We start from the raw sequence: 53796 nt of genomic DNA, 5'->3' as shown, positions 1-53796 counted from the left end.
CCGACGCCACGTCCGCCGAGGCCACGTCCGCCGAGGCCACGTCCGCCATCTTGCAGGCCTGGCGCGAGCGCGGCGACGACCGGCTCGATCCGGTCGGCTTCCAATTCATCGAGGCGCTGGCCCGGCGCGCGGCCGCCCACGCCGGCGCCGCCCGCGCCCGGCTGGACGAGCGACTGGCGCAGTTGCTGCAGGCGTATGCGGCGCGCATCGCCGCGGCCAGCGCGGCCAACGCCGCCGTCGAAGGGCTGGACGATGCCGCTGCGCCCGACGCCAGCCCCGCGCCGGCCATGGCGGTTCCCAAGCCCGCGCGCGGACCGCTGGCCGAGCTGGCGGCGTATCTCGCCTACCCTGGCGCCCCCGGCGAAGATCCCGACGCCATCGCCGCGCAGGCGCGCCGCGACGCTTATCCGGACATGCCGGTGCTGGACGGGCTGCGCGAGATCTGGTCCGGCCTGAGCGCCGACCGCCAGGTGCGCCAGTCGCAGGAGCAGGTGCACAAGAACGCCGGCCCGCTCAATTCCAACCAACTGGTGCACCGCGCCCTGTCGCTGATGCGCGAGCTGTCGCCGGGCTATCTGCAGCAGTTCGTGACCTACACCGAGGCGCTGGCCTGGATGGAACAGGTAACGGCGGCCGCCGCGCCGCCGGCCAGGGAGACGTCGCGCGCGCCCGCCAGGAAAGGCGCGCGCGCCAAGGGCCGCTAGGACACCTCCCGCCCGCAACCGCGACAGGCAACGCTGGCCATGCCGGCCCAATGCCCCGCCGGCGCGCGCCCTCAAGCGGCCTCCCGGCGCGGACCGCCCCCGCGCCGCCCTCGCCTTCAGCCCGCCTCGCGTGGCAGCCAGGCGCCATGGAAACCCGCCGGTATCCGCCGCGGCAGGCGCACCGTGGCCAGCGGCCCGGCCGTCAGGTCACGGGCATCGAGCACCACCACGTCGCTGCGGTCGCCCTCCTGTCGATAGACGCACACCAGCACCCAGCCGTCGTCCTCCGACTGCGCGCCGGGGCGCGGCACGAACACGGGTTCGCTGTTCTGGTCGCCCGGCGGCACCTCGTACCGCTGCCGCGCGCCGGTCTCCAGGTCGTAGCGCACCACCCCGCGCATCTCGCGATTGTTGGGTTGATGCACGGCGTAGGCATAGCGGTAGGCGTGGCCGGTGCGGCCATCGTTGATGCGCGGCAGTTCGATGCCGGCGTCGTCCAGCTGGCGCTCGCTGACGCCGCCGCCGGCCAGGTCGATCACGTAGCGCCACAGCACCCCCAACGGGCTGTCCTCGAAGCCCGCGCCGTCACGCGACAGCCGCAGGTATTCCGGATAGCGCACCACGTCCAGCACCAGCGTGGCGTCATCGGCCTCGTAGGCGTTGACCACGTGCTGGATGAAACACGGCGCCACCTCGAACCAGCGTACCGGCCCGCCATGGCGCGGGATCACGCCCAGCCGCGATTGCCGCTCGTCGTGCCAGCGCAGCGGCATGCGGTAGCCGCGTGACAGCATCGAGAAGTCGTAGGCCACGTTCAGGTCCAGCAGGATGCTGTGGCGGGCGGTGATGGCCATGTCGTGCATCATCGACGGCCCGGGCACCTCGATCAGCTGGTCCAGCAGCGGCCGACCGTGGGCATCCGTCACGCCATAGCGCAGCCAGGGTCGCTCCCAATGGGCGCGAAAGCTCATCAACTCGCCGGTCGCGGGATCGATCTTGGGGTGCGCGGTCATGCCGCCCGCCAGGCCGGGATGGCGGCCGCTGGCGCCCAGGAAGTCCAGTCCCGCCGTCATCGCCAGCGGCGCGCCGCCTTCGGCCAGGGCCAGGGTTTCGCCGGCATGGCGCAGCACGTTGACGTTGGGATTGGTGTCGGGCAGGTCGGCGGCCAGCGCGGGCGCGTATTCGCGCGCCCACAGGCGGGTGCGAGCCCAGCGGTTGCGGTAGCCCGTGGCGCGGCCGTCGCGCAAGGTGATGGCGTGCAGCATCGCCGGCTGCGGCCACCAGGACAGCACGTCGTTGCCCTCGAAACGGCCGCGCAGGGGGTTGGGACCGTTGCGCACCAGCGCGCCGTCCAGCTCGGGCGGCAACGTGCCCGTCACCGGCAGGTCGGTCAGGTCGGTTTCATCGGCAAGCGGCGCGGTGGCGCCGGTGTTCAGCTCGAATCGGGTCATGCCTTGCATCCTTCGGGTTGGAGAAGGATGCAATTTTTACCCGGATTAAATTATTCGTCAATATTACCCGGATTTAATTAACGCGGGTCTTCCGGGTTCATCGAGGCGTCGCGAACATACGGATCGCCTGGCTCAGGCCGCAGCGTCGCCTCGATCTCGGGCGAAAACGCCGGGATCCTGCTGGTGCGCATGACAGCCCAACGCATGATCGCGTGCAGGTAGTTGACGGGCGCCAAGATCAGGCAGGCCAGGCCCGGCTGTTGGGCATCGTTGGCGAAGATGCGCTCCTTGCTGAAGGCGAAACTCTCGCGCTTGCCGTCGACCGGCATGCAGAACAGCACCGCGTCCAGCACCGCTTGCGGGCCCTCTTCCATGTAACGGCGCAGGAACTCCCAATGCGAATATGCGTTTTCGATGCGGCTGGTGGCGATGCAGAACGCAAAGGTCTCCCTGACCGTGACCCCGTCCTGATCGAGGATCAGTCCGCGGATATCCCAGTTCAGCAAACCGAAGCTGCCCCTGCCCCGTCCCAGCGTGAAATGGATCTTGTCCCACGCTGCGGTCAGCACGGTGCCGTCCAGCCGGAACACATGCACCAGGCGGCGCTTGCGATCCAGCGCGATGGGATAGTAGGTCCAGCGGAACATTTCCTTGTGGGCGACCCAGGCGCTCGCCGCGCCCAGCGCCGCGCAAATGGCCATGCCGAAGAAGACGGCTTCCCACAGGCCGTTTTCATTGGGCAGCCGGTCCACCACCAGGATCCAGGCCAGCATCAGGACGCCGCCGATGCCGAAGGCCAGGCCGATCGCGCCCAGCAGCGCCACGAAGCCACGCCAGGCATACCAACGGTCGACCGACAGCAGGCTGTTGGAATTCATCCTCACCACGCACAGTTGCGCCAGCAGCGGGACATCCAGCCGCTTTTTCTGCAGCAGTCGGTGCTCACGGTCGAATTCCGTCAGTGGACGGTCGTTGGGAAACTTGGACATGAGTCCGTTGAAATCCATCGGGCCCCTCCTGGGTCAAGGAAAAACGCCGGCAAGGCGCCCCCCGGCACCGAGCGGGGAATACTCTCGCGTCAGGCGCAAGCGAGTCGGCGTCAACGCGCCAACTACAGGAAAAACGCAAATACCGACACGAACCCGATGGGCAGCGCCACCCAGATCAATAGCCCGAAAACGCTTACCAAGCGCCACCGGCCCAGCATATGCGGCAGCTTGCCTTCAATCGCCAAGCGCTCTTCAGGCGTGGGCGGGATAATGGGATAAGGATTCTCGCCCTCCCACTTCATCGACTCGGCCAACTCCGCCGGCAGCGCCGGACGGCGGCCGTGGCAACGGATCCAGTATTCCAGCCAATTGGGCACGTAATACATGCTGCCAAAGAACCAGAACGCCACCGACTGCAGTCCTCCCTTCAAGCGGTGCCGCCGATCGACCGAGTCCGAGAACAATTCACGGTCCATCCACGCATACGCATTGGCGCGATGATCGGGAATCAGCGCCACAGGCGGCGCCTGTGCCGGTTCCCCGTCCATGTAGCACCGAATGAATTCCCAGACCTCCCCCGCCAACTGCGGACTGGCGAACGGACTGGTGAGCGTCACGCCCGTCTTGACACGACGGCTCCCCGGCCACAGCTGCGCCACACGCAACGGATACAGCGCACCCGCGCCGGTCGTGGTGACAATCATGCGGTTGGCAACATAGGGAACAGCCTGGTCATAGTCGACCGCGATCCAGCCCGCCTTCTTTTCCCACGCGTACATGCGGCGCAGACGGCGACTGATGATCACCGTATCCGGCACGAGCGCGAACGTCAGCTTCAATGCGGTAATCAGGCCGACCAAGGCAAGGACAAAGTACAACGTTGCAAATATGAAGAAATCCTGGCCGTAGCCTCGGCCGGTGGGATCGAATTTCACGATGAAATTGATCGCGGTGAAACTCATCAGCAATCCGAACAGATAGGCTACCGCCGCCCCATACCCACGCATGGAATCCCTGGGCGATACGAGCCGCAGGCATGCCGGGGATATTTCGACGACATGATCATGGCCAGAAGGCGTCGACGTTCCACGCTCTTTTCCCACAGGCAGCAGCCAGCCCCACGCTCCGCTTTTTTCCGGAACGGAGGTGATTCCGGCCCAACCCTTGCCATGCCGTTCAGTCGCCATCGCTATCCTTGCATCACATCCCTTCTTGCTGTTTCCTGGGATACTCCTGGGGCTTGCTTCCGCGGCCATGGTGAGGCCCGGCCGGCCCTTGCTTTCCCCCACTGTCGCTCCCCGCTTCAATAGGTTACGTAAACAGCACGAACGCCACCATGGACAACACCGGCACCACCGCCCAGATGAACAATCCCACGGCATTGACCGCGCGCCAACGCTTCATCATGTGAGGCAGCCTGCCCTCGATCGCCAGTTGCTCCACCTGCGAGGGAGGGATGATGCGATAGGGATTCTCGCCTTCCCACGCCAAGGTATCGGCCAGCTCCGGCGGCAACGCCGGCTGATTGCCACGCCGTCGAATCCGATATTCCAGCCAGTTCGGCGCGTAGTAGACGCACGCGAAGAACCAGAATGACAAAGCCCCGAATGTACCTTTCAGGCGATGTTGCCGGTCCACGGACTGGGAGAACAACTCACGGTCCATCCAGGCATAGGCGTGGGCCCGATGATCCGGCAACAGCGCGACTGGCGGCAGCGTCGCGGGATCCTCGTCCATATAGCATCGGATGAACTCCCAAAGCTGGGCGGCCGACTGCGGCTGCGCGAACGGAACCGTGGGCGACACCCCGGTATTCACGCGCCGCGTTCCGGGCAGGAACTCCACCACCCGCAACGGATAGAGGACATTGGACCCGGTCGTGGTCGTCATCCTCAGCTTGGGCACAAACGGGGTCGCGCGATCGTAGTCGACCGATTTCCACCCCCCCTTTTTTTCCCAATAGTAGATACGGCGCAAGCGCCGGCTGAAGATGACCGAGTCAAATACCTTGGAGAAAGTCAGTTTGGATCCCGAGATCAGGCCAACCAGGGCAAGCACAATGCTCAGCGCCAAAACCAGAAGGAAATCGACCGAATCGTATCCACGCGTGGAAGCGTCGAACTTGACCATGAAGAACACCGCGCCAAAGGCCATCCATACGCCCAACGCGTAGGCGCCCACCGCCGCGAATCCACGCAAGGCATCCGACGGGGTTTGCAGACGTAGGCAGGCCGGCGAGATTTCCACCACCGTGCCATGCGCGGCCGGCGTCTCCTTCCTCGGTGCACCGCCAACGGGCAGCAACCATCCCCAAGCCCCGCTTTCTTCAGGGACGGTCTTTCCCGAATACCTCATCGATCCCGCTTTGCTCGTCAGATGCATGCCGTCTACTTCCCCCGCCTCCAAGTCCGCCCCTACCAGTTCGACACGACAACGCCGAGGAAAGACAGCGGTAAGGCAACCCACAGCGCCAAGCCGAAAATACTCGCCAGCCGCCATCGCCTTTTCATGGACGGCAGATTCCCGGCCCGCGCCAGCAGTTCTTCCTGCGTCGGCGGGACGATTCGATACGGGTTGTCGCCTTGCCAGCCCGCCACCGCCGCCAATTCCGCCGGCAGCGCAGGGCGGCGTCCGAATCGGCGAATCCAGCACTCCATCCAATTCGGCAGGTAATAGGCGCCGCTGAAGGACCAGAACGCGAACGGCCGCACCAATCTGTGGTGACGATCGATCGCGTAGGGAAACAGTTCTCTGTCCATCCATGCATACGCGTTGACGCGATGATCCGGCACCAACGCCACCGGCGGCAATGCCGCGGGTTCGGCGTCCATGTACAAGCGGATAAACTCCCAAAGCTGCGCCGCGGCTTCCGGACGATCAAAGGGCGCGGTCAGCGCCACGCCCTTGAGGATGCGGCGCGAATCGGGCGCGATCTCGACGACACGCAATGGATAGGCCGCGCCTGCCCCGGTCGCGGTGACCACGTGATAATTGCCCACGTAGGCCAGCGCACGGTCAAAGTCGACCGACGTCCAGCCGGTCCGTTTTTCCCACGCATACAAGCGCCGCAGTACGCGACTGACGATAGTGGTCTCCTGGATGGGTGAAAAAACCGATCGATAAGCGCAGACCCAGCCGATCAACGCACAGACGAGATAACCTGCCATCATGACCGCAAGGCCCGTATCCAGGGTGGTCCTACCCATACGGAGATCGATCAGCGCGGTGAGAAACAGCAATGTCAACCCAACCGCCGCCGCCAACGAGACGCAGGCCACGTAACCGCGAGACGCCTCGAAAGGCCCCGTCAGACGCAAGCAGGCCGGCGTCAATTCAGTAACCATGCCCTCGGCGGCCGGCTGCACGCCAGATCGTCCCGACAGCAGCCAGCCCCAGGTGCCGGTGCGTTCCGGCAGTTCTTCCAGATCGCTATTTTTTCTAGTAGTTGTCAACGGAGAGCTACCACTGCGCTACCGAGACGCCGACGAACGCCAGCGGCAGGAAGCTCCAAAGCAATATCCCCCAAACACTGACCCGCAGCCACCGCTTCTTCATATGCGGCAATTTCCCCTGCATCGCCAGCGTCTCCTCGGGCGTCGGCGGCAATATGCGATAAGGGTTCTCGCCCTCCCACTTCAGCGCCGCGGCCAGTTCCGATGGCAGCGCCGGTCGCCGGGCATAGCGACGGATCCAGTACTCCATCCAGTTCGGCAGGTAGTACACGCCGCTGAAGAACCAGAAGCCGAATGCGGTGTAGGCATTGGTCAGATGGTGTTGCCGATCGATCATGTCGGGATAGAGTTCACGGTCCATCCATGCAAAGGCGTTCGTGCTGTGATCCGGGGTCAGCACAACGGGAGGCACTTCAGCCGGCGTGTCGTCCATGTAGCGGCGGATGAATTCCCAAACCGCCGCACCGGTCTGCGGCGCCGCATACGCGCGCGTGGGCGCGACAAATCGAGCGATCCGGCGGGATCCTGGCACCAGTTCCACCACTCCCAACGGATATGAGGAGGAAGCGCCAGTGGGCGTTACCGCCTTGAAATTGGAAACGAAGGCGACCGCGCGATCATAATCAACGCCGACCCACCCGGTCCTCTGATTCCACGCATAGATGCGGCGCAGGCGCCGGCTGATGATGGTTGTGTCCTGGAGCGGGCGGGTGATGATGCGATAACCGATCCACAGTCCCAGCAGGGCCAGCGCCGCTCCGCCCCCGACCACCAGGAGATATGGCCCTCCATAGCCTCGATCGGCCACGTCGTAGATCATCGCGAAATTCAAGGCGATGAACGCCATGGCCAGGCCAAACACGATCGCGGCCGAAGCCGCGATGCCACGCATGTTCTCGACCGAACTCGTCAGCCGCAAACAAGCCGGGGTAATCTCCACCACGCTGCGGTAGGGGAAAGCGTCAATCGATGACCGACTCCTATCGGAAGGGGCAGGAAGCAACCATCCCCATCCTCCGCTTTTTTCCGGGACGGCCGTAATGCCCGCCCGACCTTTGTCCTTGCTCGCGCTCATCAGATATAGACCCCGGACAAGAAACCGGTTTCCATATCCGGGCGCTGTTGTTGATCAGGCCAATACCTGACTCTCATGCAATAAGAGCCGCCAACGCCTCGCAACGCCAGAAACACACCGCTCAAACGAGCGCTCTTTCCCGCCGGGTCCAACTGCATCTGCAAGTTCCTGAATCGAGGAGTTGGAAAAAACACCGGATAATCCGTTGAGGTCGGAGCTGCCGCACCCTTTTCCAAGATCATCGTCCGGAAAACTCGCTCTCCAGCTCGCTCATTTCGATAGAATTCCACCAAGATTTTGCTCCCATGCGAGTATATCGGTACGTTGATGCTGTATTGAATATCAACATAGCCGGGCGGCTCGGCTCCCACAAAAAAGCGGCCGCTGGCAACAAGAATGATGCGCTCCAACGCCTGCACTTCGTCGCTGAGCGTCGCAAACGGCTGCGCCGGGCTGCCAGGCTTGCCCTGCGCCCCTTTAGTGGCAAACGGGTTGTTTTGGATACTGGCGGCCTGAGCCCGTTTACCAAATATCCCGTTATCCAACCAATACTCCACCGGAACGAGGTTGGACTCATCGGTCCCGGCAGCATTGACGGCAGTCCAAATCGCTACCCCCAACGCGGCCACCAAAAGCAGCGCCCATCCGACTGGCCCCATCGTAACGCCGAGCAAAGTGAAGCCCGCCCCGCCCACTGCCGCAGAGCCGGCAGCCATGGTTACGCCATACGACGCGACACCGGAGACCATCGTGGCAAAGCCTGACGCCATTGACCAATACGCGGATCGCTCGTTGGTGCGTTGCGCCAGTTTCACTGAAGCACTGAAAACCGTGGCCACCCCCTCTAGCAGTCCGGCAAATAGTCCCAGGACAGCGCCGCGACGCACAAGGGCTTCGCCGACTTCCTTGGATGCAAGCGCAACGATAGTACCTGTCATGTCGTAGCCCACGCTAACGACGGCCATGGCATTGGCGGTAGCCCCCGCTCCACTTGCAACACGGTCATAGCCAGATGCGTCGTCTTTGAGCATCGCGCTCAACGAGCTCATGGCGCCCTGAACTTGGAAAAACATGATGCCTGCGGCCAGACCTGTGCCCGCATACGACCCCATCATCGCCACCCGTCCCTCGAGAAATGGATTCACTCGGGCGGCGCCTTGTACCGGCAACTCGATATGCTGAAATGGCGTTCCGCCCGCGAGCAGCTTGCTCAGGGTTTGTCCCTCCTCCATTTTTTGGAACGTAAATGCGACCACTCCGGCCACTGCGCCGCGATCATTGGGCAAGTCCAGATAAACGCCTCGGCCAACGCTTTCGGACAGGGCCAGGCCCTTCTGCCCGAGGTTGCCTGGCTGGGCCAGGTAACCGCGACCGGCGGGCAAACCGCCAGACATCGAAATGGGCGCGAAACCCTTTACGGGTTTGGTCGCAGCCTCTTCGAACATATTCTTGATGGCCGCAAATGGTCCAGTCACCATCGCAGGCCGCACCAGAAGGTCCTCACGCGTCACCAAGGTCAAGGCAATGCCTCGCATGAGCCGGTTGAAGGTTTTCGGGTCATCCGTCATCAACCTGGACAATTGGCCCGTCACGGTATCGACCAGCGCGGCCGTGGCCTCGTTATATCGTCGTTTCGCCCTAAGGACTTCGCGCAACTTGTCGATTTTTTCGGCGCCTTTGCCAAGGTAGCTTTCGGCTACCACTCTGGCCGCACTGACCATGGAGATGGACTCGTCGACAGATGCGGTATCCGACAGCAATTTCCAAAGATCGAAATTCCCCGCAGCGATGCTTCGATAGAACCAGTTGTCCGGATTATCGATCGGCATCTTCCATACTTCAGCCCAAAGCCCCTCTCGTTCGCGTCGGGTCTGACCAGAACCCGCGACGCACGAAGCAACCATACGCTCGCGCCGCACTCCAGCGAGCTCATCGCGGTCGCAGAAGTCATACCTCTGCTGCGCCCTCCAGCCCTTGCAAGCGCTCCAAGTGCAGAACAATGCGCTGTTGCTTTCGATCTGATTGGCCAGCGATTTCATTCCCTCGCTGTTCGCAAGCGCCGCTTTCCACGCCGCGGTATCAATATTCCGCTCATACCGATCCGGGCCATAATTCGCCGCCCAGAATGGTCCCGGATTGGCTTTCGCACTGAGGAACAACCCCTGAATGAGCTCCGCCACCACTCGCTTGCGCTTGAGGTCGGGATCAGTGGCGCCCTCAAGCATGGCTCCCCGCGCCGCCGCGATATTGCGCCGCAGATTCAACTCCTGCACGATCCCCACCGGATCCGGCAGCACCAGCCCCACTCCCCACTGCAACGCCGGTAGTTTCGAATTCACCGCCCACATGAACGACGTCAGCAACTGCGGTTCCGGCTCGGCGCGCAGCTGCAGCGGGTTGTGCAGCCCCGCGTTCAGGCAGCGCTGCACGTCCGCCGGCGCGTAGTCGGCGACGATCTCCGTGATGTCGGGCATGGTCAGCTTGCAGGTATTAGGCGCGGTGCTGCCCGGCCCCACCTTGCCGTCGGCAATGTCCTTGACGTTCAGTTCGGTCATCCGCGCCGTGCGGCAGCCGTCCTTGTCGTCTTCGTAATCCTTGCGGGTCTCCCTGTCCCAGACGTAGCGGCTGTAGGCGATCCAGACCTTGGGGCTGCGCACGTGATCGATGGTGATGAACTGCGTGGCGGTGTTGTTGTGCCCCTCCGACGAGCAGGCCTCGGACAGCGGCTTGGTGGTCTCGGCGTCTTCCGGCATCTTGGCGACCGGGATCTTGCGGTAGTAGCCCTTCTTGTCGAGCAGGTAGCCGTCCCAGGTCTTGTCCTGCTTGAGCACGTACAGGTAGCCGGCGGCGGGCACGCGCACGAAATAGGTTTCCACCGGCAGCCCGGCGGGGTCGAAGCGCGGATCGAACAGCCGCACCTTGGCGTGCGCGTTCAGCTTTTTTTCCAGCCAGGTGCTGTACATGCGATGGGCGGGAATCTCCCATTGCGTATTGCTGGCGCCGCCATGCTCGCTATTGGCCCAGGCTTCGCGCACCATGGGGCGCGGCAACGGCGCCGGCACCAGCGGCATGATCGCCACGCCGCCCTGCTTGTCGCAGTTGATGCACTTGCCCTTGGTTTCGCCGCAGGTATTCGCCGCGGCGGCGCAGCGCGCGTTAGAAAGCTCGGCCATCCCTCACCTCTGTCTGCTCCGATTCGGATGCCGCGCCGGTCCATTGCCGCACGCGGTTCCATTGTTCTTGCGTGATGTCGTTCAAGGCCGCCACCGCCGCGATGCCATTGGCCTGCATGGTCGCCATGGCGTGGCGGATGTCGGGGTGCTGGTCGAAATGCGGGTGCACCAGCAGGCCGTGCAAGGCGTAGTCGACGATGTCGGTGTCCGTCTCCAGCCCCCAGCGCGCCTGGGCGCGCGCCACCAGCCGGTCGGCGCGCGCGCGCAGGCGGGACTCGCCCATGTCGTGGCCAGCCTCGGCCAGGGCGTCGAGCGCCTGGTTGACCCAACCGGCGCGTTCGAGCACGGCGCATTGCGCGCGATCGAGCACCAGCGGCGCCGCCGGACCGGCCTGCGGCGCGCCAGCGGCCGCCGACCGTTCATACTGGAGCGCCAGCTCGCCGGCGGCGCGGCCCGGCCGCCAGCAGGCCCGGACCGGCGCCAGCCATTGGGCCATCTGGTCTTCGGACAGCACTTCGGCTAATACCTCGGCCACGCGCGGGTCCCAATGACGCAGCGTCACGGGGTCAGCGCGGTCCGGCACCAGGCAGCGCGCCATGCGCGCCAGATGCCGGGCCAGCGCGGCGGGCGCCACCGGGCTGGCGATCCAGCCGCAGATCGGCCGATGGGTCCGGCCCGGGCCGGCGGCCGCGCACGCCGCTTCGACGGCCAGTTCGATCGCATCGTCGCGGCCGAACTCGCCCAGTTCGAGCAGGTAGGGGCAATGTTCGGCCAGGAAGCGGCTGCGATCCAGGGGCAACGCGACGGCCTGCCCCCGGCGCCTGGCATGGGCCAGCGGATCCTCGATGGTGGGGTCGACCAGAACGTACAGCCGGTCTTGCGGCAGGCCCGAGGCGGCGGCCAGCAGTTGTTGGTAGAGCCGCGAGACGACGGCCCGGTCCGCGTCGCGCGGAAAGTCGCCGTCAAACAAAGGCCGACCCTCCCGCCGCGGCGCTGTTGACCTTGCTTGGGCAATCCTTGAATTCACCCGAGGGCGGGGCCAGGTTGCCGCTCGCCGTCTGCGGCCCGACCCAGCTGTGCGCGCCGGCCTTCAACTCGACCTTGCCCGGCGCATGCAGCTGGATGCCGCCGCCCTCCAGCCGCAGATAGGCGCCGGCGGCCGTGGCCAGCACGCGCCGCTTGCCCTCGACCAGCACGTTGGCGCCGGCGGAGGCGAAGGTCACGGCTTTTTCGGCGCTCAGGGTCATCCTGGCGTCCTGGCTGTGCAGGCGCAGCTTGCCCCCGGCCGCATGCAGGCGCAGGCCCGCGTCCTTGACCGGCCGGCCGCCGCCGGCGGCGTGGCCGGCCGTGAACAGCAAGGCGCCGCCCGCCACGCCCACCGCCAGGTGCGCGCTGCTGGCCCAGTTCACGTCCGGCGCGATCTGCGCGAAGGTGGCGCCGGCCACCAGGAAAGCATTGGCCGGCGTGTACTGGCCGATGCCGCTGGGCGCGCTGACCTGGATGTGCGGTTCGCTGTAGGCCGCCACCTTGACGGCGGCGCCCTGGGGATTGGGATCGTCCTGGGTGGCCTCGACCACTTCCAGGATGTGTTGCAGGCCCTCTTGCGCCGGCAGCGCTTGCGGGTCGCCGTCCAGGATGGCCTTCTGCCTGACCGCGACGTCGGCCAGTTCCCTGGCCGCTTCCAGCGCGGCCTCGATCTGCTTGGATGCCTCGGCGCTGTCGAGCAGCGGCCCTTCGGCGTTCTCGCGCAGATCGGCGCTCAGCAGCAGCCCCGAGCCGCCGCGCAGCGCCACCGCCTCCTTGGTCGACAGCTCGGCGCCATGGCCCAGGTCCTGCAGCCGCTCGTTGTCGCGCTGCTGCTTGACGTGGCCCAGGTTCAGGCGCGCATCGGCCTGGGTGGTCGAGGCGGTCAGGCGCGACTGGCCCGGCGTGTCGTCCTGCACCAGCTGGTTGTAGCCGCCGGTGCCGGCGCCGCTGCTGGCCAGGGCCTGGGTCTTGAAGCCGGACATCACCGCGTTGTGGGCGTGGCCCTCGTTGGCGCCGGCGAACCAGGCCGGCGCGTTGCCGGTGGCGTTGGCGCCGCCCGCCTGCACCTTGTTGTGCGAGGCATCCTCGGCGCCTTCGCCGTTGTAGAGCGCGCCCACCACCACCGGCCGGTCGATGTCGCCATGCAGGAATTCCACCAGCACCTCCTGGCCCACGCGCGGCACGAAATGGCCGCCCCAGTCGCCACCGGCGACGGGCTCGGCCACGCGCACCCAGGCGCCCAGTTCATCCTTGGCGGGCGCGTTCTCGTCCCCCGAAGGATGCGCCATCCGGCTGCTGGAGGCCTTGCCGCGCTGCCAATGGAACTGCACCTTGATGCGGTGGTCGCGGTCGGTGTGCACCGGTTCCTCGGCGCCGATCACCAGGGCGGTCTGCGCGCCGAACACGGTGGGACGGGGGTGCAGGCGCACGCCATGGCCATCCTGCGTCGCGGGGCGGAATTCGGTGTCGCTGCCGATGCAGGTGAAGGCGTTGCGATAGAAATCGGCGTCGTCGCTGTCGCCGCCCCCCAACGCCTCGCTCACGGCGCGGCCGAGGTCGGCGTCGAAGTTGTTGCGGGCCTGGTGCGTGATGGCGATCACCACGAAGGCGGACGCGCCGCCCTGCTGGTAGTGGCCGGTCAGCTCGAAACGCTGCCCCGGCGCCAGCGTGCGCACGGTGCCCGCGCCTTCGATGCTCTGCTGGCGCACGCGCAACGCGGCCAGCGCGTTGTGCGCCAGCCGCTCGCCCTGGGCGCTGTCCTCGTAGGCGTACTGGCCGGGATAGTCGTCGCTGACCAGCTCGATCGCGTTGGCCAGCTTGCCGGCGTCCGCCTGCGCCGAGACCGGCCGCGCCTGGGCGCTGCGGTAGTCCCAGCTGGCCATGCGCACGGCGTTGGTCTGCCAGCGCTGGCGCGGACTCCAGCGCTGGATGCTGTCTTCGGTTTCGGTGACGTCGGCGCGCGCGAAACGCACGCTGGCCTGCGGGCCGGGCTTGAAGGCGCCGTTGTGGTCGGCGATGACCAGGGTATGGCCGTCGTCGGCGTGCTCGACCCAGTAGAACAGGCCCTCTTCGGCCAGCAGGCGCTCGACGAAGGCGTAGTCGGTTTCGCGGTACTGGATGGCCAGGCTGCGCTTGGCGTAGGCGGCGCGGTCCTTCACTTCCCAGCGCCATTGCGGCGCCAGCGTACCCTGGCCCTTGTAGTCGCCGAAGATGCTGTCGACGATGTCGATCACCGTCTTGTCCTGGTAGGCGAAGCTGTCGCGCCGCGCCCGCAGGAACGCCAGCCACGGCTCCACGGTCAGCCCATAGCGCGCCAGGCCGCCATTGGCGCCCAGGAAACGCACCGCCGTGGCGTGGCCGTGCCACAGGCGCGGCTGCTCGCGGTCCAGCGCGGTCTGCAGGCGCAGGGTGACGGGCTGGCCCATCAGGGCCTTCAGCGGGATATGCGCGTCGTCGGACAGCGCGGTGATCTCCAGGCGATAGGCGCCGCCGCTCAATTGTTCGGTGGCCGACAGGGTCTCGGCCACCAGGCGGTTCTCGCCCAGCGGCGTGCGCAGGTCCAGCAGGCGGTTGGCCTGCGCGATGCCGGCGGTCGACAGGCGGGACAGTCCGGAAGAATCCTGGGGCATGATCGCGGCTCCTGGCTCAGGTCAGGCGGTAGCGGAAGTCGCCGTTCTTGCCGGCCGTGACGCGGATGCGCGTGATCGCTTCGCCCTGCGCCATGCGGCCCAGCACCTGTTCGGCGATCTGCGGCAACAGCGTGCCGTTCAGGATGTGGTCGACGTTGCGCGCGCCGGTGTCGACCTCGGTGCAGCGCGCCAGCACGGCCTCGACCAGCGCGTCGTCCCAATCGAACACGGCGCGGTGGTTGGCCTGCACCCGCTCGGCGATGCGGGCCAGCTTCAGGCCGATGATGCGCGCCAGGGCGTCGTCATCCACCGGGTAGTAGGCAATGGTCTTCATGCGGCCCAGGAAGGCCGGCTTGAAGGCCTTGTACAGCTGCGGCGCCAGCAGTTCCTGCAAGGCGTCCGGATCCGGCCGTTCCTCGGCGGTCTTGTTCAGGCAGGCCTGCATGATGGTCGACGAGCCGACGTTGGAGGTCAGGATGATCAGCGTGTTGCGGAAGTCGATCTCGCGCCCTTCGGCATCGTCCATGACGCCCTTGTCGAACACCTGGAAGAACAGCTCCAGCACGTCGGGATGGGCCTTCTCGATCTCGTCCAGCAGCACCACGCTGTAGGGCTGGCGCCGCACGGCTTCGGTCAGCACGCCGCCTTCGCCGTAGCCGACGTAGCCGGGCGGCGAGCCTTTCAGGCCCGAGACGCTGTGGGCCTCCTGGTATTCGCTCATGTTGATCGTGACCAGCTTGCGCTCGCCGCCGTACAGGATGTCGGCCACCGCCAGCGCGGTTTCGGTCTTGCCCACGCCCGAGGGGCCGACGAACAGGAACACGCCCTTCGGCTTGTTGGGGTCTTCCAGGCCGGCGCGCGCGGTGCGCACGCGCTGGGCGATGGCGTGCAGCGCGTGGTCCTGGCCGATCACGCGTTCGGCCAGCAGCGGCTGCAGTTCCAGCACGGTGCGGATCTCGTCGTTGACCATGCGGCCCAGCGGGATGCCGGTCCAGGCCGAGACGATCTCGGCGATCACCTGCGCATCCACGTAGGCCGGCACCAGCGGCGCCTCGCCCTGCAGGGCGCGCAGTTGCTGCTGCAACTCGGCCAGTTGCGCCTGGGCGGGCGTCGGCTCGGCGGCCTTGCCGCCGCGGCGCTTGCCGGTGGTTTCGGACTCGGGCTCCTGGCCCGCGGCTTCCAGCTCCTCGCGCAGCGCGTGGATCTGCCGCACCAGCTCGCTTTCCTGGGCCAGGCGCGCTTCGGCGTCGACCAGTTGCTGGCGGGTGGCGGCCATCTCCTCGTCCAGCTCGCGCAGGCGGGCCGACTGCGCGGCGCCGGCGGCGGCCTCGCGGCGCAGGGCGGCGCGCTCGGTTTCCTGGCGCGCCAGGCGGTGGCGGGCGTCGTCGATCAGGGCCGGCGTGGCGCTACGGCCCAATGCCACCCGGGCGCAGGCGGTGTCCAGCACACCGACCGCCTTGTCCGGCAATTGGCGGCCGCTGATGTAGCGGTGCGACAGGCGGGCGGCGGCCACAATCGCTTCGTCCAGGATGCGCACGCCGAAATGCTGTTCCATCAGCGGCGCCATGCCGCGCAGCATGCTGGCGGCAAGCGTCTCGCTGGGTTCTTCCACCTTGACCACCTGGAAGCGCCGCGCCAGCGCGGCGTCCTTCTCGAAGTACTTCTTGTATTCGCTCCAGGTGGTGGCGGCGATGGTGCGCAGTTCGCCGCGCGCCAGCGCCGGCTTGAGCAGGTTGGCCGCATCGTTCTGGCCGGCCTGCCCGCCCGCGCCGATCATGGTATGGGCCTCGTCGATGAACAGGATGATGGGCGTGGGGCTTTGCTTGACCTCGTCGATCACGCTTTTCAGGCGGTTCTCGAACTCGCCCTTGACGCTGGCGCCGGCCTGCAAAAGGCCCATGTCCAGCGTGCGCAGCGCCACGCCGGCCAGCGCCGGCGGCACGTCGCCGGCCACGATGCGCAGCGCCAGGCCTTCGACCACCGCGGTCTTGCCGACGCCGGCCTCGCCGGTCAGGATGGGATTGTTCTGGCGACGCCGCGTCAGGATGTCGATCATCTGCCGGATCTCGGCATCGCGGCCGATCACCGGATCGATCTTGCCTTCACGGGCGCGCTCGGTCAGGTTGGTGGTGTATTGGTCCAGCGCCGGCGTCTTGGACAGCGCGGCCGCGGGTGATGCGGCCTCGCCCTGCGCGGCGTCATCGCCCAATGCGACGGACTGGCCGGCCTCTTCCGAGCCGGCCGTCAGGGCCGCGAAGTCGTGCTTCAGCTCTTCCAGCCGGAACGACTCGAACAGGCGCGAGCCGCGCCGCGCCAGCGCCGCCAGATCGGGCTCGGTCAGCAGCGCCAGCAACAGGTGGCCGGAACGGATGCGGGTGGTCTGCGTGTCCAGCGAGGCGATCAGCCAGGCATGCTCGAACAGGCGCGGCAGATGCGGCGAAAACACCGGGGTGCGGGTATTGCCGTTCTTGAAGCCGCGGATCTCGGCGTTCAGGTCGGCCTCCAGCACCGAGGCCTCGATGCCGCTGCGGCGCGCCACGATGCTGAAATCGCTGGCGGGCTTTTCCAGCAGCGCCAGGAACAGGTGCTCCAGGTCCACCTCGTAGTGGCCTTGCGCCATGCACAGGCTGGCGGCGCGCTCGGCGGCCTGGCGGCAGGTCTGGTTCAGTTTCCCGATCAGGGTTTTCAGGGGAGTGGCCATGTTCTCGGTTGTCTTGTTCTTAGTGGATGGTGTGCAGTTCGTAGCTGGCGTCGTCGCGGTCCGACGCCGACGGTTCGGTGCAGAGAAAGGAATTCCAGCCCAGGCGCGCGCCGCCGCCCTCGGCGTCGCCGCCCAGCGCGCTGCCGGCGACGTCCTCCTTGGCCATCACCAGCCGCACCTCGTATTCGAAGCTGAGCCCGCCGAACATCGTCAGCAGTTTCTCCAGCGCCTGGGCGCGGGCGCCGCCGGGCAGGAAATCGGCGAACGCCGACCTGGACAGCGGGCCGATCCACAGCCGGATGCGCAGGTCGCGCTGCCAGATGCGCTCGCCCGCCATGGCGGACACGCCCAGGACCGCGCCGGGACGGCCCAACTGGGTGCGGTTTTCGGGCGGCACGTGGTACCAGCGGCCGACGAACTGTTCGACCCGCAAGCTCACCTGGAAATAGTCGGCCAGCACCCGCTGCAGGTACGCGGCCGACACCGGCCGCTGCCGCGCCGCCGCCGCGTAGTGCGCCAGCGATTCGTCGAACACGCGGCCCTCGCCGGCATGCAAGCGATCGCGCAGCGCCGGATGCCCTACCCCGCCCAGCGCCAGCAGCAGCGGCAGGTAGTGATGGTCCTGTTCGGTTTCGTGCCGCAGCGGCATGCGGTACTTCTTCCAGGCCGCGTAGAACAGCGCCGCGGCCCGGTTCGAGAAGATGTCGAAGAAGGCGCGGGCGCCACGGTCGCGCGTGGCGCTTTCGCGGTGGCTGAGGATCTCGGAGTAATGCAGCGGCAAGGCGCCCTGCCCGCCCAGCAGGCCGAAGAAGGCCGGCTCGATCTCCACCCGTCCCAGCGTGCCGGCGGCCAGCGCCGCCAGTCGCGCGTCGGCGTCGTGCAGGGCCTGGCCGTTCTTGTCGAAGGCCGTCAGCCCCGCGATCTCGCTGGCCGGAAAGCCCAGCGACGACGAGTTGACGAAGCGCAGGTGCGCCGGCACGGCATTCCTGGCGCGCGTGCCTTCCTGGCGCGCGAACCACAGTTCCAGCACCCGCACGGCCTGGAAGAACTTGAAGCGCTGCGGCTCGGCCAGCAGCGATTCGATTACGCTAGGATCGCGTCGCCGTTGCATGGGGGGCACCGTAGGATTTCTTCCGCGCCGCGGCGCGACAGCACCACCAACTGCACGAAGCTGTTGGCGTGCACGTAAAGGCCGAAGAAGCGGTTGAGCACCGCCACGAAGGCATGCAGGCTGGTGCCCACGAAGTTTTCTTCATTGATCGTCAGCCGGATCTCGATGCCGCGCACGAAGGTCGCGAACGGCTCGCCCGGCATCCAGTGGGTGGCGGGCTTGTAGTCCAGCCCCACCAGCCCTTCGATCTGGCGCGCGGCCACCGCCGCGTGCGACAGGTCGTACAGGCGCAGGGTTTCCTTCAGCGCCGGCAGGCCGCTGTGCACCAGCGACAGGTGGTTCAGCGCCAGGTGCGAGATCAGGCGCCAGTGCGCCGCGCGGCCCTGCTGGAAGCGGTGCGTATGGGTCGGGCGGCGCAGCATGCGGATCTCGCGCGCCACCGAGCCGCCTTCCAGGAACAGGTCGCCGCCCGGCTGGCCCACCGCCAGGTGCGACGGCAGGTCGCGATTGGTGCAGGTCAGCTCCAGGCTCAGCGTTTCGGTCTGCGGCAGGGCCGGATTGAAGTCGATGTCGACGATGGACATCTCCATTTCGTAGCCCGGGCTGCGCTCGGCCACCATCGAATCGCGCCGCGCGGTCCAGTAATGGCTGGCGCCCTCGGGCGTCTCGCCGTGGTGCAGCGAATAGAACGGCCGGAACTCCACCACCGAATCGCCCTGCGCGTTCTGCCGCACCAGCCGCACGCGGTCGATGGAATAGACCTCGTAGCCGTAGGCCCGGCGCGCATCGGCCACCACCGGATAGGAGGCCGCCGCATGCGTGACGCGGATGGGATCGGCGCGCTGCTCGAACAGGTTGATCACCGGCGTGCAGCCCAGCCGGAAGTTGTCGGCCGAGGCCGATTCCAGCAGGCGCGCGGTATTCGAATCGGCGCGCAGCCCCTTGACCGGCAGGTGCAGCGTGAATTCGCGCAGCGGCCCGACCGCGCGCCGCAGCGCCGCCAGGTCGATGTCGACGAAGTTGAATTTTTCGGAAAAGACGAAGTACTCGGCCAGCAGCCGGTAGGCCGGATGCGAGCTGGCCGGAAAATCGATCAGCGCGTCGTCCTCGGCCAGTCCCACCTGGGCCAGCGGCACGTCCGACAGCCGGTTCCAGCGGCCGGGTTGGGTCTCGATGTAGGCCGCCGCGGTGCGCAGGAACAGGCAGTCGCGCAGCGCCGCCACGAACGACGGCTCGCCATGCAGATAGACCCGCAGGCGGTCCACGGCCAAGGTGGCGAAGCTCTGCGTTTCGGCCAGGCAGGCCAGCGTCAGCGACAGGCGGCCGGTCACGCCCGGCGGCAGTTGCGTGGCCGATGGCGCGTTGGCGGTCGAGGCGAACGTGGCCTGGCGGATGGCCACCGGCGCCAGCGTCACGTCGTAGGCCGTGCGGAAGCGGCAGGCCACGCCGCGCACGGCGTGCGATTTCAATTCGGTGCCCCGCGCCACGCGCACCGGCGCGGTCAGTTGGGCCGCCACCCCGCCCATGTCGAACTGCGCGATCGAACACGCCGGAAACGGCCGCAGGTAATGCGGATACATCACTTCGAACAACGCTTCCGTGAATTCCGGATAGTCGTCGTCCAGCTTCTTGTTGATGCGCGCGCCCAGCAGGGCGAACGATTCGATCATCCGCTCGACGTGCGGATCCTCGCAGGTCTCTCCCGACAGCCCCAGGCGCGCGGCGATCTTCGGATAGCGCTGGGCGAAATCCCGCGACGAGCCGCGCAGGAACCCCAGCTCGCGTTCGTAATACGGCAGCAGTTCTTCCATCTTTCCCTTCCTCGCCGGCGGCTGGCCGCCGGCGCCCGCGTGCGTTGATGTTGTCAGGCGGCCGCCGCGGCCTTGGCCCAGCCCTTGCTGACCGAATACTGCAGCGTCGACGGCTGCAAGGTCGCGTCGAACGTCACCGGCTCATGGGCCGGGCCGACGTCCAGCATCGCGGTGATCGCGAAATACAGCACCGAGGTGGCGCGGCTGTCGACCTGGAGCACCACGCGCACGTGCGTCAAGCGCGGCTCGTGGCGGGCGATGGCCTGCTCCAGCGACCGGCAGATGAATTCCCGGTCGTAGTGGCTGGCCAGGCTGAGCCCGGAGAAATCCGACAACCCGTAGGTCAGGATCGACCGCTGGCAGTTCGGATAGCGCTTGAGCGACTCCTCGGTGAAGACCATGCGGGTATTGAGCAGGGCCTCGATGTCGCGCGCGACGGTTTCCTTGATTTCCTCGACGGACAGGCGCCGCAGCGCGTGCGGCGCCGGGCCGTCCCCGTCGAACAGCTTGTCGAACAGGCTGGGTTCGAATCCCTTCATCACGGACCTCTTTCAGGAAAACCGCGGCCCGGGGACGAGCCGCGGCCTTCGCCTTGCCGCGCGGTCGGGATCAGACCGAGTAGGTCTTGTCGTTCTTGGTCAGGCTCCAGGCGCCTTGGGAATTGCCGCCCTGGTTGCCGCCGACCTTCTGCTGCGTGTACTTCCACTGGACCGCGGCGTACTTCAGCGAGAACGATTCGTGCGGCAGGCCTTCGCTGACCACTTCCGGCGCGACGCGCGAGATGATCACGTACTTGAGCTTGATTTCCAGGTACTTGACGCGGTTGCCTTCGCCGTCGGCGCGCAGGAAGTCGATGGTCACTTCGTCAAAGGTCGTGCCGCCCGAAGCGTGCTGGTAGAGCAGCGGGCTGACCACGTCCAGGTCCTTGGTGAAGACCATTTCGCCATGCTCGGTGCGCTCGGCGGTGTGGCCGCCCGAGGTCGAGGCGGTGGCCGACCGCGGCTGGATGATCTCGTGGCGCCACGAGCCCACTTCGATCCAGTCCGGGTGATCCTTGTCCTGGGACTCGCCCTTGAGCGCGGGATTGCCGAATTTGACGTAGATGTCCTTCATTAAAGTACTCTCCGGTTAATAGCTTTGGATCAGACGGTCATCACGATTTCTGGGCCTGGGCGGGCAGTTCCGCCACCAGACGCAGGGAAATCGACAGCTCGTCGAGTTGGAAATGCGGCCGCAGGAACGCCACGGCCCGGAACACGCCAGGACGACCCGGCACTTCGGCAACCTGCACCGATGCTTCCCGCAGGGGGAATTGCGCTTTCTGCTCCTGGTTCGCGTTGTCGTCCAGCAGCACGTACTGCGAGACCCAGCGGTTCAGGAAACTCTCGACCGATTGCGCGGACGCAAAACTGCCGATCTTGTCGCGCATCATGGCCTTCAGGTAATGGGCCACGCGCGACACCGAAAAGATGTACTGCAACTGCGCCGACAGCACCGCGTTGGCATTGGCGCTGTCGGTGTTGTACTTCTTGGCCTTCTGCACCGATTGCGCGCCGAAGAACGCCGCGTAGTCGGAGTTCTTGCAGTGCACCAGCGGGATCAGGCCCAGGTCGCTCAGTTCCTTCTCGCGCCGGTCGGTGATGGCGATTTCGGTGGGACACTTGAGCGCGATCTCGCCATCGTCGGTCTTGAAGGTGTGGGTCGGCAGGTTCTCGACCAGGCCGCCGCCTTCGACGCCGCGGATCGCCGCGCACCAGCCGAAGTCGGCAAAGGCCGCGGTCAGGCGCGCGCCGAAGGCCCAGGCGGCGTTGCACCACAGGTACTTGGCATGGTCGGTGCCGTCGACGTCCTCGACGAAATTGAAGCCTTCCACCGAGGTGCCCTCTTTCGGGTCGTACGGCAGGCGGCCCAGGAAGCGCGGCATGGTCAGGCCGACGTAGCGCGAGTCCTCGGAGTCGCGGAAGCTGCGCCACTTGGTGTATTCGACCGTGTCGAACACCTTGGCCAGGTCGCGCGGGCGGCCCAGGTCGGCGAAGCTGTCCAGGCCCAGCAGCTCGGGCGAGGCCGAGGCGATGAACGGCGCGTGCGAGGCCGCGGCCACGTGCGACATCTGCTCGATGAAGTACATGTCCTCGGGCTGGCGGGTGATCTCGAAGTTGCCCAGCAGCGCGCCAAAGGGCGAGCCGCCGAAGGTGCCGAATTCTTCCTCGTAGACCTTCTTGAACATCAGGCTCTGGTCGAAGTCGATGGCGGTCTGGAAGTCGCGCACCAGGTCGCGCTTGGTGACGTTGAGCACCTTGATCTTGAGCATCGGCCCGGTATTGCTTTCCTGGCACAGGTAATGCAGGCCGCGCCAGGTGCTTTCGAGCTTCTGGAACTCGGCGCCGTGCATGACTTCGCTGAGCTGGGCCGAGATCAGGCGGTCCAGCTCAGCCACGCGGGCGTCGAGCATGGCAGACAGGTTGTCCGACACCACCACGGTGCCCTTCATGACTTCGCGCGCCAGTTCGCCGATCAGGTCCTTGGCGCGATCGTGCTCGGCGGTGGATTTGGCCACCCGGCTCTGCTCGACGATCTGGTCGAGCAGGCCCGAGTCGGCGGCGGCCGGGGCGGATGCGTTTTGCGCGGCGGCGGAATTACTCATTGCTGCCTCCCTTGCCGTCCTTGCCGGCTTCGCTGGTCAGTTGCTGCAGTTTTTCCGTGCTGCTGAGCACTTCGCCCAGCAGATCCTCCAGCTTGTCGTTGCCGGCCAGCTTGTTGCGCAGGTCGGCCAGCTTGGTGCGGATCTCCAGCAATTCCTTGAGCGGTTCGATCTGCTGCACCACGGCCTCGGGGCGGAAGTCCTCGATCGAGCGGAACTTCAGGTCGACGCCGAAGGTGCCGCCCTCGTCGGTCAGGCGGTTCTTCACGCGGTACGCGGCGCGCGGCTCGAGGCCGCGCATCACGTCGTCGAAGTTGTCGACGTCGATATTGACGAACTTGCGGTCCTTCAGGCGCGGCAGCTCGGCTTCCGACTGCGCGCTGAAGTCGCCCACCACACCCACGACGAAGGGCAGTTCCTTCTGCTCGATCGCGTCGCCCTTCTCGACGTCATAGGTCAACTGGACGCGCGGCGGGCGTACTTTCTGGAGTCTTTTCTGAACGCTTTCTTTCTTAGCCATGGGGGCTCCAAGCGGATGCGTATTGACGAAGGCAAGCGGCCCCGGCCAGCCGGGTCCGGCGGGCCGATCAGGGTTTGAGGAGATTGCCGAACGGATCCGGCGCGCGGCCCGCGGGAGGGGCAGAGGTCTGGGCCGGCGGCGTGGCGCCGCCGGATTGAGCCGGCTTGGCCGCGGCGCCGGCGTTGGCGGCCGGCGTGCCGGCCGAAGGGGTCACCGCCGTACCGGTGGCGGGGGTGCCCGCGGCGGGCGTGCCCGTGGCGGCCGCGCTGTCGTTGCGTGGCTTGGGCGGCGGGCGCGTGCCGCCGCGCGGCGGCTTGCGGCCCTCGGGGAACAGCACGTCCTGGCCCAGCGTTTCACGCATGGCGGCGGCCAGCGCCACCGCGTCGCTGCGGGCGTTGCCGGCCAGCAGCGCGTCGGCGCGCAGGTCGGCCAGCGATTGCATGGCGACTCGCAGGCCGCCCACGGCGCGCACGGTCTTGGCGGTGAAGTCGTTCGAGTCGCGATTCAGCGCCTCATCGGCGGCAACGATCGCTTCCCCGTATTTCTGCTCATCGAAGCGGATCTTGGCGATGTACGACCAGGGTTCGCCGCGCGACGGGTTGCGCTGCGCGATCTCCTGGAATTGGGCCACGGCCTCGTCGCCCCCCTTGTTGGCCAGCGTCTCGGTGGCCTGGGTGATCGACTGCTTGTATTCAGCGTCCGTCTGGGGCTTGTTGGTGGTGGCACAACCGGCCATTAACGCCACCATGCCACCTATGAGGAAATACCGGGAAAGTTGCATTTTTTGGGCACGTGTCTGATGTAACCAAGGGCCGCGTATTTCAACAACTTTTTGTTAGTACACCACTACAGAGGATTACGTCATGTAACTTGCGTCGAAATGTCGTGCAACGTGCCGTCATCTGTATGTTGTCGCAATCATCCGGTATAAAGAGCCATGTCAAAACATCTCAATTTATCGCGATGCTTGGCGGCCACGATGCTCATCGCGGCAGTGCCCGTCATTAATGGTTGTGCGGCGGTTTCCGCCCTTGGCGCGGTCGCCGGAATCACCGGCACGGCGCTCGATGCGGCGGGCCTGAAAAAGGACCCGAATGCGCCCACCGATGTGAAATTGGCGATACATGCCGGAGAAAATTTGAATGCGAGCAGCGGCCAGCCAACCGCCGTCGTTACGAAAGCATACTATTTGAAGAATGCCGAGGCATTTCAGCGCGCGCCGCTCACTCAATTGGTTGATACTGCGCAGGAAAAGGCAGCATTGGGCGACAGTCTCATCGCGTCGCGCGAAATCACCCTGACGCCAGGCCAGCGTTTCGAGAACGTCGAAAAGGTGCCGAAAGGCGCCGCGTACATCGCCGTTGCCGCCTTGTTTTACGCGCCCGCGCCGCAGCGCTGGAAATACGTGTTCGAGGTCAAGGAAGTCGAAGACACCGGCATCGTCCTGGGCGCGCATGCCTGCGCCATGACGGTCGCCACCGGCAAGATCGTGCTGCCGCCGGGCATGCCCGCGTTCGATCCGTCCCGGCTCGGTTCCCTGCAATGCCCGAACTGATTCCGGCGCGAGCCGCGCGCGTTCACCGCAACGTCCTCTTCATATATATAGATAGTCAATAACGAGAGCCCGCCAACGTGAGTTATTCAGCGAAGATCCTGTGGGGAGAGGGCCTGTTCCTGCGGCCCCAGCATTTTCAGCGCCAGGACGCCTACCATGAGGCCCGCCTGGCGGAAATGAGCCGCGCGCTGCATCCGTATTCGTGGGGCCTGCGCGCCGCGCGTTTCGACGCCGCCGCGCTCGCCAATGGCATGTTGCGCGCCACCGAACTGTCGGCGATCTTCCCCGACGGCGAAATCTACAACGCGCCGCACAACGACGACCTGCCGCCCGCCGTGGCGCTGGACGGGCTGGACGGCGCCAGCGAGGCCGTGTTCTACCTGGCCCTGCATCCGATGAAGGACATCGGCGGCAACTACCGCGACGCGCAGCAGGCGCAGGGATTCGATGCCCGCTACGCGCACCAGGACAGCCCCGCCCCCGACCTCTACACCAATGCCAGCACCGCCGAGCTGGCGTTCCTGCGCAAGAACGTGCGGCTGCTGTCCGAACACGAGCCGCGCGATGCGCTGCTGACGATCCCGGTGGCGCGCGTGCGCCGCACGGCCAGCGCCGGTTACGAGCTGGACACCGGCTTCATCGCGCCCAGCCTCACGGTGCAGGCCTGCGGCGCGCTGTTCGAGCAGTTGCGCCGCCTGCTGGACGCGCTGCAGGCCAAGGTCAATGCGCTGTACGGTTTCCATCGCGAGCCGAACAAGAACATCATCGAGTTCCGCTCGGGCGACGTGGCCTCGTTCTGGCTGCTGCACACCGCCAACGAAGCCTATTCGGCGCTGTCGCACCTGTTCCACAACCCGCAGCTGCATCCGGAACGCCTGTTCCAGGAGATGCTGCGGCTGGCCGGCGCGCTGATGACGTTCTCTAAGGTGCACACGCTGGCAGACCTGCCGGTGTATCGCCACGAGCAACCCGGCGCGGCCTTCGCGCAGCTCGACACGATCCTGCGCGACCTGCTCGACACCGTGATCTCGACGCGCTATTTCTCCATCGTGCTGGAAGAGCTGCGCCCCTCGTTCCACGTGGGCCGCCTCGATTCCGACAAACTCGACGAGACCACCGCGCTGTACCTGTCGGTGTCCGCGGCGACGCCAGCCAGCGAGCTGGCCGAAACGGTGCCGCTGCGCTTCAAGGTCGGCGCGCCGGACGATGTCGAGAAGCTGGTGCTGTCGGCCATGCCGGGCGTGCAACTGGCCTACACGCCACAGGTGCCGCCGGCCGTGCCGGTCAAGCCGGGCGCCTGCTATTTCACCCTGCAGACGCGCGGCTCGCTGTACGACCGCATGCTGCAGGCGCGCAGCATTGCCATCTACGCGCCGTCCGGCATACCCGAGCTGAAACTGGACCTGATCGCCGTCACCCGCTGACGCGCGCCCTGTCCGCCCCTTCCCGACGCCACCCCGACATCCACTGACAGAGCCCGCCATGAACACCGCCGCGCCCTCTCTGATGCCCGCCGCCTCGCTCCCGCCGCGCGCCGCCGATTTCTACGGATCGCGCCCCGCCAAGTCACTGCTGGACCTGCTGTACGACGGCTTCCTGATGCTGTTCCTGCTCAAGAGCGGGCAGGAACCGGCCAGCGCCGCGTCGTTCTCGGCGCGGGTGCAGCAGTTCCTGGCGGACTTCGAGCGCAGCGCCAAGAAGCTCGACATACCGGCCGAGGACGTCTACGCCACCAAGTATGCGTTCTGCGCGGCGGTCGACGAAACCGTGCTGAATTCGGGCTTCTCGATCCGCGACGCCTGGATGCTGCAACCGCTGCAACTGACGCTGTTCGGCGAGCAGCTGGCCGGCGAGAACTTTTTCTCGCGCCTGGAGGACCTGCGCGCCCAGGGCGCGCCGCGGCTGCAATCGCTGGAGGTGTTCTACATGTGCCTGCTGCTGGGCTTCCAGGGCAAGTACATGATCGAGGGCCAGGAAAAGCTGGGCTACCTGACCGCGCGCCTGGGCGACGAGATCGCGCTGCTGCGCGGCAAGCGCGCCGGCTTCGCGCCGCACTGGCCGCTGCCGGACAAGATCGCCCACACGCTCAAGCGCGACGTGCCGCTGTGGAGCATCGGCGCGCTGTTCGCATTGCTGGGCCTGCTGGCCTACCTGGGCATGGCGCATTTCCTGAACGGCGACATGCAGACGGCCATGGCGCCGTATCACGACATCGTCAAGCTCGGCCCGCGCGCCGCCCACCTGACCATCTCGCTGCCCTGACGGCACACGCACACCGCCACGCACCATGATCGATCGTTCCTCCCCGCCCGCGGGCTACAGCAGTCTGGATGTCGCCGCGCTGTCCCAGAACGCCCGCCTGCTGCAAGTCGAAACGCCTTTGGGCGAAGCGCTCGTCGTCGAACGCCTGCGCCTGCGCGAAGGCGTTTCGGAACTGTTCGCGCTGACCCTGGACTGCCTGTCCGCGTCGGCCGAGCTGGACGTCGAACCGCTGCTGGGCAAGGAGATCAGCGTCAGTCTGCTGCTGGCCGACGGCGGACGGCGGCGCTGGCATGCGGTGGTGGAAGGCGTGGACGCGCTCGGCGCCGACGGCGGGCTGGCGCGTTACCGCCTGCACGCCGCGCCCTGGCTGGCCACGCTGCGGCTGCGGCGCGACAGCTTCGTGTTCCAGGACAAGTCGGTCACCGATATCCTGACCGACGTGTTCGCGGACTACCCGCTGGCCGCGTTCGCCTTCGACATCGCCGAACCGCTGGCGCCGCGCCCGGTGCGCACCCAGTACCGGGAAACCGACCTGGACTTCGTGCTGCGGCTGATGGCCGAGGCCGGGCTGAGCTTCCGCTTCGACCACCAGCAGGGTGACAGCAAGGCCGACGGCGGCGGCGCGCGCCACCGCCTGGTGGTGTTCGATGCCCGCGCCGCGCAGCCGGCCAACCCCGCCGCCTCGCTGCGTTTTCATCGCAGCGACGCCACCGAATCCGAAGACAGCGTCACGCGCTTCGGCGCGGCGCGCGAGGTCCGCGCCAACGCCGTCACCCGCGTCGCCTGGAACGACCGGACGCTGCTGGCGCACGGCGCCCATGCCGAATCGGCGCTGGACGCCGGCGCGCTGCCGCCGCTGGAAGACTACGACTACGACGGACACGGCCGCCACCCGGACGACGCCGCGGCCGAACAGCTCGCCAACCGCGGGCTGCAGGCGCACGAGGCGCGCGCGCTGCGCTTCGAGGGCGGCGGCAGCGCCCGCCAGATGATGCCGGGCCACGTCTTCGCGCTGACCCAGCACGACCGCTACGCGCAAGGTGCGGGCGCGGCGGGCGACGAGCTGGGCGGCAACCGCTACACGCTGCTGTGGGTCGAGCACGAGGCCGCCAACAACCTGGGCAGCCAGGCCGCCCAGGCGCTGGCCGCCCCCGACCTGGAGCATGGCGCCTACCGCAACGACTTCACTGCCCAGCCGGCCACCGCGGCGCTGCTGCCCACCTGGCGAGCCCGGCCGACGGCGCCCGAGGGCGTGACCGCCCTGGTGGTGACGGCGCAGGATGCCAGCATCACGACCGGCCGCGACCTGCGCGTCAAGGTGCAGTTCCCGTGGCAACGCGGCGAGCGGCCGCTGCCGGGCGGTCTGCGCCACCGCAGCCACGGCGACGACGCCGGCAACGCGCCGGGCGACGATCGCTCCGGCACCTGGCTGCGCGTGGCCGGCGCCCAGGCCGGCCCCAACTGGGGCGCGCATCACCTGCCGCGCCAGGGCACCGAAGTCGTGGTGGAATTCCTCGATGGCGACATCGACCAACCCGTGGTGGTGGCGCAGCTCTACAACGACAGCGACCTGCCGCCATGGAGCGCGGGCGTGGATGGCCAGGCCAATCATCCCGGCACGCTCAGCGGCTGGCATAGCCAGGGCCTGGACGGCCAGGGCCACAGCCAGTGGCTGTTCGACGACACCGCCGGCCAGGTGCGCACGCGCCTGTCCAGTTCCATCGCCGCCTCGCAGCTGGGATTGGGCTATCTGGTCAAGCAGTCCGCCGATGACGCATCGCGCGGCGAATGGCGCGGCAGCGGTTTCGAGCTGCGCTCGGACGCCTGGACCGTCGTGCGCTCGGGCCAGGGCATGCTGCTGTCGGCCAACGCCCGCGAGGGCGCGCGCTCGACCCAGGCCGATGCACAGGAGGCCCTGGCGCTGCTGCGGGGCGCGCGCAACGCGGCGGGCCGCATCAACGACGCCGCCACCCAGCGCCAGGCGCGGCCGCTGGCCGCCAACGAGCAATACGATGCCCTGATCAAGGCGGTCGATCCCAAGGCCGACGGCCGCTATCCCGGCAGCGTCGGCGGCCAGCAGGCGGTCAAGGCCGCCGGCGGCGAGCGTGGCGGCAGCGATCCGGTCGAGCGCATCGACGGGGCCCGGATGCTGATCGACGCGCCTTCGTCGATGAACCTGGCGACACCGGCCTCGGCCGTGCTGCACGCCAGCGAAAACCTGCACGTCACCGCCCAGGCCGATGGCCACATCGCCGCGCGCCAGACCTTCGCCAGCGCTTCCGGCCGCTCGACCAGCCTGTTCGTGCAGGATGGCGGCCTGCGCGCCATCGCCGCCAACGCGCCGGTATCGCTGCAGGCCCATACCGACATGCTCGAAATGCTGGCCGGGCAGGACATCACCATCACCTCCACCACCGACAGCATCGAGATCCTGGCCAACCAGCGCATCACCCTGCAGGCGGCCGGCGGCGCCATCGTGATGGACGGCGGCGACATTGTCTTCAAGGGGCCGGGCATGTTCTCGGTCAAAGGCGCCTCGCACAACCTGATCGGCCCGGCCAGCGACGCGGCCGCCCTGCCGGCCCTGCCCTCGAGCCAGGTGGGCGATCCGATGCTGGTGACGGCGGAACTGGTGCACCGGCCGAACGCGCTGCTGCAAGCCCTGAATGGCTCCGGCCAGGCGCTCAACGCCGCGGGCGCGGCCGATGCCGCGGCAGCGGGCGCCGCGCTGCCGGCGGCGGGCACCGCGACAGGCGGCGGCTCCCTGCTGGGCGGCCTGGGCGCCACCCTGGCCAGCGGCGCAACGGCCGTCTCCAGCGGATTGCAGAGCGCGACGCAGACCGCGTCCGGCATGATGGACAAGGCCAAATCCATGGCCAACGCCGCGCTCAAGCCGGTCCAGGACCTGGGCGCGATGGCGGGCAAGGCCATGGGCTCGGTGACCGAGGCCGGCTCGGGCCTGGTGTCCGGCGCCGCCGCCAGGGCCGGCGGCATGGCGCAATCGGCGCTGGGATCGGCAACGCCCTCGTTGATGGGCGGCGCCACGCCTTCGTTGATGGGCGGCGCGCTTGCCAGCGCGGCGCCGATGCCCGCCGGATTGGCCGATGCGGCCGGCGCGGTATCGCAGGCCGGCGCGATGGCGGACCAGGCCACCGCGATGGCCTCGCAAGCCGCCGCATTGAGCGGCAAGGCCGCCGGCATGCTGTCCGGCGCTTCCGGCGCGAGCGCCGCGGCGAGCACGGCCGGCGCAGCCTCCGGCGCGGCGGCATCGTCGCCGGGCGTGGCGGCGCAGGCGGCCGGCATGGCGTCGTCGGCCACCGGCGTGGCCGCGCAGGCCGCCGGCGCCATGGGCAATGCTTCGGCCGCCTCCGCGCTGTCGGCGGCCTCGGGCCTGACGGCCGCGGGCGGCGGCGGTGTCGGCGCGGCCATCGGGCCGGTAATGACGCAGGCCATGGGCGCCCTGGGCGACCGCGGCGCCGCGCTGGGTTCCGCGGTGAACACCCTGCTGTCGATGCCCGACGTCAACCAGGGCAACCTGCCGGCGGTGGCCGGCGCCATCCTCGGCACGCCCGGCCTGACCGATTCGGCGGTGCCCACGGTGGTGGGCGCCATCCTGCAATCGCCCAGCATTTCCAGCGTCACCTTGCCCAAGGTGGCCGAGACCATCATGAACATCCCGGCGGTGGCCAACTCGCCCTATCCGGGCCTGGCCAAGCGGGTGATGGAAGCGGCGGGCATCAGCCTGCCGGGAACCGCCGCGCGGCCGGCCGGCCAGGACGCGGGCGCGACGCCGGACCCGGCCCCGACCTCGGCCACGCCGTCGGCCTACCGGGCCCGCAACGGCGCCAAACTGCAATACGTCAACCTGACGGAGCCTTCCGAGCGCTGGAACGACGGCCAGGCGCTCAACAGCCTGGATCGCCAGACCAACAAGCCCAAGATCCATGTGAAATTCAACAAGGCCGGCCAGCACCGCTTCACCGTAAAGGTCAGCCCGCGCCCCGGCAACGCCGTGTATTCGGCGCGCGAACAGAGCCGCCAACCCCTGTACCGCGAACCCACCCAGCGCACGTACAGCTACGTCACGGACGCCGATGGCACCAAGACCGTCGACGACATCGCGCTGCCGGCCGCCGGCCTGAACACCTACCTGTTCGAAGTGATCAACGACAAGAACCAGATCATCTCGACCGAAGTGGTTGAAACCGTCCGGCGCCTGTATCTGCAGGAAATCATGCTGCCCGGCCCGGAAGCGCTGCCGCGTCCGCACGGCTTCCAGCCGACCGCCACCGAGTACGCCCGCCATGGCGTCGACGTGCTGCAATTGCCGCCGGTGAGCACTCCCGGCGATGCCAATTCCGACGTCTTCACCGAAGACGGCGAGGCGCGCCTGCGCCAATTGGCCGGCTCGGTCTATCCCCGTTCGCAGGGCCCCTCGCACGCGCCCTACACCATCGTGGTCTGCCACGTCGACCGGCTGGCGTCGATGCTGCCCGTGCAGCCGATCTACGTGCAGGCCAGCGCCGGCCCCGGCGCGCCCGACAAGGAAGTCCAGTTCGTCAGCGCCGACGGCAACGTCAGCTTCCTCTGGCACAACATCGAGCCGAATGTCGACTGGTTCCTGGAATGCCTGTTCGAATACACCGACCCGGCCGCGGGGGTGCGGCGCGTGCCTGTCGCGCGCGACCGCTTGACGCCGCTGCCCTACGATCCGGCCGAGCCCAAGGCCTGCCATGCCGTCAATATCCGCCTGGCCGGGCTGCTGCCGATACCGGCCACCGGCAGGTTGATCCTGCGCGTGCGGCTCATGGAAAGCGCCGCCGCCGGCGCGGCCTTCTACGACACCAACCTGCTGTGCGTCGCGGCCCTGTCGCCCTTCGAGCCGGTCACCATGAACTACCAGCAGGAAACGCTGGTGCACGAGATCGGCCACTTGATCGGCATGGTTCCCAGCGGCCCGGAATGGGCCCAGGCCCATCCGGACGAAGCCGACATGGATTCGTCCAGGCTCGACAAGGGCCCGTTCTTCTATTCCCAGTTCGGCAACCATTGCCACTTCGGCCTGCCCGCCAGCCAGGCCGATCCCAGCCACACCGGCGCCTGCGTCATGTTCGGCGGCGACTGCCAGAGCATCCGCTATTGCGTCCATTGCGCCAAGGCCGTGCGTAAAGTGGACATGTCCAATGGCTGGCCGTCGTTCTGACGGCCGGCGCCGACTGGCGCCGGCCCTGACCCTGCTGCTCGCGGCCGCGCTGGCCGCCGCGCCCGCGTCGGCGCGGACCGTGGGCGGTCCGCGCGCTCCCTCCCAATCCGCTACCCAGACCGCTTCCATGAATACCGACTGGATCGACCCGCCCGCCTTCGCCACCGCGCCCATCGGCACCGTGCGCGACCATGCCTGCATCCCGCCCAACCAGGGCAGCGACGACCAACTGAACATCGCCGCGCCCGCCCGCGTGCGGCCGCAGGCATCGGGCGCCTTGGTGATTCCCGTCTGCGCCCAAGGCATCATCCCGGTTTCGCAAGACCAGAAGCTGCCGCGCTTCGTGGCGGTCGACACGCTGACCGGCAGGACCTACGAAGGCGTGGCCTACGAGTACAAGCGCCGCAGCCCGCCGCCGGGCGTCGAGGTCGACGAGATCGCCAGCTCGCGCCCGCCCAAGGGCATCCCGATCAGCCCGGGCATCAGCGTGGGCACGCAGTTCAGCACCGACCTGGCGGCGCAGGTGGGGCTGCCGAAGGAGCCGGCGAAGTACGAGGTGTATATCGAGTCCAACGGCGTGCGGTCGAACACCGTGACGATCGAGGTCCAGGCGGCGCGGTAGGCCGCGCCGGTATCAGCCGCGCTTGTCGCCTGGCGGCGTGCCTTGGGCTTTCAAGCGCGCGATGCTCGCCTCGGGTAGCGCGGCGACGGCTTTGGCGAAGTCGCCCGGCTGGCGACCGGGCTGCGACAGCAGCGCGGCGATTTCCGGATCGGTGTCGAAGTCGGAGGCGACGGTGAAGTACAGGCGCATGTATTGGCGCATGTCCTGTTCCTGCACGATGCGATACTTGATCCAGGCCGTCCTGGCGACTTTGCCAAGTACGCGCAGGACCTCATGGCCATCCCGATAATCCTCGAACGCGCCGCGGTATTCCCGGTAAAGCCAGTCCGTCGTATCGACCAGCGGGAACCGCGTCTGCCCGAGCAGCTTGCGGCTCAGGGCCAGCTCCATATGTTCATCGGGATAGATGTGCAGTTCGAGGTACAACGGCCCGTCGCCAGCGGGTATGGGCGTCGGGTCAAGATGCACCGTGGTTTCCTTGTGGAACATCAGGCTGTCCATCGTGCCGTCGTAGAGATGCTGGATCGCCTCTTCGCCGTCCACGCCCGACCATTGGACCTTGAATTCCGTGCCCTTCAAGGCATAGCAACACGTCACCGATCCCTCCCCGCCGCCGACACCCATGGCGCCGCTGCCGGCGGTCCGACCCGATTTGTCGGAAATACGGATGGTGTCGATATCCCAAGGCGTGTAGTTGTAGGCGATCATATTCAGCCCGCGATACTCGGGCTCTCCGCCGCAAGCGGCCGATGCCGTCACCAGCGCGATTGCCAACACCCGACTTGCGTATCGTCCAATCATGGCCGGGCCGGCGCCAACCCGTCCAGGTTCGCCCGCATCTGCTCCACGCGCGCCGCCGAGGCGGTGTCGGTCTTCATCTTGGCCTCCTCGGCCTTGAAATCGGTCTTGCCGAAGATGTCCTTGTCGCGCGTGCGGAAGTACAGCGTGGTGCTGGCCAGCAGGTGATCGGGCCAGCTGCTCAACATGGCGTCGTGCACCAGGAAGTCGAACAGCGCCATCACTTTGGGCGGCAGCGGATTCTTGCCGGCGCTGGCCTCGCGCCACACGTTCAGCAGCCGCTGCTCGGTGGCGCGCCTGGCCTTCATGTCGGCGAACGGATCCTTGGGCTTGTCTGCCTCGGTGAGCGTGCCGCCACCGCGGGTGATGAGCTCGTTGCGCATGTTCTGCATGTCGAGCTGGTCCTGCTCCATCCGCTCGATGGCCCGCACCGTATTCGGATTGTTGCGGCGGAATTCTTCCTTGTGGCGCTCCATGGCGGCGTCCTGGCGCTCCGCGTCCTCCAGCGCCCGGTACTCTTCCTCCAGGCGCTGCCACAGCGGCTTGAAGCGCTGCGGCGGCAGCTCGCCACGGCTGGCCACGGCTCGATCCCAGCGTTCGTTCTTGAGCGCCTCCAGTTCCTTCAGGCGGGCCGTGTTCTCCGGCTTGGCCTGCTCTTCCTTGGACAGCCCCAGCACGCGGCGGTACTCCTCGATATAGGCCTTCTCGGGCGTATAGAAGTCGCGGTCCTGGATCCACTTCTCGGCGGGATCGGACAGCTCGCTCTTGAATACCGGATCCTGGTAGCGCACGGCCAGCCAGCGCAGGAACACTTCCATGTGCGGCATGAAGTCCACGCCCGGCTCGTACTTGACCACGCCGCGATACGCCTCGACCAGCTCGGTGATGCGGTAGCTCTGGCCACCGTCCTGGATGGACATGCCCATGCTGAACTTGGCGTACGTCAGCGGGCGCTTGTCGAACAATTGCTCCATGCTGTAGAAACCCACGCCATGGCACAGGCCGAGGTTCAGCATGTCGCGCAGCGGCACCCGCGACAGTTCCGCGCGCGAGCCCAGCGACCCCTCGGGGCTGACCCCGGTGACGTCGCCGCTGGATCCCGGATAGAGATACTGCTCGCCCCGGGTCTTCTCCAGGCTGTCCAGGCGCTGGTTGGCGCGCAACTCCTGGGCGGCGGCGAAATGCACGCATTTTTCGACCGCGCCCGGCACCGTCAGGGTACGATCCTTGTGCGTCTGCTTGAGCAGATCGGTGAAGGGCAGAAAGCCCAGGAACGTGTTCTCGTCCATGATCGAGGACACCGAATCCAGCAGCCCCAGGAAGCGGATGCGGATCTCGGCCTCGCGCGCGCCGTTCTTGCCCGGAAACACCAGGTCCTTGTCGTGGCGCCGGCGGTACTTCTTGACCACGTCGTTGATGAACTGGCGCGCCATGACCCCGCCGCGGTCGCCGCCGAACGCCGAAATCTCGATCCGCCGCACGTTGTTCATCTCGGCGCTGACCGCTTCATGCGTTGCGCGCAGCTGGCGCAGCGCGGCGTCCACCCGCACGTCGACCCCGGTGCCCATCAGGTAGGCCACGGTCTCGTTATCGCGGATGACGGGCACGCCTTCCAGCGCGGTGCTCTTGGCCACTTCCTTGGCAGCCGTCCAGCCCACCTTCAGCGGGTTCTTCTTGAAGCCGGCCCAGAACCCGCGCACGGTGCCCTTGGCGCGGTTGGCCAGGCGTTCCGGATCCCAGGCATTCCAGATTCGCACGACCTTGTCGGGCAAGGTCTTGACGTCTTTCACCACGTCCTTGTACGCCTTGACCATAGGCTGGAATGACCCCTCCTTGATCATCTTCTGCGTGGCGCTGCGCAGGCGCTTCAAGGCATCCGTCTCGGGGATCTCGTCGGTACGGGTAATGTTCTTGACCGCGCTCTTGGCATTGCTGGCCGCTTCGCTGAGGATCTTCCGGCCGGCGACGGTCGCGCCGTAGATGAGATCATCGTTCTTGGCGTCCTCGTTGAGCTCGGTGCCCAGGCCGGAATAGTAGAACCGGAACCAATACTGGTTCACGGGACGGTCTTCATCGTCGTGGGCATAGTGCGCTTCCCAGAGCCGGCAGACGTTCGAATAGAACGTGGGGTGCTGGCTGTCCACATCCCGGCTGCGGCCGAAGCCGTCGAAAAAGAACCCGATGCGGATCACGGCGCCGCACTCCTGGCAATCCTGCCTGGGATAGGCGGCCTCGCTTTCGGCCATTTTCTTCAGAACGCTGGCGGGGGTGCGATCCACCGGCGGCAGGCTGTCAGCCATTCTTGTCTCCTGGCGCGGTTCCCGTGGCTTTCAGGTGCGCGATCTTTTCGGCCGGCAGGGCCTGCACGGCCTTGGCGAAGTCCCCGGCTTGCCGGCCGGATCTGGCCAGCAGCGCCGCGATGTCGGGATCGGCGTCGAAATTCGATGCCACCGTGAAGTAGAGGAACATGTATTGCTGCATGTCCTGCCTGTCTTCGATTCGGTATTTGGTCCAGGCCGTCCTGGCCACTTTGGCCACCACCCGACGCACTTCGGCGCTGCTGCGGTAATCGCCCAGGGCGTCGCGATGCTGGGCGTACAGCCAGCGCGTGACCTCCACGATGGGGATGCGCACCTGCCCCAGCAACTTGCGGCTCAGCGCCAACTCCATGTGCTCGTCGGGATAGATATGCAATTCCAGGTACAGCGGGCCGTCGCCCGGCGGGATCTCGGCCGCCGGGAAATGCACTGGCGTCTCTTTGTTGAAGATCACCTGTTCCAGCTTGCCGTCGAACATGTGCTGGCGGACTTCCTCGCCGTCCGCGCCGCGCCAGGCCACCTTGAAATCGGTGCCCTTGAGGCTGTAGCAGCAGGTCACCGAGCCCTCGCCGCCTCCCGCGCCGATGGAACCGGTGGCGGCCGAGCTTCCGTGGGTATCGGTGATCTGGACGCGGTCCAGGTCCCAGGGCGTGTAGTTGTACGCCACGAACGACAGCCCCTGATAACTGGGCTCGCCATTGCATCCCGCCAACATCCCCAGCCACAGCAGCAGGACGACCAAGCCCTTACGCATGCAACACTCCCTGTTCCGCTTCCCGTTCCTGTTCCGCCCGCAGCAGCGCATCCCACACCGCGTCGGGCACATGTGCCAGCGCCTGCGACAGCCCCTCGCCCTGGAAGTCCCGCAGCGCCGGCGCGATCGCCTCGTGTTCGTCAAAGCGCGGGGAAATGGTGATGCCCCACGCCACGTAGTCCAGCATGTCGCGTTCGCTCTCGATACCGTAGGCCCGCGCCCGCGCCATCTGTTCGGCCACGCGCGCCACCAGTTCGTCCTGCCGCAGTTCGCCGCCCAGCACGCCCAGGTAGATGCGGCGGATCTGCACGGCCAGCTTGTCCGGATAGTCCAGGTCCAGCAGCGCCTGGTGCTGCGCCAGCATGAATGGCTGCTGCCGCGGCGCATCGGCGGCCGGTCGCTGGCCCGGGCCGGTCCACTGCGCCATGGTGCCGTCGCGGCGCGGGTAGCGCAGCAGATTGAACGGCGCCAGGAAGCGCGCGCGCTCGGACGGCGTCCAGACCTGGAAGGCGCGGTCGAGGATGCGGCTGTCGTACAGGTGCAGGTAATATTCGCGGCCGTCAGGCAAGCCGTATTCGCCGTGATAGGCGAAATGCGCCATCAGTTCGGCCAGCGGCAAGGGCGACACGAGATGCGTCAGCGCGTACGCGCCGCCCTCGGCCTGGTGCAGCCGCTTGAGCAGCCGCAGCAGTTCCGAGGTCCGCGGCTGCGACGGGCCGCGCCACAGTTCGAAGCGGCTCAGGTCGTCGACCTCGATCAGCAACGGCGCGATATCTTCGTAGATCGCCAGCTCGGTGCCGACCCAGATCGACCCAAAGCTGAGGTCCGCGCTGGCCCGGATCGGGCCGGCCAATTCGGCGTGGCCGCGCAAGTCCACCAGCAGGTAGGTGTTCAAGCTGGCGCCGCCGCCGGCGGCTAGTTCGCCGGCCTGCGCCAGCGTGTCGTTGAGACGGGATTCCCAATCCATCATGCCGCGCCCCTCACGCCTTGTCGGTGATGGACTGCACGCCATCCTGCGCGTCCAGCACGCACTGCTTGCAGACGGTGAATTGCGGGAAGGCGTAAGGCAGCCGGTCCGGTCCGGCGAACTGCTTGTTGCCGGTCTTGACGTCGATGCGGCCCGGCGCGGTGACGGTGATGTTGCCCCCTTCGAGCACGATGCTGGCGCCCGCCGCCGTGGCAATGCGGATGCGCTTGGGCGCGGCGTATTCCACCGCGCTCTGGGCGCTGCCGATCTTCAGGTCCTGCTGCGCCTGCACGCGCAGGATGTCGTGCTGCGCCTGGATGTCGACATTGCCCTTGGCCGAGATCAGGTCCAGGCCAGATTCCGCGCCGCCCTGCTGCAGGCCGGCCACGATGCCCAGGCCCTGGCCGGTATGTAGACGCAGCGCGCCCATCACCGCCAGGTTCTGGTCCTTGCCCGCGGACCAGTGCACCGCCTCGCCGGCGGTGTACTGCAAATGCTGGCCGGCGACCTGCGCCAGGCCGGCGCGCGCCGCCATCAGCACCACCGGGTCGGTGGCATGCGGCACCTTGCCCTGCGCCGCGGCCGTGTGCTTGGCCGACGCATCGCCGCGCGCCCCGCCCAGGCTCTCGCCCGCCACGGTGCCGGAGACCGCGCGGTGCATCGCCGCCAACGGCGCCTTGTCGCCATCGAGCACGCTGGCGCCGGGGCCGCGCGTGCCCTGCACCGTCGCCAGCCGCAGGCCCTGGTGCGCGCCCACCACGCCATCGAGCGAACGCGCCATCTGGTCGGTCTGGCCGGCCAGCGCCTGCACCCCGGCGGCGTCGCCGATGGCGCTGGCGTTGGCGCCGGTGGCGCTATAGGTGCTCAGCAGCACGCCGGCGCCGCCGCGCACCGCGCCATAGCCGTCGGTGCGCAATTCCGCGCCCAGGCCGCGCAGGCCGCCGCGATAGTTGCCGGCCTGGTGAATCAGGTGGCCCAGGTTCAGCTCGCTGGCCTGCTCGCTGCTCTTGATCTGCATGCGCAGCTGGCCGTCGGTATCGTCGAACACGATCTGGTTGTAGCCGGAGCCGCCGAATTCCTTGCTCTTGAAGCCGCTCAACGCGGCCGCGTTGCGGTGGTTCTCGTCGCCGCCGGCCGCCCCATGCCAGGCCGGCGCATTGCCGGACGCCAGGTTGGCCTGGGCGCTGGGCGCGCCATCGCGGGCCGCGGCGTAGACCTGCGTGTCGGCCTTGGCGCCCTGGCGGCCGCCGGGCGTGGCCGGCGTGCCACCTTCGCCGCGGCCGTTGTACAACGCGCCCACGACGATGGGCTGGTCGATGTCGTCATCCAGGAAACGCACCAGCACTTCCTGGCCGATGCGCGGCACGAAACTGATGCCCATGCCGGCGCCCGACTGGCGCTGCGCCACCCGTACCCAGCGGCTGCGGGCTTCGCCATCGGCGCCGCTCCCTTGCCAATGGAAGCGGATGCGCACGTCGCCGCGCTTGTTGCGCAGGATCTCGTCCTGCTCCTTCGGCTGGGTGCCGCCTTCGGCATCCGTCACGACGGCGGTATGCACGCCGTGCACCGAAGGCGCGCCCGCCAGCCGCGCGCCGCGGGCGCTTGGCAACGGCGGCCGCCAGGGGCGGTCGCAGCGCACGGCCTCGAAGCGGTTGGCGTAGCCGACCTCGCGCGCCTTGGCCAGCACCGCCGGGTCCACGCGCAGCGACACGGCTTCATGCGGTTCGGCGCCGGGCGCGGCCAGCGCGTCGCCGTCCAGCACCAGGTGCGCATCCAGCCCTCCCAGGCGCTGGGCCAGCGAGGCCCGCGTTTCAGGCGGCAGGTTGTTGATGCCCACGTGTTCGACGCGATCGAGCGCGAACTCCGGTTCGAAGCCGCCTTCCCCGGCCGGCCCCAGCGGCGACAGATCCCGCAACGTAAAGCGCGTGCCGGAACGGAAGGTGCGCACCACCCCCAGGCCGACGAAGGTCTCGGCGCGGGCGCGCAGGGCTTCGGTCGCCAGATTGGCCTGGCGCCGCGCCTGCGCTTCATCGGCGAAACCGCCGTGGCCGGCGACCTCGTACCAATCCAGCCCGGCGGCGTCGTCCTGGCCGCTGGCCGGATTGACCAGCGCCTGCGCCGCCACCGCGCGCTTGCCGCTGTCGTGCCAGCCCAGCACGGTGATGCTGTCGGGCACGCGGCGGCGCTGGCGCGCCAGCATCTGCACGGTGTCGCGCGACTCGGTCGCGGCGGCCCGCTGGAAGCGGATGCCGCCGCCGGCGGACTCGGCGTCTTCGGCCAGGCCGCGGCTGTCGGCGAACAACTGCACCACATGGCGCGCCGGCACGCCAGCGTCTTCCAGCACGGTCCAGCCCAGGCCGGCCTCGGCCAGCAGGCGGGCAATGAAGTCGTAGTCGGTCTCGCGGTACTGCGTGGTGTAGGGACGCGGCGCCAGGTCGGCCACCGCCGCCTCCACGTCGCCGGCGACGCGGTAGACATACCCTTCGTAGCCGTCCAGCACGTGGCGCACGATGTCCAGCACGGGCTTGGCCTCGAACACGCGGCTGGCGCGCCGCTGCGTGGCCAGCCACAGCCATGGCACCACCGTCAGCCGGTAGCGCGCCAGGCCGGCGTCGCCGGACAGCAATTCCGCTTCGCGGACGACGCCGCTGCGCCCGGCGCGGCTGCCGTCGGCGCGGGTGGTCCACAGCGTGACGGGCCGCGAGATCATGTCCTGCAAGGACAGGCCGGCGTTGTCGGACAGCGCCACCACGCGCCATTGCCCCACGCCCGAGAGCGCTTCGCGCGCGACCCAGCCTTCCACCTGCAACGACGCGAGCGCGCCCTCGCCCTGCAGGCCGTAAAGGCGGGCATCGGAATTGAACAGGCCGGTGTTCGCGGTCGGATCCATTGCGGGAAAACCTAGGTCAGGCGCGCTCACGGCTCGATGTGAGCTTGCGCATTGGGACATTCCGGAGCAGTGCCCCAGTGGCCCGCGCAAACGCGCAGGCGGCATTGTTCGCTTTCAAGAAAGCCAAGCTTGCGGCATTCCGCCAGGCGCGCCGACAGCGGCGACCCCGGCAGCTCGCGGATGAAGATACCGTCGGTCTTGTAGACCTTCGTGCCCGGCGGCGACGCGGGCGGCAGGCCATACGACATCAGGGTCGCCAACAAGGCGGCGTCGCTGTCGTTGCGGGGCGCCGCCTTGCCGCGCGCCGGCGCGGTCTTCGAAGTGGCGGCCGGCGTGGCCGCCGCGATCAGCGCGCCGTCTCGCGCGCGCTCGCCGCGCGGCGCCGCGGCCGGGCCGGGGGCCTTGGCGGTGGCCGCGCGCGGCGTGGCGGAGGCAGGCTTGGGCGGGGCCGCCGTCACCGCCAGCGCGGCCAGCGGGTTGGGCACGTCCGCCTCGGACGGGCGGGTCAGTTGCGCCAACGGATGATCGTCGATGATGGCCGCGGCATTCGAGGGCGCGGCATCGGCATTCGCGGGCATGCTCGCGCGCGGCGCTGCCGGCATACCGGCAGCGCCCGCGTTGGCGGCGGGCGCCTGGGTCTGAGTCTGGGTCTGAGTCTGGGTCTGAGTCTGGGTCTGAGTCTGGGTCTGAGGCTGGGATGGGCGCGGCGCGTCGCCATCCACGCGCGCCACCACCACCGGCAATTGCGCCGTGTCATACACCGCCCACAGTCCCGCGCCGGCGGCGCCCAGGAACAGCAGCAGCAACACCAGCAGCGGCGTCCTGGAACGTTGCCGGACAGGCAGGTGCTTGACCTCGGCATCGGGCACGCGGCCTTCGAGCGAGGCAAGAATGCGCGACGACTGCGGCTCATCCACGGCGGATGAACGCCCCGCCAGCAAGCTGGGAATGGCGGGCGGAGGTCGCGATTTTTTTTCGTCTTCTGCCATGCGAGGTTCCGTGTCGGCAGGGGCTTGGTCGGCCCCTATTAACCAAGGTGATCGAGAATACCCGATGACATCTTTTAGATCACGGCATCTTGTTACGATTCCTAAAGCATCGACGCTGTCTGCAACGCCCTGGCGCTTGCCTCAATCACGAATAGAACAAAAGATTACGCCTTCGTGATTGAGGGATACCGTTGCTACTTCTACTGCCCCTATATTTTCTGCTCGCGATCGGCGTCTCCGCGCTGCTGGTGTTCCCGTCTTTCAGGGCCGGGACCGCGCGGGGCGCGCGCGCGTTCGCACAGGGAATACGCCGCCGCGTGGCGCGCGGCGCGGGGCAGGCGGGCGGCGTGGTGGGCGGCTCGGCGCAAGTGGTGCGCGCCGGCGTCGGCAAGGCCGGCAACACGTTTTCGGCGTACCGCTGGCAGATCGCCGCGGGGCTCGCGGTGGTGCTGCTTCCGTCCCTTTTCGCTTTCGTCATGCGACACAATCACACATTTATTTACGAGGATCGGATGGCCGGTCCGGACCCGCGCATCCAGGCGCTGTTGACGGGCGAACGGCTGGTCCCGCCGCCACCGCTGCCGCCCGAAGTGTTCACCACGCGCGAGGTGGAACTGGTGCGTCCCAACCTGGGCGGCGCCAGCCGCGACTGGAATCTGCTGGACGCCGACTACCGTCAGCGCCTGCTGGCGGCCTACCGCGTGATGCGCGAAGAACATGGCTATGAAATGGTGTTGATCGAGGGCTACCGCAGCCCCGAGCGCCAGGAGGAATTGGCGAGCAAAGGCTCGCACGTGACCAACGCCGGCGCCTACCAGAGCTATCACCAGTACGGGCTGGCCGCCGACAGCGCGTTCCTGCGCGACGGCAAGGTGGTGGTCTCCGAGAAGGACCCGTGGGCCATGCGCGGCTACGAGCTGTTCGGCGAAACCGCCGAACGCGTCGGCCTGACCTGGGGCGGACGCTGGAAGCTGATGGACTTCGGCCACACCGAGCTGCGCCGCCCGGGCGTCATGCGCCGCGATACGGGGGCCGCGCAATGATCCGATCATCTTGCGCCGCTACCCTGCCCCTCACGCTTACTCGAACAACCGACCACCGCTACGAACCCACATGACCCGCTTTCTCAAAACCGGCCTGCTGCTGGCCCTGGTCTTCGGTGTGGTCTGGCTGGCCGTCATCATCTGGTGGCAGGAATCGCGCACGCTGCCCACGGGGCTCGACATCGGCCTGTACCTGTTCGCGCTGCCGCTGGCGCTGATCGCGGCCGGCTGGGCCGGCCTGCGCATCGCGCGCGCGCGCCGCGAAGCCCGTGCCGCCGCCGCCGCGGCCCCCGCCGACGCACCGGCCGCGACGTCCGCCGCGGCGCCCGCCATTACCCGGCTGGTGGCCCTGGCCGGCGCCGCGCGCGCCGCGCCCGGCAGCGACCCCGCCGCCATCCACGCCGCGCTGGCCAAACAGCAGCGCCCGGACCTGGACGAAACGCTCAAGAATGCGCGCGGCTATCCCGTCTTCAGCGCCCGTGCCGCGCACCTGGACAGCGATGCCCTGCGCGAGATCGCCGAAACCGACGACACGCCGGCGGCGGCGCGCACCGAGGACTGCCTGCGCGCCACCGCCCTGTTGTGCGAAGTGATCGAGACTCTGTCACGCGATGCCCGCGCCCATGTGCTGGAGCACGGCACGCCGGAGCGCGACGACGACTGGCCCCTGTTGCAGCTGGAACTGCTGCTGCCGGCCCAATGGCCGTCGGCCGCGCGCGAACACGCCCAGGCGCGGGCGCGGCAGGCCGCGGCCTGGCCCGCGGCGCGCCTGGGCCTGCGGCCGCACGAGGCGCGCGACGCCTTGGCCAGCGACGGGCTGCTGCGCGAACTGGCGCTGGAGCCAGCGACGGCCGCCCGCGCGCCGCTGCGCATCGTGGCCGCGGCCGATTCGTTCATCGACAGCCACGTGGTGGGCGAATGGGACGCCGGCGGCCTGCTGGTCGGCAACGGCAATCCGCAAGGGCGCGTGCCCGGCGAAGCGGCCGCCGGCCTGCTGCTGGACCTGAACCTGGCCGCGCCCGCGACGCCCGGCAATGGCGCGCCCGCCGCGCCGCCGGCGGGCGCCTTCGCGCTGACGCTGTCACCCATGGCGCATCGCGCCACCGGCGCCGATGACCGCGGCGCCGCCAACGAACCGATGCTGGCCGAGCTGACGACCCGCTTCCTGGAGCAACATGAACGCCGCGCGCAGGACATCCGCGCGCTGGTCAGCGACGCCGACCATCGCGGCAGCCGTCCGCTGGAAGCCGCGGGGCTGGCCAGCACGCTGTTCACCACCCTCGACCCGAACCAGGATTGCCTGGCGGTCGGCGGCGCCTGCGGCTATACCGGCGCCGCCGCGCACCTGCTGACGTTGTCGGTCGCCGCTGAAGCCTGCGCCCAGGCCGAGGCGCCGGTGCTCGCCGTGATGACCCAGGACCCCATGTTGCGTACGCTCGCGCTGCTGTCCCCTTCCCCCTCCGCCTGACCCCCATAAGAAAAGCCAGAATCATGCGTAGCCCTTCAGGTTTCTTTTCCGGTATCTCCAGCGCCCTGAGCGAAGGTCGCCATTGGACCTCCCGCGCCCTCGGCAATCCGCGCCTGTTCATGGCGATCGGCCTGATCGCCCTGGTCGTGTTCCTGTTCCTGTTTGCCGACACCGTCGAGATCGGCCTGGCCTGGGCCGGCATCGCGCTGGGAATATTCCTGTTGCTCTGGCTGTGCGCCTATCTGTGGCGCCGGCGCCGCGCGCGCCGCGCCAACAAGAACCTGGGCGACATGCTGGAGCAGCAGGTGCAGACGGGCAGCGCGGCCGCCAATCGCGGGGACGTGGACGCGCTGCGCACGCGCCTGGTGCAGGCGGTGCGCACCATCAAGACGTCCAAGATCGGCCAGGTGTCGGGCAACGAAGCGCTGTACGAACTGCCCTGGTACATCGTGATCGGCAACCCCGCCGCGGGCAAGAGCAGCGCGGTGATCAATTCCGGCCTGCAATTCCCCTTCGCCGACAAGAACGGCGCGGCGGTGCGCGGCGTGGGCGGCACCCGCAACTGCGACTGGTTCTTCACCACCGAAGGCATCCTGCTGGACACGGCCGGCCGCTACTCGGTGCACGAGGAAGACCGCAACGAATGGATGGGTTTTCTCGACCTGCTCAAGCGCCATCGCCCCAAGGCGCCGATCAACGGCATCATCGTGGCCGCCAGCATCGACGAGCTGACCGGCGCCGGGCCGGAATTCGCCATCAACCTGGCCAAGAACCTGCGCCAGCGCGTACAGGAACTGACCGACCGGCTGGAAGTGTTCGCGCCGGTCTACATCATCTTCACCAAGGCCGACCTGATCTCGGGCTTCAGCGAATTCTTCTCCGACAGCGACCAGCGCGAGCGCGACCGCGTCTGGGGCGCCACCCTGCCCTACGGCGCGGAAGAAAACCGCGACGTGCTGGCCCTGTTCGACGAACGCTTCGATGAACTGTACGAAGGCCTCAAGGAAATGGGCACGGCGCAGATCTCGCTGCGCAACAACCGCGAACTGCCGCCGGGACTGCTGACCTTCCCGCTGGAATTCGCCGGCATCAAGCCGGCGCTGCGCACCTTCCTGTCGACGCTGTTCGAGACCAACCCGTTCCAGTACAAGCCCGTGTTCCGCGGCTTCTACTTCACCAGCGCGCTGCAGGAAGGCGTGTCGCAAAGCACCTCGACCGAACGGCTGGCCGAACGCTTCGACCTGCGCCCGGCCGCCCGCGGCCAGGCGCGCAACGTGTCCTCGCACAACGGCTTCTTCCTGCGCGACCTGTTCTCCAGCGTGATCTTCGCCGACAAGAAACTGGTGCGCCAGCACGCCAGCCCGGCCAAGACCCGCATGCGCTACCTGACCTTCTTCGGCCTGGTGCTGGCGCTGGGCCTGGTGCTGGGCGGCTGGAGCTGGTCATACCTGGGCAACCGCCAGCTGGCGCAGAACGTGCAGGCCGACCTGGACAAGGTGGTGCGCCTGCAAAGCGAGCGCACCGACCTGCAGAGCCGCCTGGAGGCCATGGAGATCCTGCAGGACCGCATCGAGCAGCTGGACCGCTATTCGTCCAGCCGCCCGTGGTCGCTGGGCCTGGGCCTGTACCAGGGCGACGTGCTCAAGGAGCGCCTGCTGGCCGAGTACTACAACGGCGCGCGCCAGTTCATGCTGAGCCCGGTCAAGGCCAGCCTGGAGGACTTCCTGGCCAAGGTCGACATGTCCGGCGCCGCGGCGGCGGCCGGCGGCGCGCAGCAGCCGGCGCCGCAGGCGGTGCGCGCCTCGCACGTCCCGGGCGGCGACACGCTGTTCCAGGATGCCTCGCCGACCAATGCCGACGACGCCTACAACGCGCTCAAGACGTACCTGATGATGGCCAATCGCCAGCACGTCGACCCCACCCACCTGTCCGACCAGATCACGCGCTTCTGGCGCGGCTGGCTGGAGACCAACCGCGGCGCCATGCCGCGCGACCAGCTGATCCGCAGCGCCGAACGCCTGATCTCGTTCTACGTCAGCCGCGCGCCCGACGCCGGCTGGCCGCAGATCGACACCAACCTGGCGCTGGTGGAAAAGACCCGCGCCAGCCTGCGCGCCGTGATGCAGGGCATGCCGGCGCGCGAACGCGCCTACGCCACGCTCAAGGCGCGCGCCGCCACGCGCTTCCAGACCATGACGGTGGCGCGCATCGTCGGCGAGAACGACGCCGGCGTGGTGGCCGGCAGCTACGCCATCCCCGGCACCTTCACCCGCGAGGCCTGGGAGCAGTACATCCAGCCCGCCATCAACGAGGCCGCCAAGAAGGAAGTGCAGACCAGCGACTGGGTGCTGGGCGTGAACGCGCGCGACGACCTGACCCTGGACGGCAGCCCCGAACAGATCCAGAAGAGCCTGGCGACGATGTACAAGACGGAGTACGCGCAGGAATGGCAGAAGTTCCTGCGCGGCGTGACCATCAAGCCCTTCACCAGCTTCGAGCAATCTGTGGGCGCGATGAACCGCCTGGGCGACCCGCAGACCTCGCCCATCGCCAAGCTCATCAACACGGCCTATGAACAGACCTCGTGGGACAACCCGTCGCTGGTCAACGCCGGCCTGCAGCAGGCGCAGAGCGGCGTGGTCGGCTGGTTCAAGCGCGTGATCCTGCGGCAGACGCCGCCCGCGCCCACGCCCGCCACCACCGCCAACGGCGAAGCCATTCCGATGGGTCCGGTGGGCCGCGAGTTCTCGGACGTGGCGCGCCTGGTGGTCACGCGCGAGAACCAGTCGCTGCTGGGCAACTACATGGGCGCGCTGTCCAAGATCCGCACCCGCTTCAATCTGCTCAACAACCAGGGCGACCCCGGCCCCGGCTCGCTGGTGCTGCTGCGCCAGACGCTGGAGGGCAAGGATTCGGAGCTGGCCGACGCGCTCAAGCTGGTCGACGAGCAGATGCTGGCCGGCCTGTCGGCGACGCAACGCGAGACGCTGCGCCCGCTGCTGGTGCGGCCGCTGATCCAGGCCTACGCCGTGGCCATGCAACCGGCCGAACGCGAGTTGAACAAGGTCTGGAACGCGCAGATCTACCAGCCCTTCAACCAGACCCTGGCCGAAAAGTATCCGTTCGCCGCGCGCGCCAGCGTCGAGGCCAGCAGCGACGAGATCGGCCAGGTGTTCGGCCCGCAGGGCAGCATCGCCAAGTACGTCAACGACACCCTCGGCCCGCTGACCGTGCGCCGCGGCGACATCCTGACGGCGCGCACCTGGGGCGACATGGGCATCAGCCTGCAGCCGACCTTCACCGCCAACTTCGCGCAGTGGGTGGCGCCGCTGTCCGGCGGCGCGGGCGCAGGCTCGGCCAGCCAGCCGCAGACGCTGTTCCAGATCCAGCCCAAGCCGGCCTCGGGCGTGACCGAGTACACCATCGAGATCGACGGCCAGCAACTGCGCTACCGCAACACGCCGCCGCAATGGGTCAACTTCGTCTGGCCCAACGCCCAGGGCGCGCCCGGTGCGCGCATTACCGCCACCACCTTCGACGGCAGCGTGGTCGAGATCGTCAACGAACCGGGACGCTTCGGCCTGGAGCGCCTGATCGCGACCGCCCAGCGCACCGCCAACGCCGACGGCAGCTTCAACATGAGCTGGGGCAAGTCCAACGTGACGGTGCCGGTCAAGCTGCGCATCATCAGCAACGCCCAGGCGCCCGGCGCCGGCGGCAGCGAGCCCGGCGGCAGCCAGGGCCTGCGCAACCTGCGCCTGCCCTCCTCCGTGGTGGGCGCATCCCCCGAATCCTCCTCCGCCCAGACGCGACCCGGAGCGCCGCAATGAGCAACTTGCAGTCCCCCCTGTTCCGCACGGCCTACTTCGGCAAGATCCCGGCCCGCGGCGACTTCGTCAAGAACACCTCGCATCCGCAGCTGATGAGCACGCTGGACGGCTGGGTCGCCAGCACCATGGAGCTGCTGGCCCAGGACCCGCACTGGAAAACGCTGTACGACGAGGCCGAGCCGATGCCGTTCGCCATTCTCGGCTCGCGCGGCAAGCTGGCCATCGCCGGCCACCTGCAACCCAGCCGCGACCAGTCGGGCCGGCGCTTTCCGTTCCTGTCGGCGACCTCGGTCGAAGTGCAGCGGCCGCTGGCCTTCATCGCGCGCAGCCCGATGGCCTTCAGCCGGCTGTGGAACCGCATGAGCGGCGCCGCCGCGCTGCTGATGACCGACGCCGACCCCGGCCCGGCGCTGCAGACGCTGAACGAACTCGAAGGCGAGATCCGCACCGAGGCCGACGACGGTTTCGATGCCTTCGTCGACCTGCAAAGCGTCGAGCGGCTGCAAACCATGCTGCGCGGCAATGGCCACGCGGCCAACGTCCACGACATCATCCTGGCGCTGGGCATCCTGCTCGAACCGGTCATGTCCAGCGGCTCGTCGCAGCTCGATCGCGGGCTGGCGCTGCCGCTGCCGGACGATCCGCTCTATATCAACCTGGTGGCCTCGTACTGGATGACGCTGATCGCGCCGTTCCTGGCGCGCGCGGATTTCGAGATCACCGTGTTCATCGGCCGCATCGGCGGCAAGCATCGCCTGGTGGCGGGCTTTCGCGGCGCCTCGCCGCAGACGCTGGCCAGCCTGCTGTCCACGCCGCAGGCCTTCGCCGAGCAGCACATCGTGCTGGAAGACGCGCCCTGGGTGCGCGACCACGTGTCGGCCAGCCACGGCCTGGCCAAGCTTTCCAGCTACCTGGACCAACCCCGGCTGTCCCTGCGCATGGCGCTCGACACCTATCTCGAAGTCTTCACCGGAGCCTGACCATGCGCGTCTCTCTCCTGATCATGGCGGCGCTGTTCTCATGCGCCGCGGCGGCGCAGGACGCGGCCACCGTCGTCCCCGCCAACGTCATTCCGCAGCCCGGCCAGGTCGTGGCCAGCGGCGCCGTGCCAGACGAGGCCACCAAGGCCGACGTGCTGGCCCGGCTGCAACAGGTCTACGGGGTGGGCAACGTCATCGACCAGATCGAGGTCGGCGGCGTGGTGGCGCCGCCCAACTGGTCCGAACACGTGGGCAAGCTGATCGGCCAGCCGCTCAAGCAGATCAATCGCGGCCAGCTGGAAGTCGACGGCACCCAGATCCGCCTGCTCGGCGAAGTGCAGAACGAAGCCTCGCGCCAGCAGATCGCCAGCACCTTCGCCACCTCGCTCAACCCGACCTACAAGATCGTCAACGGCCTGCGCGTGGCCGCCGGCAAGGACGAACAAGGCCTGCTCGACAAGGTGCTGACCAACCGCGTGGTGGAATTCGAGACCGGCAGCGCCACGCTGACGGCGCGCGGACGCGAACTGCTCGACCAGGTGGCCGACGTCATCCCGAAGCTGCACAGCGACAAGGTGCAGATCATCGGTCACACCGACAGCTCCGGCAGCCGCAGCACCAACCTGGCGCTGAGCCAGGCGCGCGCCGACGCGGTCCGCGCCTATCTGGTGGACAAAGGCCTGCCGCCCGGACGTTTCGAGACGCTGGGCGCGGGCCCGGACCAGCCGGTGGCCACCAACGCCACCGCCGAGGGCCGCGCCAAGAACCGCCGCATCGAATTCCGCGCCAGCCGCTAGCCGGCGCGCGGCTGCCGCTGGGCGCGCGCCGTCGCGCGCCCAATGCCGCGGGCCGCGATGGCCCTTGCGGCCATCGCCGGGCCCCGCTTTCAGCCGTTGTTCTCGGGCGCCTTGGGAACGCCCAGCAGCTCTTCCAGCCCGGACAGGGCGTCGTTGTTCTTGAGCACCGTGCGCAGCCACAGGTGCAGCGACATCTCGCCCCAGCTGGCCGCCTTGTCGGCCAGGTAGGCCACCGGGCTGTGCGGCTCGGTGCGGCGGAAGAACTCGGCCACTTCGCGCAACTGCGCCAGGGCCTGGTCGCGCGTTTGCAGCGGGCCACGCGTGGCCGCCAGCGGCGCGGTGGAAGGCAGGTCGACGGCGGTCAAGGTAGGCTCCATGCGGGTGACGGCCGCGCCGGCGGGCGGCGTGGCCTGGGCGGCCGGCGGCGCCAGGTCGGCCCGCACCAGCAGGCCGGCCTCGCGGGCAAAGCGGTGCGCCAGCTCGGTCACGTCCTTCAGGGCGGTGCGCAGCGGCGTGAAAGCCGGGCCTTCCTCGCCCAGGCGTTCGGTCAAGGTCCGCTCGAGCACGTCGACCGCGCCAAAGCAGCCCTGCAACTGGCTTTCGAGTTCGGAATAGAACGCCGGCGGCGTATCGCGGCGCGCGGCGTCGAACTGGTCGAGCGTAACCTTGCCGCGGGTCAGGTCGGCGGCGTTCTGCGGCGCGCGCTTGATGGCGTTGGCCAATTGCGTGGCGCTGTCCCACAGCACCGCGCCGAAACGCCCGCCCTCGGACTGCGTCAAGGGCAGTTCCCGCACCAGTTGCTGCGACCGCGACAGCAGCCACGCCAGGTTGCCCACGCGCTGCTGCACGTCGCCCTCGTCCGGCACCGGGTGCAGGCCGTCCCAATAGCGCCGGCACAGGCCGTCCACCAGCAGGAAGCCGTCGCGCAGGCCGGCGAAGCCGCGCGTCTTGGCCCAGGCTTCGGCCAGCCAGGCGGCCACGCGCACGTCCTTGCTGCGCTCGGTCAGCACCTCGGTGCAGATGCGGATCACCTGCGGCCAGTCGGCCTCCTTGATGTCGATGACCCAGTCGCCCTGGTCCAGGTGCGGGTCATCGTGGCGGCGGGCCTCGCGGATGGCGTCGAATTCGGCCGAAAAGACCATGTCGGCGCCACAAGGCGCCTCGCCCGCAATGGGCTGCAACAGTGCGTCGATATCGCTCATAGTTTCTTGGGTCGTTGCGGATGGCGGGCCTTGCGCAAGCGGCGCGCGGCCCGGCGGCAAAGCAGCGATGATCCCATATCTGTAACCGCGTTACGTTGGAACATGACACGCCCTATTACAAAACGCATCAGGGACCATCGCTATCATGCAAGCTCTCCAAAAACAGGGAGTCGCGATGAACAAGTCCTTTCACATGATGCCCAATGGCCGCTTCATCAATGGCGCGCCGCGGCGCTGCCCGGACGGCACCTATGTCGGCGACGGCGGGCCCATCACCCGCGCGCCCGACGGCACCTACGTCGCGGGCACCCCACAGCGCGCGCCGGATGGCCGCTACCTGGGCGGCGGCGGGCCGGTGCGCATGGCGCCCGACGGCAGCTTCGTCGTGGGCACGCCCCGCATGGCGCCGGACGGCACCTATCTGTAAGCATAAATAACCATCGTTTGGGAGCAACGGACGGCCATGGCGCAGCGATCCGTAATACGCAAGGGTGACCGCACCTCGCATGGCGGCGTGGTGGTCACCGGAGACGAGTCCGTGCAGATCTTTGGCCAGCCCATGGCGCGCGTCGGCGACCGCGTCACCTGCCCCAAGTGCGCCGGCCAGCACACCATCGTCGAAGGCGTGCAAAGCGTCAGTTCCGATCGCCGCACCGCGCTGGAAGGCATGAAGACCTCCTGCGGCGCCACCCTCATCGCCAGCCAGCAGTTCTACCAGTTGGAGCACGGCGGCGGCGATGGCGCCGGTGGCGGCGTGAACGATGCGCCGCAGGCGCTGCAGGCCGGCGCGCCGGCGGCACTGGCCGCGGTGGTGCCGGTGGCGGCCGACGAGGCGCCGCAGCAATGCGCCCAGGTCCAGGACACCCTCAAGCTCACCGAAGCCATGTTCGACGCCAAGCGCGCCCCGGTCAGGCTGACCGGACCGTCGGCCTACAAGCCGCCGGCCGCGCTGGCGCGCGCGGGCGATGACAAACTGGTCATGTATGAAGCCTGGCCGGCCGGCCAGCGCGTGCCCGTGGTGCTGGAACCGCGCAAGCCGCTGTGGACCGGCGACCTGCTGCAGCGCTCGCCCCACGAGATCAGCGAACGCCTGACCGAGGAACCGCAGCCGCAGCCCGAGCAGGTCGCCAAGAGCCTGGGCGTGGCGCCCAAGGCGCTGCTGCAGGGGCGCGACCTGCAGATCACCATCGCCAAGGGCATGTCGGTGGACGACAGCGTCAAGCGGCTCGACGCGCAATGGGTGAAAGGCCCGCCCTGGGCCGATCCCACCCGCGAGGTCCACACCGTGGGCGAGACGATGTTCTCGCGCATCACGCTCTACAGCATGCCGGGCGAGCAGGCCGTGATCGACCACGCCGTGCTGCACGAGCTGGCCCACAGCTACGCCAACAACGCCCGTGTCGACATGAAGGCCTGGGGCGCCGCGGCCAAATCGGACGGCAATTTCCCGTCGGACTACGCCAAGGCCGGCCCACCCGAGGATTTCGCTGAATTCGTGGTGATGGCCATCGCCACCCAGGGCACGCCTTGCGAGAACTACGCCCGCTCGATCTACCCGGCCCGTTACCGGCAGCTGGACGCGATGGACCTGCTGGAGAAAAGCCCCGCCGCCCAGGCCGCATGACCCTGCCGCGCGGGTGACGGGTTGCACCCGTCCCCGCAGGTGCGATACCATACGTTCCATATACAAACCATATATGGAACGCTCCCTATGGGTATCGTCAAGATTTCCGAGCAGATGCACGAGAACCTGCGCGTGGCCAGCAGCGCGCTGAGCCGCTCGATCAACTCGCAGGCCGAACACTGGATGCGCATCGGCATGCTGTCCGAGCTCTACCCCGAGCTGCGCCACGCCGACATCTGCCAGCTGCTGATCCGCATCGAGCAGGCGGAAGGGTTCAGCATCGCCGCCCTGTCCCAGGGACAGGCGTCCACCGGCCAGCAGGAGGCCGCGTAAATGGCGCGCAAGGTCTCCATCAAGTCCGCCGCCGACATCGCCATGGCCCGCCAGGCCGGCGCCCTGGCGGCGGAGGTACTGCACATGATCGCCGAGCACGTGCGCCCCGGCGTCACCACCGACGAACTCGACCGCATCTGCCACGACTACATCGTCAATGTGCAGAAGGCGATTCCGGCCAACGTCGGCTACCACGGCTTTCCCAAGACCGTCTGCGCCTCGGTCAATCATGTCATCTGCCACGGCATCCCGTCGGCCAAGGTGCTCAAGAACGGCGACATCCTCAACATCGACGTGGCCGTCATCAAGGACGGCTGGTACGGCGACACCAGCCGCATGTACTACGTCGGCCAGCCCAGCCCGCTGGCGCGGCGCCTGGTGAACACCACCTACGAAGCGATGCGCGCCGGCATCATGGCGGTCAAGCCCGGCGCCACGCTGGGCGACATCGGCCATGCCATCCAGACGGTGGCGCACCGCGAGCACTTCAGCATCGTGCGCGAATACTGTGGCCACGGCATTGGCCAGATCTACCACGACGAACCGCAGGTGCTGCACTATGGCCGTCCCGGCGAAGGCCTGGTGCTGCAGCCGGGCATGATGTTCACCATCGAACCCATGATCAACGCCGGCAAGCCGCAGACCAAGCAGTTGCCCGATGGCTGGACCGTGGTCACCAAGGACCGTTCGCTGTCGGCGCAGTGGGAACACATGGTGGTCGTCACCGACACCGGCTACGAGGTCCTGACGTCCTGGCCGGACGGCTTCGGCGACTATCCGCCGATCCCCTGACGCACCAGGCCGGCGACGGCAATTAACGGAGTGCGACACGCGCGGGGCCCGGTCATGATCGGGCCCTTGCCGTTCTTGCGGCCCC

At 67.9% G+C, this 53796-nt stretch carries 39 protein-coding genes; 15 read left to right on the top strand and 24 right to left on the bottom strand.

Annotation, left to right across the window (positions count from 1 at the left end):
• The coding region (locus DK459_RS17715) for a DUF2894 domain-containing protein (protein WP_370445601.1) at positions 1–704 on the top strand (704 nt) is incomplete at its 5' end.
• Between the two features lie 116 nt (positions 705–820).
• On the opposite strand, the gene DK459_RS17710 is transcribed toward DK459_RS17715, so the two are convergent.
• The 17 genes from DK459_RS17710 to DK459_RS17630 form a co-directional block, all read right to left on the bottom strand.
• A complete protein-coding gene (locus DK459_RS17710) occupies positions 821–2155 on the bottom strand; it encodes a carotenoid oxygenase family protein (RefSeq protein ID WP_110134952.1) in 1335 nt (444 codons plus the stop codon).
• 77 nt (positions 2156–2232) lie between these two features.
• Positions 2233–3144 carry a DUF6708 domain-containing protein gene (locus DK459_RS17705; protein ID WP_233256822.1) on the bottom strand — a complete coding sequence of 304 codons (912 nt, stop codon included), beginning with the start codon at positions 3142–3144 and terminating at the stop codon, positions 2233–2235.
• 122 nt (positions 3145–3266) lie between these two features.
• Positions 3267–4331 carry a hypothetical protein gene (locus DK459_RS17700; protein ID WP_223308488.1) on the bottom strand — a complete coding sequence of 355 codons (1065 nt, stop codon included), beginning with the start codon at positions 4329–4331 and terminating at the stop codon, positions 3267–3269.
• 124 nt (positions 4332–4455) lie between these two features.
• Positions 4456–5526, bottom strand: coding sequence for a hypothetical protein (locus DK459_RS17695; RefSeq protein WP_223308489.1), 1071 nt, complete (start codon positions 5524–5526; stop codon positions 4456–4458).
• A gap of 32 nt (positions 5527–5558) precedes the next feature.
• On the bottom strand, positions 5559–6596 hold the full coding sequence (locus tag DK459_RS17690; protein ID WP_233256821.1) for a hypothetical protein: 1038 nt from the start codon (positions 6594–6596) through the stop codon (positions 5559–5561).
• Positions 6597–6603: 7 nt separating this feature from the next.
• A complete protein-coding gene (locus DK459_RS17685; RefSeq protein ID WP_223308491.1) occupies positions 6604–7671 on the bottom strand; it encodes a hypothetical protein in 1068 nt (355 codons plus the stop codon).
• Positions 7671–10844, bottom strand: a complete 3174-nt coding sequence (locus DK459_RS17680) for a toxin VasX (RefSeq protein WP_054449396.1) — start codon at positions 10842–10844, stop codon at positions 7671–7673. Before DK459_RS17680 ends, DK459_RS17685 begins: the two co-directional genes overlap by 1 nt.
• On the bottom strand, positions 10828–11814 hold the full coding sequence (locus DK459_RS17675; protein ID WP_038503732.1) for a DUF4123 domain-containing protein: 987 nt from the start codon (positions 11812–11814) through the stop codon (positions 10828–10830). Before DK459_RS17675 ends, DK459_RS17680 begins: the two co-directional genes overlap by 17 nt.
• Positions 11807–14500, bottom strand: a complete 2694-nt coding sequence (locus tag DK459_RS17670) for a type VI secretion system Vgr family protein (protein ID WP_110134950.1) — start codon at positions 14498–14500, stop codon at positions 11807–11809. Before DK459_RS17670 ends, DK459_RS17675 begins: the two co-directional genes overlap by 8 nt.
• A gap of 16 nt (positions 14501–14516) precedes the next feature.
• A complete protein-coding gene (tssH, locus tag DK459_RS17665; RefSeq protein ID WP_070543159.1) occupies positions 14517–17201 on the bottom strand; it encodes a type VI secretion system ATPase TssH in 2685 nt (894 codons plus the stop codon).
• 19 nt (positions 17202–17220) lie between these two features.
• A complete protein-coding gene (gene tssG, locus DK459_RS17660; RefSeq protein ID WP_188323891.1) occupies positions 17221–18321 on the bottom strand; it encodes a type VI secretion system baseplate subunit TssG in 1101 nt (366 codons plus the stop codon).
• The gene (gene tssF / locus DK459_RS17655; RefSeq protein WP_054449392.1) at positions 18285–20123 is read right to left on the bottom strand and encodes a type VI secretion system baseplate subunit TssF; all 1839 of its coding nucleotides are present in this window, start codon (positions 20121–20123) and stop codon (positions 18285–18287) included. The genes tssG and tssF overlap by 37 nt, the downstream gene beginning before the upstream one ends.
• A gap of 53 nt (positions 20124–20176) precedes the next feature.
• On the bottom strand, positions 20177–20662 hold the full coding sequence (gene tssE, locus DK459_RS17650; protein WP_006384075.1) for a type VI secretion system baseplate subunit TssE: 486 nt from the start codon (positions 20660–20662) through the stop codon (positions 20177–20179).
• Positions 20663–20732: 70 nt separating this feature from the next.
• Positions 20733–21236, bottom strand: a complete 504-nt coding sequence (locus DK459_RS17645) for a type VI secretion system tube protein Hcp (protein ID WP_006384074.1) — start codon at positions 21234–21236, stop codon at positions 20733–20735.
• 40 nt (positions 21237–21276) lie between these two features.
• Complete coding sequence (gene tssC / locus DK459_RS17640) at positions 21277–22767, bottom strand: type VI secretion system contractile sheath large subunit (RefSeq protein WP_006384073.1); 1491 nt, start codon at positions 22765–22767, stop codon at positions 21277–21279.
• Entirely contained in the window at positions 22760–23284 is a 525-nt protein-coding gene (gene tssB, locus DK459_RS17635; protein ID WP_006384072.1) for a type VI secretion system contractile sheath small subunit, read from the bottom strand. Before tssB ends, tssC begins: the two co-directional genes overlap by 8 nt.
• A 67-nt stretch (positions 23285–23351) precedes the next feature.
• Positions 23352–24065 carry a hypothetical protein gene (locus DK459_RS17630; RefSeq protein ID WP_233256820.1) on the bottom strand — a complete coding sequence of 238 codons (714 nt, stop codon included), beginning with the start codon at positions 24063–24065 and terminating at the stop codon, positions 23352–23354.
• Positions 24066–24263: 198 nt separating this feature from the next.
• On the opposite strand from DK459_RS17630, the gene tssJ reads away from it, so the two are divergent.
• The 5 genes from tssJ to DK459_RS17605 all read left to right on the top strand — a co-directional run bounded on the left by tssJ (position 24264) and on the right by DK459_RS17605 (position 32926).
• Entirely contained in the window at positions 24264–24839 is a 576-nt protein-coding gene (gene tssJ, locus DK459_RS17625; RefSeq protein WP_006384070.1) for a type VI secretion system lipoprotein TssJ, read from the top strand.
• 77 nt (positions 24840–24916) lie between these two features.
• On the top strand, positions 24917–26263 hold the full coding sequence (gene tssK / locus DK459_RS17620; RefSeq protein WP_026381994.1) for a type VI secretion system baseplate subunit TssK: 1347 nt from the start codon (positions 24917–24919) through the stop codon (positions 26261–26263).
• A gap of 58 nt (positions 26264–26321) precedes the next feature.
• On the top strand, positions 26322–27101 hold the full coding sequence (gene icmH / locus DK459_RS17615; RefSeq protein WP_024069116.1) for a type IVB secretion system protein IcmH/DotU: 780 nt from the start codon (positions 26322–26324) through the stop codon (positions 27099–27101).
• A 25-nt stretch (positions 27102–27126) separates the two neighbouring features.
• Entirely contained in the window at positions 27127–32304 is a 5178-nt protein-coding gene (locus DK459_RS17610) for a type VI secretion system Vgr family protein (protein ID WP_110134948.1), read from the top strand.
• Positions 32285–32926: a hypothetical protein gene (locus DK459_RS17605; RefSeq protein WP_006384065.1), complete on the top strand. Its 642-nt coding sequence runs from the start codon at positions 32285–32287 to the stop codon at positions 32924–32926. Before DK459_RS17610 ends, DK459_RS17605 begins: the two co-directional genes overlap by 20 nt.
• Before the next feature lie 12 nt (positions 32927–32938).
• On the opposite strand, the gene DK459_RS17600 is transcribed toward DK459_RS17605, so the two are convergent.
• Genes DK459_RS17600 through DK459_RS17575 form a run of 6 tightly spaced genes read right to left on the bottom strand, consistent with a single transcriptional unit; the run spans position 32939 to position 41642 of the window.
• Positions 32939–33703, bottom strand: a complete 765-nt coding sequence (locus DK459_RS17600) for a DUF3304 domain-containing protein (RefSeq protein WP_006384064.1) — start codon at positions 33701–33703, stop codon at positions 32939–32941.
• Between the two features lie 20 nt (positions 33704–33723).
• Positions 33724–36024 (bottom strand): DUF2235 domain-containing protein, encoded by a 2301-nt coding sequence (locus DK459_RS17595; RefSeq protein WP_110134947.1) that lies wholly within the window; start codon positions 36022–36024, stop codon positions 33724–33726.
• Positions 36017–36796, bottom strand: coding sequence for a DUF3304 domain-containing protein (locus DK459_RS17590; RefSeq protein WP_006384062.1), 780 nt, complete (start codon positions 36794–36796; stop codon positions 36017–36019). The genes DK459_RS17595 and DK459_RS17590 overlap by 8 nt, the downstream gene beginning before the upstream one ends.
• Positions 36789–37766: a DUF4123 domain-containing protein gene (locus DK459_RS17585; RefSeq protein WP_233256819.1), complete on the bottom strand. Its 978-nt coding sequence runs from the start codon at positions 37764–37766 to the stop codon at positions 36789–36791. Before DK459_RS17585 ends, DK459_RS17590 begins: the two co-directional genes overlap by 8 nt.
• A 10-nt stretch (positions 37767–37776) precedes the next feature.
• Positions 37777–40653 carry a type VI secretion system Vgr family protein gene (locus DK459_RS17580; RefSeq protein ID WP_110134945.1) on the bottom strand — a complete coding sequence of 959 codons (2877 nt, stop codon included), beginning with the start codon at positions 40651–40653 and terminating at the stop codon, positions 37777–37779.
• A 26-nt stretch (positions 40654–40679) separates the two neighbouring features.
• Positions 40680–41642: a hypothetical protein gene (locus tag DK459_RS17575; protein WP_110134944.1), complete on the bottom strand. Its 963-nt coding sequence runs from the start codon at positions 41640–41642 to the stop codon at positions 40680–40682.
• A gap of 191 nt (positions 41643–41833) precedes the next feature.
• Here DK459_RS17575 and DK459_RS17570 point away from each other — a divergent pair, with 191 nt between their 5' ends.
• The 5 genes from DK459_RS17570 to DK459_RS17550 all read left to right on the top strand — a co-directional run bounded on the left by DK459_RS17570 (position 41834) and on the right by DK459_RS17550 (position 49760).
• Positions 41834–42685: a M15 family metallopeptidase gene (locus DK459_RS17570; protein ID WP_026382340.1), complete on the top strand. Its 852-nt coding sequence runs from the start codon at positions 41834–41836 to the stop codon at positions 42683–42685.
• A gap of 70 nt (positions 42686–42755) precedes the next feature.
• Positions 42756–44153: a hypothetical protein gene (locus tag DK459_RS17565; RefSeq protein WP_070668538.1), complete on the top strand. Its 1398-nt coding sequence runs from the start codon at positions 42756–42758 to the stop codon at positions 44151–44153.
• 119 nt (positions 44154–44272) lie between these two features.
• On the top strand, positions 44273–47983 hold the full coding sequence (tssM, locus tag DK459_RS17560) for a type VI secretion system membrane subunit TssM (protein WP_045953190.1): 3711 nt from the start codon (positions 44273–44275) through the stop codon (positions 47981–47983).
• On the top strand, positions 47980–48963 hold the full coding sequence (gene tagF, locus DK459_RS17555; protein WP_006385166.1) for a type VI secretion system-associated protein TagF: 984 nt from the start codon (positions 47980–47982) through the stop codon (positions 48961–48963). Before tssM ends, tagF begins: the two co-directional genes overlap by 4 nt.
• Positions 48964–48965: 2 nt before the next feature.
• Positions 48966–49760, top strand: a complete 795-nt coding sequence (locus DK459_RS17550; protein ID WP_020928045.1) for an OmpA family protein — start codon at positions 48966–48968, stop codon at positions 49758–49760.
• A gap of 89 nt (positions 49761–49849) precedes the next feature.
• On the opposite strand, the gene tssA is transcribed toward DK459_RS17550, so the two are convergent.
• Complete coding sequence (gene tssA, locus DK459_RS17545; RefSeq protein ID WP_024069126.1) at positions 49850–50962, bottom strand: type VI secretion system protein TssA; 1113 nt, start codon at positions 50960–50962, stop codon at positions 49850–49852.
• Between the two features lie 175 nt (positions 50963–51137).
• Here tssA and DK459_RS17540 point away from each other — a divergent pair, with 175 nt between their 5' ends.
• The 4 genes from DK459_RS17540 (at position 51138) to map (ending at position 53711) form a co-directional block, all read left to right on the top strand.
• On the top strand, positions 51138–51389 hold the full coding sequence (locus DK459_RS17540; RefSeq protein WP_020928047.1) for a hypothetical protein: 252 nt from the start codon (positions 51138–51140) through the stop codon (positions 51387–51389).
• A 36-nt stretch (positions 51390–51425) separates the two neighbouring features.
• Entirely contained in the window at positions 51426–52586 is a 1161-nt protein-coding gene (locus DK459_RS31020; protein ID WP_024069127.1) for a PAAR domain-containing protein, read from the top strand.
• An 87-nt stretch (positions 52587–52673) separates the two neighbouring features.
• Positions 52674–52919, top strand: coding sequence for a ParD-like family protein (locus DK459_RS17525; protein WP_006385163.1), 246 nt, complete (start codon positions 52674–52676; stop codon positions 52917–52919).
• Positions 52920–53711 (top strand): type I methionyl aminopeptidase, encoded by a 792-nt coding sequence (gene map, locus DK459_RS17520; RefSeq protein WP_006385162.1) that lies wholly within the window; start codon positions 52920–52922, stop codon positions 53709–53711.
• The last annotated feature ends 85 nt before the right edge of the window (positions 53712–53796 follow it).

Source organism: Achromobacter sp. RW408 (assembly GCF_003184165.1).
GTDB classification, from domain to species: domain Bacteria; phylum Pseudomonadota; class Gammaproteobacteria; order Burkholderiales; family Burkholderiaceae_B; genus Achromobacter; species Achromobacter xylosoxidans.
Note: the sequence above shows the minus strand (reverse complement) of the source record. Positions and strands in the feature narration are given on the sequence as shown.

Excerpts from the sequence above, each read along its gene's own strand:
- DK459_RS17710 (WP_110134952.1), bottom strand. The coding sequence starts at position 2,155 with ATGACCCGATTCGAGCTGAACACCGGCGCCACCGCGCCGCTTGCCGAT.
- DK459_RS17705 (WP_233256822.1), bottom strand. The coding sequence starts at position 3,144 with ATGTCCAAGTTTCCCAACGACCGTCCACTGACGGAATTCGACCGTGAG.
- DK459_RS17700 (WP_223308488.1), bottom strand. The coding sequence starts at position 4,331 with ATGGCGACTGAACGGCATGGCAAGGGTTGGGCCGGAATCACCTCCGTT.
- DK459_RS17695 (WP_223308489.1), bottom strand. The coding sequence starts at position 5,526 with ATGCATCTGACGAGCAAAGCGGGATCGATGAGGTATTCGGGAAAGACC.
- DK459_RS17685 (WP_223308491.1), bottom strand. The coding sequence starts at position 7,671 with ATGAGCGCGAGCAAGGACAAAGGTCGGGCGGGCATTACGGCCGTCCCG.
- DK459_RS17680 (WP_054449396.1), bottom strand. The coding sequence starts at position 10,844 with ATGGCCGAGCTTTCTAACGCGCGCTGCGCCGCCGCGGCGAATACCTGC.
- DK459_RS17670 (WP_110134950.1), bottom strand. The coding sequence starts at position 14,500 with ATGCCCCAGGATTCTTCCGGACTGTCCCGCCTGTCGACCGCCGGCATC.
- tssH (WP_070543159.1), bottom strand. The coding sequence starts at position 17,201 with ATGGCCACTCCCCTGAAAACCCTGATCGGGAAACTGAACCAGACCTGC.
- tssF (WP_054449392.1), bottom strand. The coding sequence starts at position 20,123 with ATGGAAGAACTGCTGCCGTATTACGAACGCGAGCTGGGGTTCCTGCGC.
- tssE (WP_006384075.1), bottom strand. The coding sequence starts at position 20,662 with ATGAAGGGATTCGAACCCAGCCTGTTCGACAAGCTGTTCGACGGGGAC.
- DK459_RS17645 (WP_006384074.1), bottom strand. The coding sequence starts at position 21,236 with ATGAAGGACATCTACGTCAAATTCGGCAATCCCGCGCTCAAGGGCGAG.
- tssC (WP_006384073.1), bottom strand. The coding sequence starts at position 22,767 with ATGAGTAATTCCGCCGCCGCGCAAAACGCATCCGCCCCGGCCGCCGCC.
- tssB (WP_006384072.1), bottom strand. The coding sequence starts at position 23,284 with ATGGCTAAGAAAGAAAGCGTTCAGAAAAGACTCCAGAAAGTACGCCCG.
- DK459_RS17630 (WP_233256820.1), bottom strand. The coding sequence starts at position 24,065 with ATGCAACTTTCCCGGTATTTCCTCATAGGTGGCATGGTGGCGTTAATG.
- tssJ (WP_006384070.1), top strand. The coding sequence starts at position 24,264 with ATGCTCATCGCGGCAGTGCCCGTCATTAATGGTTGTGCGGCGGTTTCC.
- icmH (WP_024069116.1), top strand. The coding sequence starts at position 26,322 with ATGAACACCGCCGCGCCCTCTCTGATGCCCGCCGCCTCGCTCCCGCCG.
- DK459_RS17610 (WP_110134948.1), top strand. The coding sequence starts at position 27,127 with ATGATCGATCGTTCCTCCCCGCCCGCGGGCTACAGCAGTCTGGATGTC.
- DK459_RS17605 (WP_006384065.1), top strand. The coding sequence starts at position 32,285 with ATGGCTGGCCGTCGTTCTGACGGCCGGCGCCGACTGGCGCCGGCCCTG.
- DK459_RS17595 (WP_110134947.1), bottom strand. The coding sequence starts at position 36,024 with ATGGCTGACAGCCTGCCGCCGGTGGATCGCACCCCCGCCAGCGTTCTG.
- DK459_RS17590 (WP_006384062.1), bottom strand. The coding sequence starts at position 36,796 with ATGCGTAAGGGCTTGGTCGTCCTGCTGCTGTGGCTGGGGATGTTGGCG.
- DK459_RS17585 (WP_233256819.1), bottom strand. The coding sequence starts at position 37,766 with ATGATGGATTGGGAATCCCGTCTCAACGACACGCTGGCGCAGGCCGGC.
- DK459_RS17580 (WP_110134945.1), bottom strand. The coding sequence starts at position 40,653 with ATGGATCCGACCGCGAACACCGGCCTGTTCAATTCCGATGCCCGCCTT.
- DK459_RS17575 (WP_110134944.1), bottom strand. The coding sequence starts at position 41,642 with ATGGCAGAAGACGAAAAAAAATCGCGACCTCCGCCCGCCATTCCCAGC.
- DK459_RS17565 (WP_070668538.1), top strand. The coding sequence starts at position 42,756 with ATGACCCGCTTTCTCAAAACCGGCCTGCTGCTGGCCCTGGTCTTCGGT.
- tssM (WP_045953190.1), top strand. The coding sequence starts at position 44,273 with ATGGCGATCGGCCTGATCGCCCTGGTCGTGTTCCTGTTCCTGTTTGCC.
- tagF (WP_006385166.1), top strand. The coding sequence starts at position 47,980 with ATGAGCAACTTGCAGTCCCCCCTGTTCCGCACGGCCTACTTCGGCAAG.
- DK459_RS17550 (WP_020928045.1), top strand. The coding sequence starts at position 48,966 with ATGCGCGTCTCTCTCCTGATCATGGCGGCGCTGTTCTCATGCGCCGCG.
- tssA (WP_024069126.1), bottom strand. The coding sequence starts at position 50,962 with ATGAGCGATATCGACGCACTGTTGCAGCCCATTGCGGGCGAGGCGCCT.
- DK459_RS17540 (WP_020928047.1), top strand. The coding sequence starts at position 51,138 with ATGAACAAGTCCTTTCACATGATGCCCAATGGCCGCTTCATCAATGGC.
- DK459_RS31020 (WP_024069127.1), top strand. The coding sequence starts at position 51,426 with ATGGCGCAGCGATCCGTAATACGCAAGGGTGACCGCACCTCGCATGGC.
- DK459_RS17525 (WP_006385163.1), top strand. The coding sequence starts at position 52,674 with ATGGGTATCGTCAAGATTTCCGAGCAGATGCACGAGAACCTGCGCGTG.
- map (WP_006385162.1), top strand. The coding sequence starts at position 52,920 with ATGGCGCGCAAGGTCTCCATCAAGTCCGCCGCCGACATCGCCATGGCC.